This is a genomic window from Agromyces sp. NPDC056523 (assembly GCF_042794545.1).
Lineage (GTDB): Bacteria > Actinomycetota > Actinomycetes > Actinomycetales > Microbacteriaceae > Agromyces.
In genome coordinates this window covers 1-56,617 of sequence record NZ_JBHTTM010000006.1, presented here as the reverse complement: position 1 = coordinate 56,617, position 56,617 = coordinate 1, and the positions used below count along the sequence as shown (strand labels likewise).

The 56,617-nt window shown below is 72.2% G+C and carries 51 protein-coding genes (1 of these 51 cut by a window edge); 17 read left to right on the top strand and 34 right to left on the bottom strand.

The features are described 5' to 3' along the window. On the bottom strand, window positions 1-194 hold the 5' portion of the coding sequence (locus tag ACFQ58_RS16930) for a hypothetical protein (RefSeq protein WP_376952346.1). Its footprint begins 175 nt before the window's first position; only the first 194 of its 369 coding nucleotides appear in the window; it begins with the start codon at window positions 192-194; the stop codon falls past the left edge of the window. Next, window positions 191-1,102, bottom strand: a complete 912-nt coding sequence (truB, locus tag ACFQ58_RS16925; protein ID WP_376952345.1) for a tRNA pseudouridine(55) synthase TruB — start codon at window positions 1,100-1,102, stop codon at window positions 191-193. The genes ACFQ58_RS16930 and truB overlap by 4 nt, the downstream gene beginning before the upstream one ends. Before the next feature lie 57 nt (window positions 1,103-1,159). Here truB and ACFQ58_RS16920 point away from each other — a divergent pair, with 57 nt between their 5' ends. Further along, window positions 1,160-2,194 (top strand): ketopantoate reductase family protein, encoded by a 1,035-nt coding sequence (locus tag ACFQ58_RS16920; protein ID WP_376952344.1) that lies wholly within the window; start codon window positions 1,160-1,162, stop codon window positions 2,192-2,194. Between the two features lie 9 nt (window positions 2,195-2,203). After that, entirely contained in the window at window positions 2,204-3,097 is an 894-nt protein-coding gene (locus ACFQ58_RS16915; RefSeq protein WP_376952343.1) for an A/G-specific adenine glycosylase, read from the top strand. A gap of 18 nt (window positions 3,098-3,115) precedes the next feature. On the opposite strand, the gene ACFQ58_RS16910 is transcribed toward ACFQ58_RS16915, so the two are convergent. From ACFQ58_RS16910 to ACFQ58_RS16900, 3 genes are all read right to left on the bottom strand, one after another. Beyond that, the gene (locus ACFQ58_RS16910) at window positions 3,116-4,522 is read right to left on the bottom strand and encodes an adenylate/guanylate cyclase domain-containing protein (protein WP_376952342.1); all 1,407 of its coding nucleotides are present in this window, start codon (window positions 4,520-4,522) and stop codon (window positions 3,116-3,118) included. Next, a complete protein-coding gene (locus ACFQ58_RS16905) occupies window positions 4,519-6,225 on the bottom strand; it encodes an FAD-dependent oxidoreductase (RefSeq protein WP_376952341.1) in 1,707 nt (568 codons plus the stop codon). The genes ACFQ58_RS16910 and ACFQ58_RS16905 overlap by 4 nt, the downstream gene beginning before the upstream one ends. A 143-nt stretch (window positions 6,226-6,368) precedes the next feature. Continuing rightward, the gene (locus tag ACFQ58_RS16900; protein ID WP_376952340.1) at window positions 6,369-7,733 is read right to left on the bottom strand and encodes an MFS transporter; all 1,365 of its coding nucleotides are present in this window, start codon (window positions 7,731-7,733) and stop codon (window positions 6,369-6,371) included. Window positions 7,734-7,861: 128 nt separating this feature from the next. On the opposite strand from ACFQ58_RS16900, the gene ACFQ58_RS16895 reads away from it, so the two are divergent. Continuing rightward, complete coding sequence (locus ACFQ58_RS16895) at window positions 7,862-8,803, top strand: LysR family transcriptional regulator (RefSeq protein ID WP_376952339.1); 942 nt, start codon at window positions 7,862-7,864, stop codon at window positions 8,801-8,803. 8 nt (window positions 8,804-8,811) lie between these two features. On the opposite strand, the gene rbfA is transcribed toward ACFQ58_RS16895, so the two are convergent. From rbfA to nusA, 4 genes are all read right to left on the bottom strand, one after another. Next, complete coding sequence (rbfA, locus tag ACFQ58_RS16890) at window positions 8,812-9,282, bottom strand: 30S ribosome-binding factor RbfA (RefSeq protein WP_376952338.1); 471 nt, start codon at window positions 9,280-9,282, stop codon at window positions 8,812-8,814. 58 nt (window positions 9,283-9,340) lie between these two features. Continuing rightward, window positions 9,341-12,127, bottom strand: a complete 2,787-nt coding sequence (gene infB / locus ACFQ58_RS16885) for a translation initiation factor IF-2 (protein ID WP_376952337.1) — start codon at window positions 12,125-12,127, stop codon at window positions 9,341-9,343. A gap of 85 nt (window positions 12,128-12,212) precedes the next feature. Next, entirely contained in the window at window positions 12,213-12,458 is a 246-nt protein-coding gene (locus tag ACFQ58_RS16880; RefSeq protein ID WP_376952336.1) for a YlxR family protein, read from the bottom strand. A gap of 54 nt (window positions 12,459-12,512) precedes the next feature. Next, a complete protein-coding gene (nusA, locus tag ACFQ58_RS16875) occupies window positions 12,513-13,511 on the bottom strand; it encodes a transcription termination factor NusA (RefSeq protein ID WP_376952335.1) in 999 nt (332 codons plus the stop codon). A 154-nt stretch (window positions 13,512-13,665) separates the two neighbouring features. Between nusA and ACFQ58_RS16870 the strand changes: the two genes are divergently transcribed. Together ACFQ58_RS16870 and ACFQ58_RS16865 are read left to right on the top strand one after the other, a co-directional pair. Beyond that, entirely contained in the window at window positions 13,666-14,283 is a 618-nt protein-coding gene (locus tag ACFQ58_RS16870; protein WP_376952334.1) for a TetR/AcrR family transcriptional regulator, read from the top strand. A gap of 11 nt (window positions 14,284-14,294) precedes the next feature. Beyond that, window positions 14,295-15,425 carry a glycosyltransferase gene (locus tag ACFQ58_RS16865; RefSeq protein ID WP_376952333.1) on the top strand — a complete coding sequence of 377 codons (1,131 nt, stop codon included), beginning with the start codon at window positions 14,295-14,297 and terminating at the stop codon, window positions 15,423-15,425. A 51-nt stretch (window positions 15,426-15,476) separates the two neighbouring features. Here ACFQ58_RS16865 and ACFQ58_RS16860 read toward each other — a convergent pair whose 3' ends face one another. Further along, a complete protein-coding gene (locus ACFQ58_RS16860) occupies window positions 15,477-17,519 on the bottom strand; it encodes a PhoX family protein (RefSeq protein ID WP_376952332.1) in 2,043 nt (680 codons plus the stop codon). Window positions 17,520-17,748: 229 nt separating this feature from the next. On the opposite strand from ACFQ58_RS16860, the gene ACFQ58_RS16855 reads away from it, so the two are divergent. Continuing rightward, on the top strand, window positions 17,749-18,558 hold the full coding sequence (locus tag ACFQ58_RS16855) for a DUF1206 domain-containing protein (protein WP_376952331.1): 810 nt from the start codon (window positions 17,749-17,751) through the stop codon (window positions 18,556-18,558). A 70-nt stretch (window positions 18,559-18,628) separates the two neighbouring features. Here ACFQ58_RS16855 and ACFQ58_RS16850 read toward each other — a convergent pair whose 3' ends face one another. Next, the gene (locus ACFQ58_RS16850) at window positions 18,629-20,395 is read right to left on the bottom strand and encodes a proline--tRNA ligase (protein ID WP_376952330.1); all 1,767 of its coding nucleotides are present in this window, start codon (window positions 20,393-20,395) and stop codon (window positions 18,629-18,631) included. 97 nt (window positions 20,396-20,492) lie between these two features. On the opposite strand from ACFQ58_RS16850, the gene ACFQ58_RS16845 reads away from it, so the two are divergent. After that, window positions 20,493-21,926, top strand: a complete 1,434-nt coding sequence (locus ACFQ58_RS16845; RefSeq protein ID WP_376952329.1) for an RNB domain-containing ribonuclease — start codon at window positions 20,493-20,495, stop codon at window positions 21,924-21,926. 21 nt (window positions 21,927-21,947) lie between these two features. On the opposite strand, the gene ACFQ58_RS16840 is transcribed toward ACFQ58_RS16845, so the two are convergent. The 3 genes from ACFQ58_RS16840 to ACFQ58_RS16830 form a co-directional block, all read right to left on the bottom strand. Continuing rightward, on the bottom strand, window positions 21,948-22,109 hold the full coding sequence (locus ACFQ58_RS16840; RefSeq protein ID WP_376952328.1) for a hypothetical protein: 162 nt from the start codon (window positions 22,107-22,109) through the stop codon (window positions 21,948-21,950). Between the two features lie 71 nt (window positions 22,110-22,180). Next, the gene (gene ispG, locus ACFQ58_RS16835; RefSeq protein ID WP_376952534.1) at window positions 22,181-23,311 is read right to left on the bottom strand and encodes a flavodoxin-dependent (E)-4-hydroxy-3-methylbut-2-enyl-diphosphate synthase; all 1,131 of its coding nucleotides are present in this window, start codon (window positions 23,309-23,311) and stop codon (window positions 22,181-22,183) included. An 85-nt stretch (window positions 23,312-23,396) separates the two neighbouring features. Next, window positions 23,397-24,482 carry a YihY/virulence factor BrkB family protein gene (locus tag ACFQ58_RS16830; protein ID WP_376952327.1) on the bottom strand — a complete coding sequence of 362 codons (1,086 nt, stop codon included), beginning with the start codon at window positions 24,480-24,482 and terminating at the stop codon, window positions 23,397-23,399. A gap of 194 nt (window positions 24,483-24,676) precedes the next feature. On the opposite strand from ACFQ58_RS16830, the gene ACFQ58_RS16825 reads away from it, so the two are divergent. The 4 genes from ACFQ58_RS16825 to ACFQ58_RS16810 all read left to right on the top strand — a co-directional run bounded on the left by ACFQ58_RS16825 (window position 24,677) and on the right by ACFQ58_RS16810 (window position 31,396). Then, the gene (locus ACFQ58_RS16825) at window positions 24,677-25,024 is read left to right on the top strand and encodes a hypothetical protein (protein ID WP_376952326.1); all 348 of its coding nucleotides are present in this window, start codon (window positions 24,677-24,679) and stop codon (window positions 25,022-25,024) included. A 140-nt stretch (window positions 25,025-25,164) separates the two neighbouring features. Next, window positions 25,165-27,345, top strand: a complete 2,181-nt coding sequence (locus ACFQ58_RS16820) for a hypothetical protein (protein ID WP_376952325.1) — start codon at window positions 25,165-25,167, stop codon at window positions 27,343-27,345. A 23-nt stretch (window positions 27,346-27,368) separates the two neighbouring features. After that, window positions 27,369-29,327 (top strand): M28 family metallopeptidase, encoded by a 1,959-nt coding sequence (locus tag ACFQ58_RS16815; protein ID WP_376952324.1) that lies wholly within the window; start codon window positions 27,369-27,371, stop codon window positions 29,325-29,327. A gap of 23 nt (window positions 29,328-29,350) precedes the next feature. Continuing rightward, entirely contained in the window at window positions 29,351-31,396 is a 2,046-nt protein-coding gene (locus tag ACFQ58_RS16810) for a M36 family metallopeptidase (RefSeq protein WP_376952323.1), read from the top strand. Between the two features lie 140 nt (window positions 31,397-31,536). On the opposite strand, the gene ACFQ58_RS16805 is transcribed toward ACFQ58_RS16810, so the two are convergent. The 13 genes from ACFQ58_RS16805 to ACFQ58_RS16745 form a co-directional block, all read right to left on the bottom strand. Further along, on the bottom strand, window positions 31,537-32,286 hold the full coding sequence (locus tag ACFQ58_RS16805; RefSeq protein ID WP_376952322.1) for a hypothetical protein: 750 nt from the start codon (window positions 32,284-32,286) through the stop codon (window positions 31,537-31,539). A 99-nt stretch (window positions 32,287-32,385) separates the two neighbouring features. After that, window positions 32,386-33,468 carry an alpha/beta fold hydrolase gene (locus tag ACFQ58_RS16800; protein WP_376952321.1) on the bottom strand — a complete coding sequence of 361 codons (1,083 nt, stop codon included), beginning with the start codon at window positions 33,466-33,468 and terminating at the stop codon, window positions 32,386-32,388. Further along, window positions 33,465-34,115 carry a CoA transferase subunit B gene (locus tag ACFQ58_RS16795; protein WP_376952320.1) on the bottom strand — a complete coding sequence of 217 codons (651 nt, stop codon included), beginning with the start codon at window positions 34,113-34,115 and terminating at the stop codon, window positions 33,465-33,467. The genes ACFQ58_RS16800 and ACFQ58_RS16795 overlap by 4 nt, the downstream gene beginning before the upstream one ends. Window positions 34,116-34,118: 3 nt before the next feature. Further along, complete coding sequence (locus ACFQ58_RS16790) at window positions 34,119-34,892, bottom strand: CoA transferase subunit A (protein WP_376952319.1); 774 nt, start codon at window positions 34,890-34,892, stop codon at window positions 34,119-34,121. Continuing rightward, window positions 34,889-35,818 carry an alpha/beta hydrolase gene (locus ACFQ58_RS16785; protein WP_376952318.1) on the bottom strand — a complete coding sequence of 310 codons (930 nt, stop codon included), beginning with the start codon at window positions 35,816-35,818 and terminating at the stop codon, window positions 34,889-34,891. The genes ACFQ58_RS16790 and ACFQ58_RS16785 overlap by 4 nt, the downstream gene beginning before the upstream one ends. Continuing rightward, a complete protein-coding gene (locus ACFQ58_RS16780; protein ID WP_376952533.1) occupies window positions 35,815-36,564 on the bottom strand; it encodes a 3-hydroxybutyrate dehydrogenase in 750 nt (249 codons plus the stop codon). Before ACFQ58_RS16780 ends, ACFQ58_RS16785 begins: the two co-directional genes overlap by 4 nt. Window positions 36,565-36,575: 11 nt before the next feature. Continuing rightward, entirely contained in the window at window positions 36,576-37,238 is a 663-nt protein-coding gene (locus ACFQ58_RS16775; protein WP_376952317.1) for a TetR/AcrR family transcriptional regulator, read from the bottom strand. After that, window positions 37,235-38,797 carry a class I adenylate-forming enzyme family protein gene (locus tag ACFQ58_RS16770; RefSeq protein ID WP_376952316.1) on the bottom strand — a complete coding sequence of 521 codons (1,563 nt, stop codon included), beginning with the start codon at window positions 38,795-38,797 and terminating at the stop codon, window positions 37,235-37,237. The genes ACFQ58_RS16775 and ACFQ58_RS16770 overlap by 4 nt, the downstream gene beginning before the upstream one ends. Continuing rightward, on the bottom strand, window positions 38,790-39,878 hold the full coding sequence (locus ACFQ58_RS16765; RefSeq protein ID WP_376952315.1) for a branched-chain amino acid ABC transporter permease: 1,089 nt from the start codon (window positions 39,876-39,878) through the stop codon (window positions 38,790-38,792). Before ACFQ58_RS16765 ends, ACFQ58_RS16770 begins: the two co-directional genes overlap by 8 nt. Then, window positions 39,875-40,750, bottom strand: coding sequence for a branched-chain amino acid ABC transporter permease (locus ACFQ58_RS16760; protein WP_376952314.1), 876 nt, complete (start codon window positions 40,748-40,750; stop codon window positions 39,875-39,877). Before ACFQ58_RS16760 ends, ACFQ58_RS16765 begins: the two co-directional genes overlap by 4 nt. Beyond that, complete coding sequence (locus ACFQ58_RS16755; protein WP_376952313.1) at window positions 40,750-41,511, bottom strand: ABC transporter ATP-binding protein; 762 nt, start codon at window positions 41,509-41,511, stop codon at window positions 40,750-40,752. Before ACFQ58_RS16755 ends, ACFQ58_RS16760 begins: the two co-directional genes overlap by 1 nt. Continuing rightward, entirely contained in the window at window positions 41,508-42,263 is a 756-nt protein-coding gene (locus ACFQ58_RS16750) for an ABC transporter ATP-binding protein (protein WP_376952312.1), read from the bottom strand. Before ACFQ58_RS16750 ends, ACFQ58_RS16755 begins: the two co-directional genes overlap by 4 nt. Window positions 42,264-42,329: 66 nt before the next feature. Beyond that, complete coding sequence (locus ACFQ58_RS16745; protein ID WP_376952311.1) at window positions 42,330-43,535, bottom strand: substrate-binding domain-containing protein; 1,206 nt, start codon at window positions 43,533-43,535, stop codon at window positions 42,330-42,332. A gap of 153 nt (window positions 43,536-43,688) precedes the next feature. Between ACFQ58_RS16745 and ACFQ58_RS16740 the strand changes: the two genes are divergently transcribed. Both ACFQ58_RS16740 and ACFQ58_RS16735 read left to right on the top strand, forming a co-directional pair. Next, window positions 43,689-44,873, top strand: coding sequence for an acetyl-CoA C-acetyltransferase (locus tag ACFQ58_RS16740; protein WP_376952310.1), 1,185 nt, complete (start codon window positions 43,689-43,691; stop codon window positions 44,871-44,873). 17 nt (window positions 44,874-44,890) lie between these two features. Then, entirely contained in the window at window positions 44,891-46,159 is a 1,269-nt protein-coding gene (locus ACFQ58_RS16735; RefSeq protein WP_376952309.1) for a low temperature requirement protein A, read from the top strand. A 22-nt stretch (window positions 46,160-46,181) separates the two neighbouring features. On the opposite strand, the gene ACFQ58_RS16730 is transcribed toward ACFQ58_RS16735, so the two are convergent. From ACFQ58_RS16730 to ACFQ58_RS16705, 6 genes are all read right to left on the bottom strand, one after another. Then, entirely contained in the window at window positions 46,182-46,478 is a 297-nt protein-coding gene (locus tag ACFQ58_RS16730) for an SHOCT domain-containing protein (protein ID WP_376952308.1), read from the bottom strand. A gap of 130 nt (window positions 46,479-46,608) precedes the next feature. Further along, window positions 46,609-47,268, bottom strand: coding sequence for a response regulator (locus ACFQ58_RS16725; RefSeq protein ID WP_376952307.1), 660 nt, complete (start codon window positions 47,266-47,268; stop codon window positions 46,609-46,611). Next, window positions 47,265-48,431 carry a sensor histidine kinase gene (locus ACFQ58_RS16720; RefSeq protein WP_376952306.1) on the bottom strand — a complete coding sequence of 389 codons (1,167 nt, stop codon included), beginning with the start codon at window positions 48,429-48,431 and terminating at the stop codon, window positions 47,265-47,267. The genes ACFQ58_RS16725 and ACFQ58_RS16720 overlap by 4 nt, the downstream gene beginning before the upstream one ends. Window positions 48,432-48,514: 83 nt before the next feature. Continuing rightward, window positions 48,515-49,840, bottom strand: coding sequence for a M50 family metallopeptidase (locus tag ACFQ58_RS16715; protein ID WP_376952305.1), 1,326 nt, complete (start codon window positions 49,838-49,840; stop codon window positions 48,515-48,517). A gap of 78 nt (window positions 49,841-49,918) precedes the next feature. After that, on the bottom strand, window positions 49,919-51,004 hold the full coding sequence (dxr, locus tag ACFQ58_RS16710; protein ID WP_376952304.1) for a 1-deoxy-D-xylulose-5-phosphate reductoisomerase: 1,086 nt from the start codon (window positions 51,002-51,004) through the stop codon (window positions 49,919-49,921). Window positions 51,005-51,041: 37 nt separating this feature from the next. Then, complete coding sequence (locus tag ACFQ58_RS16705; RefSeq protein WP_376952303.1) at window positions 51,042-51,680, bottom strand: hypothetical protein; 639 nt, start codon at window positions 51,678-51,680, stop codon at window positions 51,042-51,044. 88 nt (window positions 51,681-51,768) lie between these two features. Here ACFQ58_RS16705 and ACFQ58_RS16700 point away from each other — a divergent pair, with 88 nt between their 5' ends. Together ACFQ58_RS16700 and ACFQ58_RS16695 are read left to right on the top strand one after the other, a co-directional pair. Continuing rightward, window positions 51,769-52,530, top strand: a complete 762-nt coding sequence (locus ACFQ58_RS16700; protein ID WP_376952302.1) for a lysophospholipid acyltransferase family protein — start codon at window positions 51,769-51,771, stop codon at window positions 52,528-52,530. Between the two features lie 41 nt (window positions 52,531-52,571). Further along, window positions 52,572-53,495: a hypothetical protein gene (locus tag ACFQ58_RS16695; RefSeq protein WP_376952301.1), complete on the top strand. Its 924-nt coding sequence runs from the start codon at window positions 52,572-52,574 to the stop codon at window positions 53,493-53,495. 36 nt (window positions 53,496-53,531) lie between these two features. Here the strand turns inward: ACFQ58_RS16695 and ACFQ58_RS16690 are convergent, their stop codons facing one another. After that, window positions 53,532-54,026, bottom strand: coding sequence for an OsmC family protein (locus tag ACFQ58_RS16690; protein ID WP_376952300.1), 495 nt, complete (start codon window positions 54,024-54,026; stop codon window positions 53,532-53,534). A gap of 116 nt (window positions 54,027-54,142) precedes the next feature. Here ACFQ58_RS16690 and gabT point away from each other — a divergent pair, with 116 nt between their 5' ends. Both gabT and ACFQ58_RS16680 read left to right on the top strand, forming a co-directional pair. After that, entirely contained in the window at window positions 54,143-55,531 is a 1,389-nt protein-coding gene (gene gabT / locus ACFQ58_RS16685; RefSeq protein ID WP_376952298.1) for a 4-aminobutyrate--2-oxoglutarate transaminase, read from the top strand. 2 nt (window positions 55,532-55,533) lie between these two features. Next, complete coding sequence (locus ACFQ58_RS16680) at window positions 55,534-56,523, top strand: asparaginase (protein WP_376952297.1); 990 nt, start codon at window positions 55,534-55,536, stop codon at window positions 56,521-56,523. Window positions 56,524-56,617: the final 94 nt, after the last annotated feature.

Sequence of the window (56,617 nt, the reverse complement as noted above, 5' to 3'; positions counted from 1 at the left end):
CTGCCGGTCGGCGGGTTGCCGACCGTGGGCGCGATGATCGCGACGACGACCTGCACGATGAGCAGCAGCTCCACGAGCGCGAGGGCGCCGAGCACCAGGTCGTTCGGCACGCGACCGGCCAGGCCGAGCACGATGCAGAGGAGCCCGGCGACGACCGCCACCCCGACCTGCACCCATGCGAACCACTCGATCATGCGCCCTCCTCGGCGGGGAATCCGGTGACGACCTTCAGCTGCGGCCCGCGACGCTCGACGATCGCGACGAGGACGTCGCCGGGACCGATCGCGGCGATCGGGCCGGCGGCGGACGGTTCGGCGATGTCGGGGCCGGACGGCGGCGCGATGCGCTTGCCGTGCCGGAGGTCGCGCACGGCGTCGGCGTCGACGGTGATCGCGGGCAGGGCGCGTCGTGCGGCCTCGGCGGGCGCGAGGCGCGCCGCGGCCACGTCGAGGCCCTCGAGCGCGCCGGCCTCGGCCACGTCGAAGCGCCCGATCCGCGTGCGGCGGAGCGCCGTCAGGTGCCCGCCGACGCCGAGGTCGGCGCCAAGGTCGCGTGCGAGTGCGCGCACGTACGTGCCCGACGAGCACGCGACGCGCACGTCGAGGTCGAGCCATCCGTCGCCCTGCCGGACGTCGAGCAGGTCGAACGCCGAGACCGTGACCGTGCGGGCGGCGAGCTCGACGGTCTCGCCCTCGCGGACGCGCTGGTAGGCACGCTTGCCCGCGACCTTGACGGCGCTGACCGCGCTCGGCACCTGGTCGATGACGCCCGTGAGCCGTGCCATCCGCTCGAGCACCTGATCGCGCGTGATCGCCGCGACCGACGCCTTCGGCGCGGCGTCGAGCGGCTCGCCCTCGGCGTCGTCGGTCGTGGTGGCCCACCCGAGGCGGACCGTCGCGAGGTACTCCTTGTCGAGCCCGACGAGGTGGTGCAGCAGGCGGGTGGAGGACTCCACGCCGAGCAGCAGGAGGCCCGTGGCCATCGGGTCGAGCGTCCCGGCGTGCCCGACCTTGCGGGTGCCGGCGAGGCGGCGGATGCGGGCGACGACGTCGTGGCTGGTCATCCCCTGCGGCTTGTCGACGAGGAGGATGCCGCTGTTCACGCCGTACAGGCTAACAGCGCGGGCGGATGGCGCTCGCCGGCGTCCTACGCTGGTGCGGTGAGGATCGGGATCATCGGTGCCGGCGCGCTCGGCGGGACCTTCGCGGCGCTGCTCGAGCGTGCCGGACACGACGTCGAGGTGACGGCCCGCGGCGCCGGGCTCGCGGCGATCCGCGAGGGCGGCATCCGTCTCTCGGGCGGCTACGGCGAGGCGCACGTGCACCCCGCCGCCGGCGAGCGCCTGGGCACGCGGCCCGACCTCGTGCTCGTGTGCACCAAGGCGCAGGATGCCGCAGCGGCCCTCGTCGCGAACGGCGCGATGATCGACGGAGTGCCGATCGTCGTCGTGCAGAACGGCCTCGACGGCGTCGCGACCGCGGAGCGCGTGCTCCCCCGCTCGTCGTGCCTGGGCATGCTCTCGATCATCGCGGCGAACTACACCGAGCCCGGGTCGGTGCGCGTCACGACGACGGCGGCGAGCTACCTGGGCCGGCCGACGCCGCGCGGCGGCGCCGACCCCGACGAGGAGGTCCGGCGCATCGCGGCGCTGCTGTCCGAGGCGGCTCCGGTGGTCGCGATCGCGAACTTCCGCGGCGCGCAGTGGACGAAGCTCGTCGTCAACATGCTCAACGCGGTGCCGGCGATCGTCGGCCGGAGCGTGCAGGACGTCGTGGACGACCGCCGCCTGCGCCGCATCGTGGCGGCGTCGATGCGCGAGACGGTCCGCGTGGGCGTCGCGCGCGGCATCCGCTTCGGCTCGTTGCAGGGACTCGGCGACCGCCGCCTGCGTGGCTTCGCACGCCTGCCGCTGGGGCTCGGGCAGGTGCTGCCGTGGTCCATGCGCCTGCGCATGGGCGACGTGCCGAACCTCGGCTCCACGCAGCAGAGCGTGCGGCGCGGCCAGCCGACCGAGGTCGACTTCCTGAACGGCGCGGTCGTGCGCGAGGCGGATGCCGCGGGCCTGGACGCGCCCGTCAACCGCGCGCTCGTCGAGCTCGTGCACGAGGTCGAACGGACTGGAGCGCACCTGCCCGCCGAGCGGGTGCTCGCGGCCGTCGAGGGGCTCGAGGGGCGGCTCGGCCGGCGCGAATAGGCTGATCGGATGCCGCAGCACCCCATCGCACCCGTCGGCATCGCGCCGGCCGTCGTGGCGTGGTTCGCGCACGCCGCGCGTCCGCTGCCGTGGCGTGCGGCGGATGTCTCGCCGTGGGCCGTGCTCGTCAGCGAGTTCATGCTCCAGCAGACGCAGGTCGCCCGCGTGCAGCCGCGCTGGGCGGAATGGGTGCGGCGCTGGCCCACTCCCGCCGCCCTGGCGGCCGAGCCTGCGTCCGAAGCCGTGCGCGCGTGGGACCGGCTCGGCTACCCGCGTCGCGCGCTCTGGCTCCACCGCGCGGCGACCGAGATCGTCGAACGGCACGGCGGCGAGGTGCCGCGCGACCTGGACGCGCTGCTCGGACTGCAGGGCATCGGGCCGTACACCGCGAGGGCGATCGCCGCGTTCGCGTTCGGCGACCGCCACCCGGTCGTCGACACGAACACGCGCCGGGTGATCGCCCGCGCGGTCGACGGCGCCGCCGAAGCAGGCGCACCGGCCACCGCGCGCGACCTCGCGGCGATGGAGCAACTGCTGCCGACCGATCGCGAGGCCGCGCACCGGTTCAACGCGGGCGCCATGGAGCTCGGCGCGACCGTGTGCACCGCACGATCGCCGCGCTGCGACGCCTGCCCGATCGCCGACCTCTGCGCCTGGCGGGCAGCTGGCTACCCCGCGTACGACGGACCACGCCGCACCAAGCAGGCGCGCTTCGAGGGCAGCGACCGGCAGGCGCGCGGCATGGTCATGCGCGAGCTCCGTGCCGCGCACCGGCCGGTCGCCCGGGAGGAGCTCGCCCGCCTCCTCGACGACGACGCGCGCCTCGAGCGCGCGGTCGAGGGACTCGTGGCCGACGGGCTCGCGGTGCGCACGAACGGCGGGTACGCGCTGCCCGACACCTGACGGATGCCGCGGCCCCGCTCAGACGCCCGGAAGCCCCACGAGCAGGTGCGCCTCGACCGGCGCGTCGCGACCGGCGACCTCGAGCTCGCCGAGCGGCTCGGTGATCGACTCATCCCCCAGCCGTTCGCGGGTCGCCTCGGCGATGGCGACGCCGCCGACCGGCGCACGATGCTCGATGCGCGAGGCGACGTTCACGGTGTCGCCGATCACCGTGTAGGTGCGTCCCCCGCCGGTGCCGAGGATGCCCACGTTGGCCCGCCCCGAGTTGACGCCCACGCGGAAGCGCGGCCAGTTCGGGTGCGCCGCCGCGACGGCGCCCGTCGCCTGCTGGAGCGCGAGCGCGGCGCCGGCGGCGCGGCGCGCGTGCGAGGCTCCCGCCGCGTCATCCGATTCGAACACCGCCATCACGGCGTCGCCGATCAGGCGGTCGACTCGGCCGCCGAAGCGCTCGACGAGCGGCGGGATGGCGTCGGTGAAGTAGGTGTTGAGCATGGCCGTGACCTCGGCAGGATCGTGCGATTCCGAGAAGTGCGTGAACCCCGCCAGGTCGGCGAACAGCACCGACACGTCGCGCTCGCCCGCGGCGGTGTCCTGCGTGTAGAGACCCGACCAGCGTTCCTCGCGCCACGAACGCTGCGCCGCGACCGCGATGATCACGAATGCGGCGAGCATGAGCACGTGCCACTCCCACCACGACAGGTGCCAGTTGCGCCCCACGACGACGGCGATCTCGGCCTCGGCGAGGAGTGCGAAGGCCGCCGCGAACGCGAGCGGCAGCGGTGAGGCCGCATGGCGCGGCATCCGCAGGTAGCGCACCACCGCGACCGCGTAGCAGGCCAGGCCGATGACGGCGAGCACGGCGAACGGCACCGTCGTGCGCTCGGGCGGCGCCGGCGCGTCGAGCGGCCCGAGGCGCAGCAGCGAGACGGCGCCCCACAGCACCATGAGCGCGACGAGACCGCCGACGAGCCACGGTGCGAGGCGCACGACGCGCGCGCCGTGCTCCCCGTCGAGGTCGAGGCTGGACCACGCGGCGAACACGGCGGCGACCGTCAGCCCTGCCGGCGTCGCGAGCGCGAAGCCCGTGTTGCTCTCGGCCAGCAGAACGCCGGGCGTCGCGAGCGCGTGCAGCGCGAGGAACCCGGCCGCCGCGAGGAACGACAGCGACACGAGGACGAGCCGCGCGTCGCGGCGCAGGCGTGCCGCTGCCCCGACCACCCACGCGAGCGCGGCATTGATCGCGCCGACTGCTGCCACGAGCCAGAAGTGGGTCGGCTGGTGCTCCCACTGCAGGTCGAGCACCGGGCGAAGGATCAGCATGGCGAGCCCGATCAGGGGCAGCGTGAGCGCCGCGACCGTCAGCGCGGTCGCGCCCCGCGACGGCGGGGGCGCGACGGGCCCGGTGCCCGGAACGCTCGCGGTCACCGCACCGGCACCGCCTTGCCGTCCGGATTCGCCAGGTGCCGATGCACCGCGGAGACGACGACCGACCCCTCGCCCACCGCGGACGCGACCCGCTTGACCGAGTCCCGACGCGCGTCGCCGACGGCGAAGACGCCGGGCACGCTCGTCTCGTGCGGGAACGGCGGGCGTTCGAACGGCCAGCCGTGGTCCGCGCTCTCGTCGAGGACCGCGGGCCCGGTGAGCACGTAGCCCCACCGGTCGCGCAGGACCTCCGGCGGCAGCCAGTCGGTGCGCGGCGAGGCGCCGATGAGCACGAAGAGTCCACGGCACGCCTCCTCGGTCACCTCGCCGGTGATGCGGTCGCGCACCAGGATGCGCTCGAGGCCCTCGTCGCCGCCCCCGCCGACGACCTCGGCGTTGTTCCGCACCACGACACCCTGCGCCTCCAGTTGGGCGATCAGGTACTGCGACATGCTCGCGGCCAGGCCGGCACCGCGCACGAGCAGCGTGACGGATGACGCGTACCGCGAGAGGTGCATGGCGGCCTGCCCCGCGGAGTTGCCGCCACCCACCACGAACACCGGCTTGCCCGACACGCCCTGCGCCTCGACCGCCGATGCGCCGTAGAACACGCCGGCGCCCTCGAGCGACTCGAGCTCGTCCACGTCGATCCGGCGGTACGTGACGCCGGTGGCCAGCACGACCGAGCGGCACCGGATCTCATCGCCCGGTGCCACGCGCACGACGAACCCGCCGTCGACCCGCTCGATGCCCGTGACCTCGCGGGCATGCGCGAACCGTGCGCCGAACACCCACGCCTGCTGGTACGCGCGTTGGGCGAGTTCCGAACCCGAGATGCCGCGCGCGAAGCCGAGGTAGTTGCGGATCAGCGAGCTCGATCCCGCCTGGCCGCCGATCGACTCGCGTTCGACCACGAGGACGTCCAGGCCCTCCGACGCCGCGTAGACGGCCGCAGCGAGCCCGCCGGGTCCGGCGCCGACCACGACGACGTCGGGTTCGCGGGCGTCGTCGAGCGCCGTCGTGAGACCGTAGGCCGCCGCGAGCGTCGCGTTGTCGGGATCGCGCAGCGCGCGACCGTCGAGGAGGAGCACGACCGGCTCGGTCGGCGTGTCGGTGATGCCGGCCCGCGCGAGGCGTTCGCGCGCGGCATCCGACTCGGGATCGAGCCATTCGTGCGGGACGCCGCCGCGTGCGAGCAGGCTCCGGATCTCGTGCGTCCGCGGCGCCCCGTCGCGGCCCACGACGGCGACCTCGCGTGGACGGAGGCCGATGGACCGCTCCCACTCGAGCAGGAACTCGGTGATCGTGCGGTGGAAGTACTCGTCGGGCGAATGCCAGGGGCGGATCACGTAGTACTCGAGTTCACCCGCCCCCATCAGGCGCAGGATCTCCTCGCGAACCGCGGGATCACCCCACTGGCCCCACTCGATCAGGCGGCCTCGTCGCACGTCGGGGAACTCGCGGCGCGCGACGGCGAACAGCGATCGCCCGTCCACGTCGCCCGCGCGGTCGGCGAGCACCAACGCGAGCAGTCCGCCGGCCTCGGCGAGTGCATGGATGCGCGCCGCGGCGGCGCGCTCGTCGACGGATTCGTCGATGCGGTAGTCGGCGCCGTAGCGCCGCGCCAGTTCGGCGACGATCGACGCTCGCGCATCGTCATCGCTGGAGACGACGAGGATCACCGGCGGCGCTGCGCTCGACATGCCCACTCCTCCCCGGCGGGACGCGTGCGCCCCGCCGCCCACGCACACAGTACCCCCGGCCCGCGGAGGATCGGCAGCATCCGGCCGGCAGACACGCGGATGCCCCGGGGGATCGCCCCGGGGCATCCGTCGTGCGGCGCGGCTCAGCCCGCCGTCGCCGCGACCCGCTCGCGGTCGGCCTCGTCGACCGCGCGAAGGTCGAGCCCGCGCGTCTCGCGCGCCGCGGCGACCGCCACGAGCGTGATGGCACAGGCGACCGCGACGTAGATCGCGATCGGCACGCTCGAGCCGAACTGGCCGAGCAGGGCCGTGGCGATGATCGGCGCGAGCGAGCCCGCGAAGATCGAGGTCACCTGGTAGCCGAGCGAGACGCCCGAGTAGCGCATGCGCGTCGGGAACATCTCGGCCATGATCGCCGGCTGGGCGGCGTACATCAGGGCGTGGAAGACCAGGCCGAGCGAGATCGCGACCCAGATCACCAGCGGGTTCGCGGTGTCCATGAGCGGGAACGCGAAGAACGCCCACGTCGCACCGAGGATGGCGCCCGTCGCGTAGACCGGCTTGCGGCCGAAGCGGTCGGAGAGGCGACCCGCGACGGGGATGGCGACGAAGTGCACGACGTGCGCGCCGACGAGGATCAGCAGCGTGTTCGCGGTGCCCTCCTTCACGACCTGCGTGAGGTAGACGATCGAGAACGTCACGACGACGTAGTACAGGATGTTCTCGGCGACGCGGAGGCCCATCGCGGTGACGACGCCACGCGGGTAGCGCTTGATGACCTCGAGCACGCCGTAGCTGGTGGACTTCGCCTGCTCGCGCTCGGCCTGCATCTCGAGGAAGATCGGCGCATCGGTGACCTTGGTGCGGATGTACCAGCCGATGAGCACGATGACAGCGGAGAGCCAGAACGCGACGCGCCATCCCCAGCTGAGGAACGCCTCGTCGGAGAGGGTCGACGACAGCACGAACAGCACGAGCGTCGCGAGCAGGTTGCCCACCGGAACGGCGGCCTGCGGCCAGCTGGCCCAGAAGCCGCGGCCCTTCGAGGGGCTGTGCTCGGCGACCAGCAGCACCGCGCCGCCCCACTCCCCACCGAGGGCGAAGCCCTGGAGGAAGCGGAGCAGGACGAGCAGCGCCGGCGCGACGAGGCCGATCTGCGCGTACGTGGGCAGGCAGCCGATCAGGAACGTCGCGACGCCGATCAGGATGATGCTGAACTGCAGGAGCTTCTTGCGGCCGTACTTGTCTCCGAGGTGGCCGAAGACGATGCCGCCGAGCGGACGCGCGATGAACCCGACGGCGTAGGTCAGGAACGCGGCGATGATGCCGGCGTACGGGTCGTCGGACGGCGGGAAGAAGACGGTACCGAACACGAGGGTGGCGGCGGAGGCGTAGAGGAAGAACTCGTACCACTCGACCACGGTGCCGGCCATCGACGCGGTGACGACGCGGCGCAGGCCCGAGGTGGGGGTGGCGTCGGTCGTGTCCCGGACGGGTGCCTGGGTCATTCGATGCTCCTTTGCATAAACGACGTTGGGGGATGTCGGACGCTCTCGCGTCAACGACCGAGTCTGTCGTGCGACCTTCTGCATTCCAATGGCGAGTTGCGCGAGGGCACTGTGCGAAACTGCACACCGTGCCGTTGATCTCACCCCGCCGTCCGCCCAGCGCCGATGACCTCATCGTGCTGCTCGCCGTCGCCCGCGAGGGCCGCTTCACGGGCGCTGCCGAGCAGCTCGGCCTGAACCACACGACGATCGCACGTCGCATCGACGCGCTCGAACAGGCGCTCGGCGGTCGCGTGCTCGCGCGCGGTGCCGCGGGCTGGGTGCTCACGCCGCTCGGCGAGCACGCACTCACGGCCGCCGAGGACGTCGAACGCGCGATGCGACGCCTCTCCCCCGACGACGCACCGGCGCTCGCCGGCGTGGTGCGGCTCTCGGCGACCGACGGGTTCAGCGGGTTCATCGCGGCCCCGGCGATGGCCGCGCTGCGGTCGCGCCATCCGGATGTCTCGCTCGAGATCGTCGCGGCGACCCGTCGCGCCGCGGGGCAGCGCGTCGGGGTCGACCTCGAGGTCGTCGTCGGACGCCCGCACGTGCAGCGCGCCGAGGCGATCCACCTCGGCGACTACGTGCTGGGCCTCTACGCCAGCCGCGACTTCCTCGAGCGCACCGGCACGCCGGACTCGATGGCCGAGCTCGCCGGCGCGCCGCTCGTCTACTTCATCGAGTCGATGCTGCAGGTGGACGCGCTCGACGAGGCGCGGCGCCCGACCAGGGGCATGGTCGATGCGGTCTCGAGCACGAACGTGTACGTGCACGTGGACGCCACCCGCGCCGGGGCCGGCTGCGGGCTGCTGCCGGCGTTCCTCGCCGACCCGCACGACGACCTCGTGCGGCTGTTCCCCGACGAGGTCGAGGAGCGACTGCCGTACTGGCTCGTGTGCCGCCCGGAGGCCCTCCGCCAGCCGACCGCCGTCGCCTACATCGCGGCGCTGCGGGCACGCATGGCCGAGGCGGCCGACGCCCTGCTGGGGCGCGACCGCCTCGCGGTGGTCCCACCGGTGGTCGAGTAGGGAGGGCGTCAGGCCCGCAGGTCCTCGTCGCGGTCGTCGAACTCGTCGTCGGCGTCGAGGTCGCGTGGCTTGACGTACGGGTCGGCGTCGCCGGCGTAGTCCGCCGTCGCGGCGACCGCCGACGTCTCGGCGTCGCGTTCACGCGCCTCGCGCAGCAGGTCCTCGATGTGCTTCGCGTTCTCGGGCACCGCGTCGGCGATGAACTCGAGCGTGGGCGTCAGGCGCGCCGTGATGTTGCGCCCGACTTCGCTGCGGAGCATGCCGGTCGCGGCCTTGAGCGCGAGCGCCGAGTCGCGGCGCTCCTCATCGGTGCCGTAGACGGTGTAGAAGATGCTCGCGTGCTGCAGGTCGCCCGTCACGCGGACGTCGGTGATCGTCACGAACCCGAGGCGCGGGTCGCGCAGCCCCTTGTCGAGGCGTCGCGCGACGATCTCCTTGATGCGGTCGGCCAGCTTCCTGGCGCGCTGGGGGTCGGCCATGGGGACTCCTTTCGAAGCAAGAGCCGAGGGGGCGGCGGACCGCCCCCTCGACCGGGCGCTATGCCCGCGGCTTCTCGCGCATCTCGATGGTCTCGATCTCGTCGCCGACCTGGATGTCGTTGTACTTGCCGAGGCCGATGCCCGCCTCGAAGTCCGTGCGGACCTCGGTGACATCGTCCTTGAACCGGCGGAGCGATTCGATCGCGAGGTTGTCGCCGACGACGACGCCATCGCGGATGACGCGTGCCTTGGCGTTGCGCGTGATCGTCCCCGACCGCACGATGACACCGGCGATGTTGCCGAACTTGGAGGAGCGGAACACCTCGCGGATCTCGGCGACACCCGACTGCACCTCTTCGAACTCGGGCTTGAGCATGCCCTTGAGCGAGTTCTCGATGTCGTCGATCGCGTTGTAGATGACGTTGTAGAAGCGCACGTCGACGCCCTCGCGGGCGGCGCGCTCGCGCGCCTTCACGTCGGGGCGGACGTTGAACCCGATGACGATCGCGTTGTCGATCGTCGCCAGGTCGATGTCGCTCTCGGTGACGGCACCCACGCCGCGGTGGAGGATGCGCAGCTGCACCGAGTCGTCGACCTCGATCTTCATGAGCGATTCCTCGAGCGCCTCGACGGCACCCGACACGTCGCCCTTGATGATGAGGTTGAGCGCCTCGACCTTGCCCTCTTCCAGCGCACGCGTGAAGTCCTCGAGCGAGATGCGCTTGCGGGCCTTGGCCAGCTGCGCGTTGCGCTCGGCGGCCTCGCGCTTCTCGGCGATCTGGCGGGCCGTGCGGTCCTCCTCGGTGACGAGGAAGGTGTCGCCGGCGCGCGGGACGCTCGAGAGGCCCTGCACCTGGACCGGACGCGACGGGGTCGCGGCGGCCACGGGCTCGCCGTTCTCGTCGCTCATCGCCCGGACGCGGCCGTAGGCCGTGCCCGCGACGATCGCGTCGCCGACCTTGAGCGTGCCCGACTGGATGAGCACGGTCGCCACGGCGCCGCGACCCTTGTCGAGCTTGGCCTCGATGGCGACGCCGCGTGCGTCCTTGTCGGGGTTGGCGCGCAGGTCGAGCCCGGCGTCGGCGGTCAGGAGCACCGCGTCGAGCAGGTCCTGGATGCCGATGTTCTCGCGGGCCGACACGTCGACGAACATGACGTCGCCGCCGTACTCCTCGGCCACGAGGCCGAACTCGGTGAGCTGCTGGCGCACCTTGCCGGGGTTGGCGTCGGGCTTGTCGATCTTGTTGACCGCGACCACGATCGGCACGTTGGCCGACTGGGCGTGGTTCAGCGCCTCGATCGTCTGCGGCATGATGCCGTCGTCGGCCGCGACCACGAGGATCGCGATGTCGGTCACCTGCGCACCACGGGCACGCATGGCGGTGAACGCCTCGTGACCCGGGGTGTCGATGAAGGTGATGGCGCGGTCGTTGCCCTCGTGCTCGGTGTGCACCTGGTACGCACCGATGTGCTGGGTGATGCCGCCGGCCTCGCCCGCGACGACGTTCGCGTTGCGGATGGCGTCGAGCAGTCGCGTCTTACCGTGGTCGACGTGGCCCATGACGGTCACGACCGGCGGACGCGCCTGGAGGTCCTCGTCGGTCTCGTCCTCGAGCTCCTGGTCGAGGTCGATGTCGAAGCCCTCGAGGAGCTCCCTGTCCTCGTCTTCCGGCGAGACGACCTGGATCTTGTACCCGAGCTCGGCACCGAGCACCTCGAACGTCGCCTCGTCGAGCGACTCGGTCGCGGTGGCCATCTCACCGAGGTGGAAGAGCACCGTGACCAGCGAACCGGGGTTCGCGTCGATCTTGTCGGCGAAGTCGGAGATGGACGCGCCACGGCGCAGTCTGATGACGGTGTTGCCGTCGCCGCGGGGGACGCTCACGCCGCCGAGCGACGGGGCCTCCCGCATCTCGAATTCCTGCCGCTTCGTGCGCTTCGACTTGCGGGCCTTGGACTTGCCGCCGCCACGACCGAACGCACCTGCGGTGCCGCCGCCGGGGCCGCGACCACGACCACCCCCGCCCGCGGGACGCGGGCCGCCGAAGCCGCCGCCGGGCGCCCCACCCGGACGGAAGCCGCCGCCGGCACCGCCGGGGCGAGGACCGCCGCCACCGCCGCCGGGGCGCTGGAAGCCGCCGCCGCCTCCGGGACGACCGCCGCCGCCCGGTCGAGGCGCCCCGGGACGCGGGGCGCCGGGGCGCGGCGGCTGGGGCCGCGGGATGTTGCCGGGCGTCGGGCGCTGGCCCATGCCCTGCGAGCTGGCGAACGGGTTGTTGCCCGGACGCGGCTGGCTGGGTCGCTGGCCCATGCCCTGCGAGCTCGAGTAGGGGTTGTTGCCCGGGCGCGGTGCGCCGGGGCGCGGCGCCGGACGCGGGATGCTCCGGCCGGGCTTGGGCGCAGCAGGCCGCGCGACGTCGCCGGGCTTGGGACCGGCGGCGGCGGCGGGCTTGGGCGCCTCGGGCGCAGCCGGAGCGGGCGCCTCGGACGTCGAGGCCGCCGCCTTCTCGGCCGCCGCCTGGGCGGCCTTCTGCTCAGCCTGCGCCTGGCGCTCGGCGACGCTCATGGGCGCGTCGGCCGGCGCCGCGGGTGCGGCGGGAGCGGCCGGGGCCTTCGGGCCGGGCTTGGGACCCGGCTTCGCCGCGGCCGGCTTCGGCGCGTCGGCGGTCTTGCCCGCGCCGCCGGCCGCCTCGAGGGCAGCACGCAGGCGGCGCGCGACGGGGGGTTCGATCGAGGACGACGGGCCCTTGACGTATTCGCCCATCTCCTTCAGCTTCTCGAGCGCGACCTTGCTGTCGACGCCGAGTTCGCTGGCGATCTCGTGTACGCGTGGTTTGGCAGCCACTTCTCTCCTGTTCCGGGTCCACCCCGAAACAGGGGGACCATCAATGGCGGACGGGTCTCATTTCGAGCCGCTCATGAGTTGTCCATTAGCCGTTCAACCTTTTTTCCAGATCGGATGTGTCCAGCTCGCCCTGCACGCGAAGCGCGCGCCCGAAGGCGCGCCGCCGCTGGGCGAGTCGGAAGCACTCGAGCGTCGGATGCAGCCACGCGCCGCGCCCGTCGAGCACCGCCGATTCGTCGGCGAGGACTCGGGATTGCTGGGCGACGACCCTCAGAAGTGAGGACCGTGGAGCGCGCGAACGGCATCCGATGCACGTTCTGACGGGTTCCATCCTACACCTCCGCCCCGTGCGCCTCGGCGCGCCGGGGCGCGGCGGGGCCCGGGATCACGCCTGGTCGAGGATCGAGTCGGGCTGGATGTCGATCTTCGCACCGGTGAGCTTGGCGGCGAGGCGGGCGTTCTGGCCCTCCTTGCCGATCGCGAGCGAGAGCTGGTAGTCGGGGACCAGCGCGCGCACCGCGCGGGTGTTCTCGTCGATGACGAATGCGCTCGTGACCTTCGCCGGCGAGAGGGCGCTCGCGACGAACGTCGCGAGGTCCTCGTTCCAGTCGACGATGTCGATCTTCTCGCTGCCGAGCTCGGACGTCACCGCACGGACGCGCTGGCCGAGCTCGCCGATGCACGCGCCCTTGGCGTTCACGCCCGGCTGGGTGGCGCGCACCGCGATCTTCGAGCGGTGGCCCGCCTCTCGTGCGAGCGACACGATCTCGACGACGCCCGAGGCGATCTCGGGCACCTCGAGCGCGAAGAGCTTGCGGACGAGCGCGGGATGCGTGCGCGACACCGTGATCGAGGGACCCTTCGCACCCTTGGCGACGCTCGTCACGTAGACCCGGATCCGCTGCCCGTGCGGGTACTCCTCGCCCGGCACCTGCTCCTCGGGCGGGAGGATCGCCTCGACGGTGCCGAGGTCGATGTGCACCATCCGCGGGTTCGGACCCTGCTGGATGACACCGGCGACGATGTCACCCTCGCGACCGCGGAACTCGCCCAGGACGGCGTCGTCGGCGAGGTCGCGCAGGCGCTGGTTGATGACCTGCTTCGCCGCGAAGGCGGCGATCCGGCCGAAGTCGCTCGGGGAGTCCTCGGCCTCGCCGATGACGTTCCCCTCGTCGTCGTACTCGGGCACGTAGATCGAGACGTGACCCGTCTTGCGGTCGAGGTGCGCACGCGCGCCCTTGGGGTTGGCGTGACCGTGCTGGCCGGGATTGGTGTGCTTGAGGTAGGCCATCAGGATCGCCTGCTCGATGATCTGCACCAGTTCGTCGAACGGGATCTCCTTCTCGCGCTCCATCATCCGGAGCACGGTGAGGTCGATGTCCATTACGGCCTCCTCTATTCAGCTCTCAATCCGCCTCCCCTGGTCGGCGGAACACTCAAGCGTAGCGGATGGCGGCGGACACCGTCATCCACGGCCGCCTATTTCATGTGAGTGATCGTTGACACGGAATCTGTATTCGGTGAGAATGGGCGTTGACATGAAAACGACTCGCCAGTACACCATGCGCGTCCGTGCCGAGCAGGCCGAGCAGACCCGGCTGCGGATCTCGCGGGCCGCGGTCGAACTCGCCGGCGAGCGGCCCCTCACGGCCTGCACGCTGTCCGCGATCGCCGATCGCGCCGACGTGTCGGTGCAGACGGTCCTGCGGATCTTCGGCTCCCGCGACGAGCTCTTCCGCCAGGCCATCGAGCGCACGAGCGCCGAGGTCCGCGGCGAACGTCCCGTCGACGCCGACGACGTGCGCGCCTCGCTGGGCGCACTCGTCGACCACTACGAGTCCCGCGGCGACCTCGTGCTGCTCCTCCTGGGCCAGGAGACCTGGGAGCCGCTCGCCGCGGCGGCGGTCGGCCGGGGCAAGGCGGCGCACCGCGAGTGGGCGGCGACCCTGTTCGCTGCGGAACTGGACCCGCTGCCTGACGCGATGCACGAGCGGAGCGTCGACCTCCTCGTCGCCGCGACCGACGTGTTCACGTGGAAGCTCTGGCGGCGCGACCTCGCCCGCACGCGAGACGAGACCCTCGATCGGATGCTCGAGCTCGTCGCCGCCGTCATCGACCGGATCCGGCCGGACCCCGGCCGCGCTCCCGGCTCCTGAAAGGGGTCGCCATGTCGACCATCCACATCGTCACCGTCGACGGAGGCGGCAACCTCCCGCCCACGCTCCGCATCGCCGACGAGCTCGCACGACGTGGCCATCGCGTGCGCGTGCTGGGTCAGCGACGACAGGCCGACCCGGTCGTGCGCGCAGGTCACGCCTTCGAACCGCTCGACGGCCTCGGGTTCTGGGACCGCACCGTGCGCCAGACGGTCCCCGCAGCAGTCGCCGACGCCGTCAGGCTGGCCTCCTCCCGGACGCTCGCCCGAGAGGTCCGGGATGCCGTGGCCGGGTCCGACGCCGCCGTCGTCGACGGCCTGATGGCGTCGTCCGTCCGAGGGGCGCAGTCGGCCGGCGTCCCGACCGCCGTGCTGCTGCACACGTTCCTGGCCTACTGGGAGCGCTCCTTCCGGCGCGGCCCCATCGGCATCGGCGCGCGCCTCCGGGGCGCCGATCCCCTCGCCGCCTGGCGCGACGCCGACGCCCGGATCGTCACGACCGACGCCGGACTCGACCCGGCCTCGCAGGGCCGCACCGCGCTCGCGCGCGCATCGGAGTGGATCGGCGCGGTCGAGACGGGAGTGCCGGCCGCACCGGACGCGTCGACGCCGCCGCTCGTCGTCGTGAGCCTGTCCACGACGTGGTTCCCCGGGCAGACCGACGCCTACCAGCACATCGCGACGGCACTCGGAGCGCTCCCCGTCCGCGCGGTCGCGACGCTCGGCGGGCTCCGACCCGATCGCGAGCTCGTCGCACCGCGGAACGTGCGTGTGATGGACCGCGCCGACCACGACGCGCTCTTCCGCGAGGCATCCCTCCTCATCGGCCACGGCGGGCACTCGACCACGTTCCGGGCGCTCGCGCACGGCGTTCCCGTCCTGCTCCTGCCCATGCATCCGCTGCTGGATCAGCCGATGATCGCGAAGGCGGTCGAGCACGCCGGCGCCGGGCGGATGCTGCCCCGCACCGCCGGGCCCGAACGCATCGCGGCGGCCGTCACGGCCATCCTCGGCGATCGCGACCTGCAGGCGGCCGCGAGGTCCCTGGGCGAGCGGCTGCGCTCGACCGATGCCGCCGGCGCCGGCGCCGACGCCGTCGAGCGACTCCTGGGCGAATCAGGTCGGGCGTCCCGCGCCGCGTGAACGACGGGGTGACGGATGCCGCGGCATCCTTCACCCCGTCGTCAGGCCGGTTCAGCCCTTCCAGACCTGCACGACCGACGGGCGCGGTGCCGCGGCCGTGCCGTCGCCGTGCTCGGCGACGTAGTCCGGGAAGAACGACGTCTGGGCGCCGACCGCCCCGTTCTCACCCGGGTGCTGCACGGCGACGAAGACCAGGCCCTCGCGGTCGTGGATGACCGGGCCGCACGTCTCGGCCTCGCGCGGCACCGAGAGGAACTGCTGCACGTTGCCGCGCTCGGGTCCCTCGAGCGGCACCCGGAACAGCCCGTCGTTGTAGCCGATGGTGCTCGGCGCGCCGTCCGTCGAGATCCACAGGTTGCCCTCGGAGTCGAAGGCGACGTTGTCGGGGCACGAGATCGGCGACACGAGCTCCTTCGGGAATCCCGCGAAGTACGTGTACGCCGTGGTCGACGGGTCGCCGCACAGCAGCAGGATGCTCCAGCCGAAGGTCTCCCCCGCTTGGCCGCCGGTCTCCGTGAGCTCCACCACGTGGCCGTACCGGTTGCCGGTGATCGGGTTCGCCTCGTCGAGCGGGGCGGTCCGCCCGCGGTTGCTGTTGTTCGTGAGCGCGAGGTACACCTTGCCGGTCAGCGGGCTCGGCTCGACGTCCTCGGGGCGGTCCATCTTCGTGGCGCCCACGAGGTCGGCGGCCAGGCGCGTGTACACGAGCACCTCCGCGGTGGTCATCCCGGGCACGACGCTCTCGCCGTCCCGCGTCAGGGCGATCCACTCGCCGACGCCGTCGAACGCGCCGTCGCTCGGCAGGGCGCCGGTGCCGGTGATCTCCGCGGCCGGCGAGTTGCCCGAGAAGCGAGCGACGAACAGGTCGCCCTCGCTGAGCAGCTCCATGTTCTTCTTGCGCGCGCCGGTGGAGGTCGCCGCGGTGTAGCGGCCCTTCGACACGAACTTGTAGAGGTAGTCGTTGCGCTCGTCATCGCCCATGTACGCGACGACGCGGCCGTCCTCGGCGATCGTCACGTTCGCGCCCTCGTGCTTGAAGCGACCCATGGCCGTGTGCTTCTTCGGCGTGGAGGTCGGGTCGCTCGGGTCGATCTCCACGATGTACCCGAAGCGGTTCGGCTCGTTGACGAAGCGCGGGTCGTGCGCATCGAAGCGCGCGTCGAACTGCTCCCATCCCGTCTCGGTGGTCGTGGTCGCCGAGCCGCTGTAGCGCCTCTGCGCTGCGGTGTCGGCGGCCCAGGCGAAGTAGCCATTGAAGTTCTCCTCGCCCGAGAGGACGGTGCCCCACGGCGTCGTGCCGCCCGCGCAGTTGCCCAGGGTGCCCTTGACCCAGCGACCCTCGGCGTCGTCGGCGGTCTTCACGAGGTCGGAGCCGGCGGCAGGACCGGTGAGCTCGAACACGGTCTCGACGGTGACGCGGCGGTTGCGCCGTCCGTCGACGACGTACTGCCACGGCTCGCCCACGCGACGTCGCTTCACCTCGACGACCGTCATGCCCATCGCGGCCTTGTAGATCTCGCCGCGGCGGCGCAGCTCGGCGGCATCGCCGGTCGGCGCGAACATCACGTTCGGGTTGACGTACTCGTGGTTGGTGACGAGCACGCCGGTCTTCCCGCTCGCGTCGGCGAGGATGTCGAGGTAGTCGTTGTTGTAGCCGAACTGGCCGGCCTGCGCCTCGGCGGTCTGCGCGTCGAAGTCGAACGACGGGATCGAGGAGAACAGCGGGTCACCCCAGCGGATGATCGGCTGCCAGCGGTAGCCGGCGGGCACCGTGAACTCGTCGACGAGACGGCCGACCGGCGCGATCGGGTCGAACGCGAGCCCGGCCGTGCCCGGCTTCGCGGCGAATGCGGGGCTGACCTGTCCGCCGCCGGCGGCGTTGCCCACCACGAGGCCGATCGCGCCGGCGACGCCGAGGCCGAGCAGCGACCGACGCGAGATCGCCGCCGACGCGATGTCGCGGAAGTGGGGGTTGGCGGACGTGTTGCACTCGGGGCCGAGGCACGCGTCGGCGCACTTCAGCCGGCAGGTCACGGGCGAGCGCTTGCCGACCGCGTGGGAGGCGGGCGTGATCCGGAGTTCGGGGATGGTCATGGCAGCTCCTCGTTCAGTGCGCGGATCGCCGCGCGTCGGGCCGGAGGGACGAGCCCGAGCCTCCCGGGAACGCATGGCCCGGCAGCGGCGCGACGGTGTCCGTGAGGTGAACGCCGCGGGTCGGGTGCGCGAACCGGCGCCCGCGCTCGCCTAGCACTGCGAAAGCCCAGTGCGCAAGCGGAAGGCAAGGCCCTTGCCGAGGGCGGTTCGCGAGCGGCACGCTGAGCGCATGACCACGGCTTCCGGCAAGACCGCCGCCAGTGCGGCGGAGAACTCGACGATCTTTCGCACGCTTGCGAGGATCGGATACGTCGTCCTCGGCATCGTCCACATCGTGATCGGCGCGATCGCGATCTCCGTGGCCCAGGGGGCCGGCGGAGAGGCCGACCAGGGCGGCGCCATGCAGCAGGTCGCGAGCTGGCCGTTCGGCGGCCTGCTCCTCTGGGTCATCGCGATCGGGCTGTTCGCGCTCGGCCTCTGGCAGGTCGTGCAGGCGTTCCTCGAGCGCAATCCCGACACCAAGAAGAAGTGGGGCTACCGCGTCAAGTACGTGGGGACCGCGGTCGCGTACTTCGCGATCGCCGTCACCGCGCTCGTCTATGCGCTCGGCGGGCGACAGGACTCGTCGCAGTCGTCGCAGACGCTCACAGCGCAGCTGCTCGCGACACCGGGCGGAGTGTTCCTGCTCGTGCTCGTCGGGCTCGTGATCCTCGGCGTCGGCATCGCGTTCGTGTATCGCGGCATCAAGCGCTCGTTCGAGAAGCACCTCGACCTGCCGGGCAACCCGGCCGCGCGCAAGGGCATCGTGACCTTCGGCGTCGTCGGCTACATCGCGAAGGGCATCGCGATCGGCGTCGTCGGCGTGCTCTTCGTGCTCGCCGCCCTCACGCACGATCCCGAGAAGGCCGGCGGGGTCGATGCCGCGCTGAAGAGCCTCGCCGAGCTGCCGTTCGGCACCTTCATCCTCTGGCTGGTCGGCGCAGGCCTCATCATCTACGGCGTGTTCTGCTTCGCCCGCGCGCGATACGCCCGCATGTGACCGACGTCACGACGCCCCCGAGTGCTCCGGTGCGGAGCGCTCGGGGGCGTCGTCGTTCGTTGCCGGCGGCTCAGCGTCCGAGGACCTGGCGCACGCCATCGATCGGCACGCTCGCGCGCTCGCCCGACTCGCGGTCCCAGACCTCGACGACGCCGTCGGCGACGCCGCGCCCGGCGATCACGATCTTCGGCACGCCGATGAGCTCGGCGTCGGCGAACTTCACGCCCGGCGAGAGCTTGGGCCGGTCGTCGTAGAGCACGTCGAAGCCGGCGGCCTCGAGGTCGGCGACGACGCGCTCGGCGGCGTCGAACGCCGCGGCGTCCTTGCCCGTCGCGAGCACGTGCACATCGAACGGCGCGACGGCCGCGGGCCACGCGAGGCCCTTCTCGTCGTTGTGCAGTTCGGCGATGATCGCCAGGATGCGCGTGACGCCGATGCCGTACGAGCCCATCGTCACGGTCGCGAGCTTGCCGTTCTCATCGAGCACCTTGAGCCCGAGCGCCTCGGCGTACTTGCGGCCGAGCTGGAACACGTGTCCGATCTCCATGCCGCGGGCCAGCTCGACCGGCCCCGAGCCATCCGGAGCCTCGTCGCCCTCGCGCACGTTCGCGGCCTCGATCGTGCCGTCGGCCGTGAAGTCGCGGCCCGCGACGAGCCCGAACACGTGCTGCTCGTCGATGTTCGCGCCCGTGATCCACTCGGTGCCGTCGACGACGCGCGGGTCGAGGAAGAACCGGAGGCCGGTCGAGGACTCCGCGCCGAACACCGGTCCCTCGGGCGACCAGGGTCCGATGTAGCCCTTCACGAGGCCCGGGTGCTTGGCGAAGTCGGCCTCGGTCGCCGCCTCGACCTCGGCGGGCGCGAACGCGACCTCGACGCGCTTGGCGTCGATCTCGCGGTCGCCGGGAATTCCGACGATCACGATCTCGCGCGTGTGGTCGGGATGCGTGAGCGCGAGCACGACGTTCTTGAGCGTGTCGGCCGCGGTCCAATCGCGGCCGTCGGGGCGCGGGTACTCGAGGTTCGCGAGGTCGACGAGCGTCGCGATCGTGGGCGTGTTCGGCGAGTCGAGCACCTCGGGTGCCGGCAGTCCGTCGAACGGGATCGGCTCGGGCGGGACGGTCCTGAAGGCCTCGACATTGGCCGCGTAGCCGCCGGCCGAGCGGACGAAGGTGTCCTCGCCGACCGGGGTCGGGTGCAGGAACTCCTCGGACTTCGAGCCGCCCATGGCGCCGGCATCGGCCTGCACGATCACGTAGTCGAGTCCGAGGCGCTCGAAGATGCGCTCATAGGCGTCGCGCTGCGCCCGGTAGCTCGCGTCGAGCCCGTCGTCGGTGACGTCGAACGAGTAGGCGTCCTTCATCGTGAACTCGCGACCGCGCAGCAGGCCGGCCCGCGGCCGCGCCTCGTCGCGGTACTTGTCCTGGATCTGGTAGATCGTGAGCGGCAGCTCCTTGTACGACGAGTACAGGTCCTTCACGAGCAGCGTGAAGACCTCCTCGTGCGTGGGCGCGAGCAGGTAGTCGGCCTCCTTGCGGTCCTTCAGGCGGAACAGCGCGTCGCCGTACTCGGTCCAGCGGCCGGTCTGCTCGTAGGGCTCGCGCGGCAGCAGCGCCGGGAAGTGCACCTCGTGGGCGCCCGCACGCTCCATCTCCTCGCGGATGACGCGCTCGATCTTCGCCTTCACGCGCAGGCCGAGCGGCAGCCAGGCGAACACGCCGGGCGCCTGGCGCCGGATGTAGCCGGCGCGGACGAGCAGCTTGTGGCTCGTGACCTCGGCGTCGGCGGGGTCTTCGCGGAGCGTGCGGAGGAAGAAGTTCGTCAGGCGAGTGGGCACCGGAGAATTCTACTGAGATGCGGATGGCGCGTCCGCCCGCTCGACGGAGCCCACCGGATCGGGAGGCTCGGACCAGGGCCGCGCCTAGGCTTGGGCCATGCCACGACGCCGACCGCACGTCGCCGGCTCCGCCGCGCAGGGTGAACTCGCCGCGGCGCTCGCCGAGCTCCGGCAGCAGATGGGCCTGCCCGACGGGTTCCCGGACGCCGTGCTCGCCGAAGCGGAGGGCGCGACATCCGCAGCGCCGCCGCCCGACGCCGACCGACGCGACGTCGGCTTCGTCACGATCGATCCGGCCGGCTCACGCGACCTCGACCAGGCGCTCCACCTGACCCGCCGGCCCGCCGGCTACACCGTCGACTACGCGATCGCCGACGTGCCTGGCTTCGTCCGGCCGGGCGGGGCCGTCGATGCGGAGGCCCGCGTGCGCGGCCAGACGCTCTACGCCGCCGACGGGCGCGTGCCGTTGCATCCGCCGGTGCTCAGCGAGGACCGGGCGTCGCTGCTGCCCGGCGTCGACCGCAGCGCATTCGTGTGGTCGTTCGACCTCGACGAGGCCGGCGCGGTCTTCGCCACCCGCCTCGAGCGCGCCCTCGTCCGCTCGCGGGAGCAGCTCGACTACACCGAGGCGCAGCGTCGCGTGGACTCGGGCTCCGCAGACGGGTCGCTCGCCCTGCTCCGCGAGATCGGCGAGCTGCGCACCGAGCAGGAGCGTGCGCGCGGCGGTGCGAGCCTCAACGTGCCCGACGAGCAGATCGTGCGCACGCCCGACGGCGGGTACGCACTCGAGCGCCGACACCTGCTGCCCGTCGAGGACTGGAACGCGCAGCTCTCGCTCATGACCGGCATGGCCGCCGCCGAGCTCATGATCGCGGCCCGCGTGGGCATCCTCCGCACGATGCCCAAGCCGTCCGACGAGGACGTCGCCGCGTTCCGCCGCCAGGCCGAGGCACTCGGGCACCCATGGCCCGAGTCGATCGGCTACGGCGAGTACCTGCGTGGACTGTCGCGCGACGAGCCGGCGTCGCTCGCGATCCTCCAGGCGGCCGGCGGGCTGTTCCGCGGGGCGGGCTACGAGGCGATGGATGGCACGGTGCCGGCCGATCCCGTGCAGTCGGCGCTCGCGGCGCCCTACGCCCACGTCACGGCGCCGCTCCGTCGGCTCGTCGACCGCTGGGGCCTCGTCGTCTGCGCGGCCGTCACCGCCGGGCGGGAGGTGCCCGGCTGGGCCCGTGAGTCCCTCGCGCAGCTGCCCTCGCTCATGGGCACGTCGACGCAGCGCGCCGCCCAGCTCGACGCGGCCTCGATCGCGCGCGTCGAGGCGGCGGTGCTCGCCGACCGTGTCGGCGACCGGTTCGAGGCGACCGTGTTGCAGCTGCGAAACGGATCGGCGGTCATCCAGCTCGCGGACCCCGCCGTCACCGCCACGTGCCCGGCGCCGGAGACGGCGCGTGCGGGCGCGCCGCTGACGGTCGTCCTCGAGCGCGCCGACATCCGCACCGGCACGGTGCAGTTCCGGGCGGCGGGCTGACGCCCGCCGCCGAGCGCAGGGTCAGACGTCCTCGTCGTCGTCCTCTTCGTCCTCCATGGCGAAGTGGTCGACCTCGGCCTCGACCTCGTCGGCCGCGTCCTCGGTGCCTTCGTGGAGGGTGCCCATGCCATCGGGGTACCCGGCCTCGTCGGGGTACTCGAACTGCGCGCCGTCTCCGCTCATCGCGGTCCCCTCTCGCGATCGGATGCCGCGTGCGCGGTCATCCCGTGCGGCCCACCCTACTCGCGGGCGGCTCAGGACGTGACGACCTGCGGCGCGCCGACCGGCGCATCCGCGCCCATCTCGTCGGCGATGCGGTTGGCCTCGGCGATGAGCGTCTCGACGATCTCGGACTCGGGCACCGTCTTGATGACCTCGCCCTTGACGAAGATCTGTCCCTTGCCGTTGCCGGATGCCACGCCGAGGTCGGCCTCGCGCGCCTCGCCGGGTCCGTTGACGACGCAGCCCATGACCGCGACGCGAAGCGGCACGCTCATGCCCTCGAGGCCGTCGGTCACGTCGTTCGCGAGCTTGTACACGTCGACCTGCGCCCGACCGCACGATGGGCACGACACGATCTCGAGCTTGCGCTCGCGCAGGTTCAGCGACTGCAGGATCTGCAGGCCGACCTTGACCTCTTCGACCGGTGGGGCCGACAAGGAGACGCGGATGGTGTCGCCGATGCCCTCGCCGAGCAGGATGCCGAACGCGGTCGCCGACTTGATCGTGCCCTGGAAGGCCGGGCCCGCCTCGGTCACGCCGAGGTGGAGCGGCCAGTCGCCGCGCTCGGCGAGCATGCGGTACGCCTTGACCATCACGATCGGGTCGTTGTGCTTGACCGAGATCTTGAAGTCGTGGAAGTCGTGCTCCTCGAACAGGCTCGCCTCCCACACGGCCGACTCGACGAGCGCCTCGGGGGTTGCCTTGCCGTACTTCTGCAGCAGGCGCGGGTCGAGGGAGCCCGCGTTGACGCCGATGCGGATCGACACGCCCGCGGCCTTGGCGCGCCGTGCGATCTCGCCGACCTGGTCGTCGAACTTGCGGATGTTGCCGGGGTTCACACGCACGGCGGCGCAACCCGCGTCGATCGCCGCGTAGACGTAATTCGGCTGGAAGTGGATGTCGGCGATGACCGGGATCTGGCTCTTCTTCGCGATGATCGGCAGCGCCTCGGCGTCGTCGCGGCTCGGCACGGCGACCCGCACGATGTCGCAACCGGAGGCCGTGAGCTCGGCGATCTGCTGCAGGGTCGCGTTGATATTGGGGGTCGGCGTCGTGGTCATCGACTGCACGCTGACCTGCGCGTCGCCGCCGACGAGCACCTTGCCCACCTTGATCTGGCGGGACTTGCGTCGCGGGGCCAGCGTTTCGGGGATTTTCGGCATTCCGAGGTTCACTGCAGGCACCGTGCAAGTCTACGGCCGGGCTGCTGGTTGGCTCCTCCATCGAACGGATGGCTCGCGCCTGGCGTCAGCGCTGGGACTCCTCCTCCGCGGCCCCGCGTGCCGCGTCGTCGGCGTGCGCCTCCCGGATCCTCCGGCCGAGCTCGATGTCCTCCTTCTCCTTCTTCTCGGCCTCGTCGATCTTGCGCGTGTCGCGCGGCGGCAGCTGGATGCGCTCCTCGGCGGGGATGCCCGCCTCGAGCTCGCGTCCGCGCTCGATCTCCGCATCGAACTCCGCGCCGAACAGCAGGGCGTTGTTCGCGATCCAGAGCCAGAGCAGGAACACGATCGCTCCTGCGAGCGATCCGTAGGTGCGGTCGTAGTTCGAGAAGTTCGCGACGTAGAGCGCGAACCCCGCCGACGCGATGAGAAGCACGATGATCGCGAGCAGCGCGCCGAGGCTGATCCAGCGGAACTTCGGCTGTTTCGCGTTCGGGGTCGCGTGATACAGCAGCGCGATGACGACGATCACGATGATCGCGAGGAGCGGCCACTTCGCGATCTCCCACACGATGCGCACCGCCTGGCCGAGTCCGAGGGCTTCGCCGATGGCATCCGTGATCGGACCGGACACCACCAGGATGACCGCGACGATCGCGACGGCCACGACGACGGCGACCGTCACGCCGAGCTGCACCGGCCGCAGCTTCCAGAACGGCCGCCCCTCCTCGATCTCGTAGATGCGGTTCATCGCACGCCCGAACGCGCCGACGTACCCCGACGCCGACCACAGGGCGATGACGAGGCCGGTCACGAAGCCGAGGCCTGCCGCGGGCGAGTCGGCGAACCGCTGGAGGGGATCGCTCAGCACCTGCAGCACCTCGGGCGGCGCGATGCCCTCGAGCACGCCCAGGAGCGCATCGATCGCCCTTCCACCCTGGCCGACGAGCGCCAGCAGCGAGGTCAGGGCGAGCAGGCCGGGGAAGATGGCAAGCACGCCGTAGTACGTCAGTGCAGCCGCGCTGTCCTGACATTGGTCGTCGACGAACTCGCGGAAGGTCTTGCGGAAGATGTACTTCCACGACCGCTTCGACACCTCGGGCGGCGTGTCCGGCTTCCGCGGATCCTCGGGCTCGGGGGCGACCCGGTCATCGTGGACGGCGCGGTCGGTCATGATGCCTCCTCCGGCACCCGTCCCCCCGGTCGCGCTCCCATCCTCCGCGTCCCTCGCGTGTGAGCGCGAGGGACTGGTGTCATCGCCGAGCGGCGCCTATCCTGCGGGCGGCTCACTCGCAGACGTCGGCGCTATCCTGTGACCGAGGGGCGGCAGCGTCAGGCGGCCGGCCGGCCTGTGCCGGGGAGCAGCGAATGGACCGGGAGCCTGCAGAGGCAGTGGTGGTGCTCGACGCCGGGGCGCCGCCGGGTGCGATGTTGGAGCGGGTGCGCCGGCACGCCGTCGTGCTCCAGTGGCTTCCGCCCCGGATCGCGATCGTCCGCCTCCGGGCGGGGCTCCCACCTGCCCGAGCGGTGCCCGGGACCAGTTGGTACGCCGGCGCCGTACCGAGGTCCGTGAAGCTCACGTCCACGGAGCGGCTGTTCGTCGACGCCTGGCTGTCTCGGCGCGACCCCAAGACCCGCCTCGGAGACGGTCTGCCCTGGGACGCCCCCGGCATGGACGCCCCCGACTGGCCCGAGGAATCACCGCCCCACCTCTGACGTCCGCCATCCAGCGCTCCCTGTCCTGCGACGCATCTCCCGGTCACACTCGTGCTTCAAGTGGTTCCCCTGCTCCGGTGACGCCGCGGTGACGCTTCCGGGTACAGAGTCCTGCTGTTCGCATGGGTGAGGAGAGGCAGATGGCCGGCGACTTGGATGTCATGGAACTGGCGGTCCTGGATGACTTCCGGGGACTGCGGAGCGGGGCGGACCCGAATCCGCCGATCCACCAGTACGGACGTGTCCGGATCTCGACGGTGCCCGAGGGCGCCGAACGTCCGGAGAACGCGCTCGCCCCGGACGAGCCACCAGGGGACCTGACCGAGACGGAGCGGCTCGGCTTGGAAGCGCTGGGGCTGCGCGACTCGGAGGACTACCGCGCCGCGAAGCAGAATCGGCCGCGGCAAGGCGAGGAATGGGACATGGGCGGGGGCTGCACCGACATCGTGCCGGTGGGCCTCGAGGAGGCCGAAGCGCGGGCCTCGGCCTTCGCAGCGGCCCCCACCAGCAGCTACCTCGAGGGCACGGTGGCGGTCGGAATCGTCATCGTCCAAGGCCCGACGGCGGCGCTCAGGTTCTCCGACGCAGAGGTCCTGAAGGTGGTGGCCGAGGTCCAGAACGGGCTGGGGTACTTCGCCACGACCAACCCGATCGCCGGCATCACGTTCGCCTACGACATCCAGAACGTCACGCTCGCCACCCCGGCGGATCCCGCCAACCCGGACTTGGAGGGTCTGTGGCGGAATCCGGCAATGGGAGCGATCGGCTACAGCGCCGATTGGAACGGCGTGGTGACCTACGTGGAGGACCTCCGCACCCGCTTCGGCACGCGGTGGACCTACTGCGGCTTCTTCACGAAGTACCCGCTGGGGCATTTCGCCTACGCCTCCATCGGCGGACCGCGGGTCGTCATGGACTACAACAACGACGGCTGGGGCCCTGACAACATCGACCGGGTCTTCGCCCACGAGACCGGACACATCTTCGGTTGCCCGGACGAATACGCCGTCAGCGGCTGCAACTGCGGCGGCAGCTGGGGACGCTACGGAACGGTCAACGGCAACTGCGAGAACTGCTCCGCCGGCGGCGGCGTCGCCTGCCTGATGAAGGGGAACACGTTCACGCTCTGCGGCTACACCCCGGCGCACCTCGGCTGGTCCCCGCAGCTCCTGGTCCGCAACTACGGTGCGTCCGCGGGCGGCTGGCAGCTGGAGCGCCATCCGCGGTTCCTGGCCGACACCACGGGCGACGGCCGGGCGGACATCGTGGGGTTCGGCGATGCCGGCGCATACGTCTCCCGGGCGCAATCGGACGGCCGCTTCGAGGCACCCCACCTCGCGGTGAACGACTTCGGCTACGTCGCCGGCGGCTGGCGGGTGGAGAGACACCCGCGGTTCCTGGCCGACACGACGGGCGACGGCCGGGCCGACATCGTGGGATTCGGCGATGCCGGCGTGTACGTCTCCCGGGCGCAGCCGGACGGCACATTCGATGCGCTGCGGCGCGTCGTCGACAACTTCGCGTACGTGGCAGGGGGCTGGCGGGTGGAGAGCCATCCGAGATTCCTGGCCGACACGACGGGCGACGGCCGGGCCGACATCGTGGGGTTCGGCAACGCCGGGGTGTACGTGTCCCGGGCACAGGCGGACGGCAGCTACGACGCTGTGCGGCTGGTCGTGGCCGACTTCGGCTTCAACGCCGGCGGCTGGCGCGTGGAGAGACACCCTCGGTTCCTAGCGGACACCACGGGCGACGGCCGGGCGGACATCGTGGGGTTCGGCGACGCCGGCGTGTACATCTCCCGGGCGCAGGCCGACGGCAGCTATGACGCCCTGCGGCGCGTCGTGGACGATTTCGGATATGCGGCAGGCGGCTGGCGGGTGGAGAAGCATCCGCGGTTCGTCGTCGACCTGACGGGCGACGGCCGGGCGGACATCCTGGGCTTTGGGGACGCCGGCGTCTATGTGTCGCTGGCCCGGGCGGACGGCGGGTACGGCCCGGTGACCCTGGCCGTGGCCGACTTCGGGTACGTCGGAGGCGGCTGGCGGGTGGAGCGGCATCCGAGGTTCCTGGCGGACACCACCGGCGACGGTCTGCCGGACATCGTGGGGTTCGGCGACGCCGGCGTGTACATCTCCCGGAACCTGGGCGGCGGCGCCTTCGAGACCCCGGGGCTCGTCGACACGCATTTCGGGTATGCGAACACGGCGGGCGGTTGGCGGATCGAGCGGCATCCGAGGTTCGTGGTCGACGTGACCGGTGGCGGGAGGGCCGACATCGTCGGGTTCGGCGAAGCGGGCGTGTACGTGGCCCGGGCCTAGGCCGGTCGGATGGAGGCAGGGTCATGACCGCGTTCTTCGATATCGGCACCACGCTCGCGGATGTGAGTGCTGCCCCGGACGGGTCGTTGACCTTCCGTCCGCGGCCGCGGGTCCTCGAGGTCCTCGACGCGCTCGCCGGGACACCCGTGGGGATCATCTCGAATCCCGGCCCCGGCGCGCAGGCGCGCGCCCACGCCGCCGCGGCCCTCGACGCCGCATTCCCTGGGCGGTTCCCCACCGCCGCCCTGGTCCACTGGGGTCCGAAGGACACGAGGGCGATCTTCGACGCCGCCGTTGCCAGTGCAGGCGTCGCGGCCGGAGCGTGCGTCTTCGTCGGCGAGGACCCGGACGAGCGCGCCGTTGCCCGCGAGGCGGGACTGCGGACCGCTCCCCACCCCGTCTTCGCCGCCGCGGCGATCGAGCGGCGCCCGGTGGTGTGGATCCGCATCGGCCTGGCCGCCGAGCAGGGACTCGACGATCTCCGGGCGACCGCGGACGCGTCCGAAGTCGTCCCGGTACACGTCCCCTCGCCGCGGCTCGTCCTCGCGATGGCCACGGCCGCCGGCGTGCAGGCGCTGGAGCACGCCGGGTTCGACGTGGACCAGCGGGATCCCGTGGACGACACCGTGGCGTTCCTCGTGCGCGACGACCGGCCGGTTCCGCCGCCGTCCGCCTTCGCAGCCGGAGCGGCCGACGGCAGGCCTGAGGACTTCGTCGCCGACGCCGGCCCTGAAGCGGACGCACGAGCGGCGGCGGCTTTCGCCTTCGTGGCCGGCCGGCTGTCCGGACTGACGCGGACGGTGACCTCCCTCGGCCCGGCTCCGGGAGGCGTTTACGTCGCCGCCGTCGCCGGGACCCCGGTGGAGGACATCCACATCCCGGACGCCCGGCATGGCCACACAGAGCGGCTGCTTCCCGATCCCGGCCTGCTGGGCCGTCCGGGGCAGCGTGACGCCGAGGCGTTCGCCGCCGCGGTCGGCCTTGCCGGATTCGCGGGGGCGGCGCCGTCGCCGGCAACCGTCGCGGCGGTGCGCGCCGCCGTCACGTCCGACGCCCTGCGGGAGCACGTCGCACGCATCTCCGGCGCCGCCCCGCTGATCGACGGCGAACCGCAACGGGTCCGGAGCCGGGATGCAGCCAACGCCGACAACATGGCGGTCGTCGACGCGCTGGCGGCGCACTTCCAGGGCCTCGGCTTCAGCGTCACGCTCCAGCCGTTCACGTGGCGCGGGCACCGGCTCGCCAACGTGGCAGCCGAACACCTCGTCCCCGGATCGGACGGGGCCGTCCTCGTCACGGCGCATCTGGATTCGACAGCAGCGCAGGGCGACTTCGTCGATCCGACCGGGCAACGGCGCCCGTACGATCCCCGGACCGACCCGGCGCCCGGCGCGGACGACGACGGGAGCGGCGCCGCCGCAGTCCTGGCTGCGGCAGCGTGCGTCAGCGGCCTGGTGGCGCAGGGCGCCGCGCCGGAGCGGACCATCCGCTTCGTCCTGTTCAACGCCGAGGAACAGGGCCTGATCGGCAGCAAGTTGTACGCCCGCGCGGCGGCCGCGGGCGCGGACCGCATCGCCGCCGTCTTCCAGATGGACATGATCGCCGGACGACAGGACGGCGAGCAGAAGGTGGAGATCCATGCGGGGTCGGCGGTGCCGGGTCCGGTGGTGGCTGCCTCAAACGCCCTCGGGGACCGGGTGGCGGAGGCCGTACTGGCTGTGGAGCCCGGACTGGACGTCCAGCGGCTCACTGGCAGCACGGACCCGGCCGCCGGGCGGAGCGACCACGCGAGCTTCCACGAGCGCGGGTGGGCGGCGGTCGCCGTCTCCGAGAACTTCTTCGCCGACACCGCACCCGCGACCGGCACGCGGCAGTACCACCTCCCCGGAGACACGCTCGACGACGCCGATTACGACCCGGGGTACGCCGCGGCGATCGCCCGGTCGGTCACGGTCGCGGCGCTGACGCTCGCGGGACTCTGAACGATCCAGAAGGGACTACGACCATGGCCAAGATCATCGATCAGCGCAACCTGGACTTCGACCGCGTGGCCGAGGCGGACGGGGCGCACCCGGGGCGGGAAGGCGCCGACGAGGCCGCGCCCATGCCGGGCGAGTCGCTCCAGCTCGACGAGGAACCCGGCGGTGACCTCGGCAAGGTGAACCGCTTCACGGGGCACCGCTCGGAACTCCGGGCAGTCCCCGCCCCTGGGCTCGAGGCCGCGGTGGAGCCCACCGAGTCGGAGCTGATCGCGAGGGCCAAGTCGTACGCCGTGTCCATGGCCGACGCCATCGGGTTCGACGCGGCAGTTCCGCCCGAGTTCGAAGCAGACCCTACCGTCACCACGACCTCGGAGGGGCTGCGGGTGGTCAGCCTGCAACAGACCTCGAACGGCATCGAGGTGTGGTCCATGTCGCCGAAGGTCTGGATGGACAGCGACGGCGCCGTGGACAGGCTGGTGGGCGACACGGTGAGTGTGCCCGCGGATCTTCCCACCAAGCCCGTGGTCGCGGCGGAAGTGGCCCTCCTGGTGGCCGTCCGGGAAGCGGCGAAGGCGCGGACCCTTCGGAGCAATTTCGGCGACGATGAGCTACCGCAACTCGATATCGACGAGGGCGATTTCACCCGGCTGTCCTTCCAGCCGCTCCCGACACGGCCCATGACGTTCAGCCGGGGCGCCTTCGCGGAGGACATTCCGGCCCGGCTGGTGTACCTGGACATGGGCGGCAGCTTCCGGCTCACCTGGTTCTTCACGATCTCCCGCGACGACCTGATCGTCCAGTACAAGGCATTCGTGGAGGCCGACGAATTCACCGCCGACCCGGGAGCACCCGAGATCCTGTACTTCTATGACTCCGCCAGTCACGCCGTGGGCGGCCGCGTCATCACGAGGAACCCGGGTGAGACCGACTTCCGTGAGGTCCCATTCCCCCTGCCGGCCGCCGAATACCCCATCGAACCGCCCGCGGACTTCCCGGCGTTCGGGCCGTGGACGGATGCGATCGATGGGAAGTTGTCCACCGTGGGCAACAACGTGCGTGCGCTCAACGGGACCACCAGGAAGCCGTTCGAGATTCCTGCGGCGGCCGGAGGCGGAGTGTTCGCTGCCAACGCCGACAGCCCGGACCAGTTCATCACCAACATCTTCTTCTTCTGCAACTACATGCACGACTTCTTCCTGATGCTCGGCTTCAATGAGGAGTCAGGGAACTTCCAGACCACCAATCCCAGTGGCCTGGGGCGCGGCGCCGACCCCGTCGATGCCCTCGCCCATCCCGGCAGGGTGGTGGGCACTGCGAACATGAGCACCCGCGCCGACGGCGTGGCCGGCCTGATGAACATGGGCCTGGTGACCTCCACCGGCCGCCACACCGCCAACGACTCCGACGTGGTCTTCCACGAGTACGTGCACGGAGTGAGCAATCGGCTGGTCGGCGGGATGCTGGACGCGGAAGGCCTCAACGAGGACCAGTCCGTGGCGATGGGGGAAGGCTGGAGCGATTACTTCGCCCTGACCATCAACAACTTCCCCGGCACGCGGGAGCGCGTGGTCACGGGAAGCTGGGTGACCGACCGTGAAGCCGGGATCCGGCAGCGGCCCTACGATGAGCGGTACCCGGGCAGGTTCGGCGATATCGGCAAGGGAGCCGGTGAGGTCGACGGTGACGGCAACGGCGACCTTTCGTACCGGGAAGTGCACGACGTCGGCGAGATCTGGTGCGCGGCACTGATGCAGGTGAACCGGAACGTCGGGGCCGCCTTGGGCAGCAAGGAGCGCGGCTACCGGCTCACGTGGCAGGCGGTGGTGGACGGCCTGAAACTGACGCCCAAGAACCCGTCGTTCCTGACAGCGCGGGACGCCGTCCTGAGCGCCTTCCGGTCCATGAAGGGCACGCCCCGGCTCACGGACGCGGAGTATGGCGCGGTCCGACGCGCCGCGTGGCAGGCCTTCGCAGGGTTCGGAATGGGTTCCGACGCCTCCTGCCCGAACGCCACGTTCAGTGGATGCCGCGGCGGAACCGCAGTCCCAGCTGACGAGGTGGACGACTGAACGGACGGTACTGGACGGCCGATCGAGGCCGAGGCACCACGTCGCCGTCAGCCGGCCCCGGCTGGAGAGCGCCGCACGCGCGCGGACCCCACCGGCTGTTCGAGGGTAGGCCGGTGCCCGCAACCATCGAGCGGCCCGGCTCAGACGCGGCCGATGCCGAGGTTGAGCGGGGCGATCAGCCTGGGTTCGCCGTCCGGACCTTCGACCTGCACGACCACGGAGTACGCGTTCGGCTCGCCCGGGATCTCGGCCGGGCCGAGCTCGGGCCCCGTCTCAACGGGGATCTCCTCCCACCCTTTCCCTTCGTACGACTGCCCGACCGACTCGGCGAGCGCCGCGAGGTCGTCGCCGAGCTGGAAGCCGTTCACGGCCACGACGGCCACGTCCCCGACGGCGGGGACATCGACGAGGACGTGCACGTTCATGTTGCTGGTGTCCGGGCCGTCTTCGTCGACCCAGGTCTCGCCATCGACGAAGTGGCCCATGTGGTCATCCAGCACCTCGAAGCCGTCCCACCGGTAGATCGTCGTCCGCGGGGCCGCCTCGCAGCACCTGCCGGCGAACTCCTCGACTTCGGAGGCCGCACCGAAGACCGCGTCGAGGGCCTCGACGATGGCGGCGGCCTCATCGTCGTACGACACCTCGCCGACCGTCGCCCCCGCGTCATCGAGGAGGTCGAGGCCGTCCGGACGGACCACCACGGTCGTCACGGACTCGAGCGGGTCGGCGGACGGCGTGACCACCGGATCACTCGACGGTGCGGATACGGTCGCGGTCGGCGCCGGCCCCGGCGACTCGAAGGTGCAGGCTGCGAGTGACGCGGCCAGCGCGGTCGCGAACAGGAGCGGGAGTGCCAGGGCGGTTCCGCCACGGCGACGGGTTGGGATCATCCGAGATGCCTCCTTGTCGACAGGTGGGGAACCGTCGCGCTCAGCATGGCAGCGGGGGTGCGCCGGCCGGCGCACCCCCGCGTCACGAACCGGTATCGATCACCGCTCCGAGACCGACGCCCCGATCACCTCGAGCAGGGCGGCACGGAACGCGTCGGGGCGCTCGAGGTGCGGCGAGTGCCCGCAGCCCTCGAGGCTGAGTTCGCGGTAGCTGCCGCCCTCTGCCGCGTAACGGTCGAGCACGGCCCGGGTCTGCGCGATCATCTGCTGCGGCGGCGCGACGTCCTCTCCGGGCCATCCGGGGATGATGCCGGCCTTGCCGAGCATGTTGAGGTCGAAGTACGACGCGTCGCCGACGATCGCGTCGAGCTCGCCGCGGATCCAGACGATGAGCGGCTTCGACGGCATGTCGACGATGCCGCTGACGTCGAAGTTGGTGTGCGCCATCGTGTTGAGCACACCGCTGCTGCCGGCGGCGAAGCCGGGCCAGGACTCCGACGCCACCGAGTCGCCCGGGTAGTTGCCGGGGCCGGTCGCGGTCGTGAGCATCGACTCGACCCAGAGGTCCTCGTACTCCGACGTGAAGCCCGGCGCGACGTAGCTCGAGCGGTACACCGCGCGCGGCGACGTGCCCTCGTCCTCGGTGCGGTCACCGGAGCCCAGGCGGGCCACGAAGTCGGGGTTCGCTCCCCCGCCGCCGGTGCCCGCAGCATCCGGGGTCAGCGGGGAGCCGTCGAGCCGAGTGCCGCCGAAGCCGTACGGCGAGACGGGCGACTCGAGCGTCAGGCTCGCCACGAGGTCGGCCCGGTCGAGCAGGAGCTGCATCACGACCCCGGCGCCCATGCTCCACCCGACGAGGTGCACGGGCCCGAGGTCGAGCTCGTCGAGCACCGAGGCGATGTCGTCGCTGAAGTCGCGCAGGCCGCGCGTCGCGTCGACGGGCAGCGTCTCGCTCCCCCCGAAGCCGCGCAGGTCGATCGCCAGCGCCCGCACCCCGGCCGGCAGCGAGGACATCAGCGGCAGGAAGAACAGCGAGCTCGACACGTTGCCGTGCACGAACACCACCGTCGCCACCGCGGCGGTCGCGTCATCCGCGGGACGCTCGAAGACCTGCGCCGAGAGGCGCGGGGTCGTCACCAGCCGCGACGAGACCGACGGGAAGGCGGTGCGGAGGTCGGTCATGCGAGAACCTCGACGGCGCTCGTGTCGAGCTTCGGCTGGGTCTTCTCGACGACCTCATCGACGGTGACGCCGGGCGCGACCTCGACGAGCTTGAGCCCCTCGGGGGTCACGTCGATCACGGCGAGGTCGGTGATGATGCGGTCGACGACGCCCTTGCCGGTCAGCGGCAGCGAGCACGAGTCGACGATCTTCGGCGAGCCGTCCTTCGCGACGTGCTCCATGAGCACGATGCGGCGCCGGGCGCCGTGCACGAGGTCCATCGCACCGCCCGGGCCCTTGACCATCTTCCCGGGGATCATCCAGTTGGCGAGGTCGCCGTGCTCCGACACCTGCATGGCGCCGAGGATGGCGGCGTCGACCTTGCCGCCGCGGATCATGCCGAAGCTCGTGGCCGAGTCGAAGTACGCGGCGCCCGGCAGCACGGTCACGGTCTCCTTGCCGGCGTTGATCAGGTCGGGATCGACCTGGTCGTCGGTCGGGTACGGGCCGACGCCGAGGATGCCGTTCTCGGACTGCAGCACGACCGTGACCCCCTCGGGCACGTAGTTCGGCACGAGGGTCGGCAGGCCGATGCCGAGGTTCACGTACGAGCCGTCGGCGAGTTCCTTCGCGGCGCGTGCCGCCATCTCCAGTCGGGTGAGAGCCATGGTTCAGTTCCCCTCTCGCACGGTGCGGCGTTCGATGCGCTTCTCGATTCCGGTGCCGACCTCGACGATGCGGTCGACGAAGATGCCGGGCAGGTGCACTGCGTCGGGGTCCAGCTCGCCGGGCTCGACGAGCTCCTCGACCTGGGCGATGCAGACGCGGCCGGCCATCGCCGCGAGCGGCGAGAAGTTGCGGGCCGACTTGTCGAACACGAGGTTGCCGTGCCGGTCGCCCTTGAGGGCGTGCACGAGTGCGAAGTCGGTCGTGATGGCCTCCTCGAGCACGAACTCCTGTTCCTCGCCACGCACCGTGAACGACTGCACGGGCTTCGGTGCGCTCGCGACCGCGATCGATCCGTCGGCGCCGTACTTCTGCGGCAAGCCGCCCTCGGCGACCTGCGTGCCGACGCCGGTCTGCGTGAAGAACGCAGCGATGCCGGCACCACCCGCGCGCAGCTTCTCGGCGAGCGTGCCCTGCGGCGTGAGCTCGAGCTCGAGCTCGCCCGAGAGGTACTGGCGCTCGAACTCCTTGTTCTCGCCGACGTACGACGAGGTCATCTTGCGGATGCGCCCGGCGGCCAGCAGCACGCCGAGTCCCCAGTCGTCGACGCCGCAGTTGTTCGAGACGACCGAGAGGTCGCCGACGCCGCGCTCGAGCAGGGCGTCGATCAGCACCATGGGGATGCCGCAGAGGCCGAATCCGCCCACGGCGAGCGACGCGCCCTCGGGGATGTCGGCCACCGCCTCGGCGGGGGTGGCGACGGTCTTGTCCAGTGTCATCGTGTGACCTCCTTGTCAGCGACTGCGTGCTCGTCGGCGAGTCGTGGCGCCACGGCCGTGGCGACCTGCGCCGCCCCGGCCGCCGTCATGACGATCGTGTAGTGGTTGAGCTCCGCGATCTCGGTGACGCGGAGCGCCGGCATCCGTTCTGCGAGTGCCGCCACCCGCTCGCGAGAGTACAGGGCCTCGGGCTGGTCGAGCAGCCCCCGCTCGGCGCGGAGGAAGTCGACGGGCGCGGGCAGCGAGGCCAGGTCGTCGGCGTAGCCGTCGCTCCCGTCGAGCTCGAGCACGTTCTGGGCGACCGCCTCCGCGATCGAGGACGAGCGCAGTTCGGGCGGGGTGCCGACGAGGTCGTACGCGACGTAGTCGGCGAGGTGGTCGTCCCACACCGGGCCGATCGCCGGGTGCGCCTTCCAGAAGTCGACGTAGGCCGACGGATCGGCGAACCGCATCTCGAGCCGCGCGAGCGCGGGGCCGAGCACGGCCGCCGCGACCTCGTCGGGCGCGAGCCCCTCGGGGTGCGGGAGCGGCAGGCCGCCGTCGACGAGCACGACGCCCGTGACGCGATCAGGATGGGCCGCCGCGAGCCGGACCGTGACGAACGCGCCCATCGAGTGGCCGAGCACGAACGCGCGGTCGATGCCGAGCGCATCGAGCACGCGGACCTGGTCGTCGGCGTGGTCGTGCAGCGACCACGGGCCCGGCAGGCCGTTCGAGCGTCCGCGACCCCGCAGGTCGGGTGCGACGATGCGCCGTTCGGGGAGCGCATCGGCGACGTGGTGCCAGGCCCGGTGGGTCGCGGTGATGCCGTGCAGGGCGAGGATCGGCGTGCCCGCGGCATCCGCTCGCCACTGGCCGCCGGCCAGGTCGCCGCCGCGGACCGGCGCCGTGAACGGCGCGGGGTCGCGCATGGAGTCGTGGGTCATCGGGCGCTCCACCCGCCGTCCATGGTGTAGCTCGCACCCGTGACCATGCGGGCGTCGTCGCTCGCGAGCCAGCGCACGAGGCTCGCGACCTCGCCGGGCTCGACGAGCCGCTTGATGGCCGACTCGGTCAGCATCACCTTCTCCACGACGTCCTCCTCGGGGATGCCGTGCACCTTCGCCTGGTCGGCGACCTGCTTCTCGACGAGCGGCGTGCGAACGTAGCCGGGGTTGACGCAGTTCGACGTGACCCCGTGCGGCCCGCCCTCGAGGGCGGTGACCTTCGACAGCCCCTCGAGTCCGTGCTTGGCCGACACGTAGGCCGACTTGTAGGGCGAGGCGCGGAGCCCGTGCACGCTCGAGACGTTGATGATGCGGCCGAACCCGCGTTCGTACATGCCGGGCAGCGCGGCGCGGATGAGCAGGAACGGCGCCTCGAGCATCACGCGCAGCAGGAGCGAGAACCGGGCCGGCTCGAACTCCTCGATCGGGCGCACGTGCTGCAGCCCGGCGTTGTTGACGAGGATGTCGGCCTCGAGCGACAGGTCGGCGAGCGCCGCGGTGTCGCCGAGGTCGACCGTCCATGCCTCACCGGCGATGCGCGATGCGACGGATGCCGCGGCCTCGCCGTCGAGGTCGGCGATCGTCACGTGCGCACCGGCGTCGGCGAGCGCCTCGGCGCACGCGAGCCCGATGCCGCTCGCGCCCCCGGTCACGATCGCCCGGCGTCCGGCCAGTCCGGTCGACATGGTCAGGCCCGTCATGAATCCTCCTCATCGCTGCGACGTGCGCCCCTCCCCAGGGCGCCGCCGATGAACCGCATCATCTCGTCGAGCACGTGGTCGGGCACCGCGCTGGTGCCCGAGGCCAGGGGGTCGGCCGCGTCGCCGGCCCCGTTCGCGTCGTCGCCCCAGAGCACCCACCGCATGCCGATCATCTCGCCGATGCCCATGAGCGCCCACGCGGCCACGGTCGGGTCGATGTCGCCGATCTCGCCGTCGAGCTGCGCCACGCGCAGCCCGTCGATGTAGCCCTCGACGATGCGGGTGTAGTGCAGGCGCAGCGCCTCGGGCGAGACGAACTCGGCCTCGCGCACGATCCGGTACAGCGCGGGATGCTCGGCCGTGAACCGGAAGAACGCGGCGAACCCGGCGCGCTCGGCCTCCAGACGGGTCGTGGCGCCCGCGGCGCCCTCGCTCATCGCCTGGCGCACGCGGTGGTTGAGGTCCTCGACCAGCTCCTCGAAGAGCTCGAGCTTCGAGTCGAAGTACAGGTAGAACGTGCCCTGGCCGACGCCGGCGCGGTCGGTGATGCGCGAGACGGATGCCTCGGTGTAGCCGTGCTCGGAGAACACGTGCTCGGCGGCCTGGAGCAGCCGGCGGCGCGTCTTCTCGCCGCGCGCGGTGCGGGGCGCCGCGCTCACGCGTCGACCCCCTCGGACTGCGGCGCCTCCTGGAGCCTCGCGGCGCGCTCGGCGAGGACCCGCCGCAGCGTCTTGGTGGCGGCGCCGCGTGGGATCTCGTCGATGAAGTGGATGTCGCGCGGCACCTTGTAGCCGGCGAGCGAGCCCCGGGCGAACTCCGTCAGCTCCGCGGCATCCGTGATCGCACCGGACCGCAGCACGACCCAGGCCGATCCCGCCTCGCCCCACCGCTCGTCGGGGACCCCGACGACCGCGACGTCGGCCACCGCGGGGTGGGCGATGAGCACCGACTCGACCTCGGCCGGCGAGACGCCCTCGCCGCCGGAGATGTAGACGTCGGTGAGCCGGTCGACGACTGTGAAGTAGCCGTCGGCGTCGCGGCGGACGAGGTCGCCTGTGTGCAGCCATCCGCCGCTGAGGGCGGCCGCAGTGGCGTCGGGGTCGCGGAAGTACCCGGCGAACACGCCCGGACCGGAGACCAGCAGCTCGCCCTCGGCGGGTCCGTCGAGGAGTTCGCCCGTCGCGGGCTCGGCGACCGCGACGTCGACGTGCGCGTACGGCAGGCCGGCGGATCCCACCCGGGACGTGGCCTCGCGGTCGGGCAGGCACAGCACGTTCGGCGAGGCCTCGGTGAGCCCGTAGCCCTGGGTGAGGGCGACGCCGCGCGCGTGCCACATCCGCAGCAGCGCCGGCGGCATGGGAGCGCCGCCGACCACGGCCTGGCCGAGGCTCGACAGGTCGGCACGCGCGAAGTCGGGGTGCTGGGCGAGGAACAGGTAGTTCGCGGGCACGCCCATCATGGTGGTGATGCGGCGCTCGGCGATGAGGTGCAGCACGCGGCCCGGGTCGAAGGTTCGCTCGAGCACGACCGTCGCGCCTGCCCACCAGCCGAGCAGCGGCTGGATGTTCCAGCCCCCGACGTGGAACTGCGGCATGACCGCGAGCACGACGTCCTGCTCGCCGATCGGGATCGTCTTCGACAGCGACAGGTTGGTCCAGAAGCAGTTCGCGTGCGTGAGCACCGCGCCCTTGGGGCGCGACGTCGTGCCCGAGGTGAACACGATGAGGAGGGCATCGTCGTCCTGCACGTCGCGACGCGTGTCGGGGACCCCGGTGCGCAGCGCCGGATGCGGCACCCGCTGCTCGACGCCGTGGGCACCGAGGGGGGCGACCGGGATCCGTCGCGCGAGCCGGTCGCGGGCGGCCCGGGCGACCGAGGCGAACTCCTCCTCGACGAGGAGCAGCGCGGGCTCGGCGATCTCGAGCTGCTCGGCCAGCTCGCGCGGCGAGAGGCGCCACGACAGCGGGACGAGCACGAGGCCGGCCTTCGCGCACGCGAAGAACAGCACGACCTGGTCGGCGCTGTTGCCCGTGATCGTCGCCGCGCGGTCGCCGATCGCGAAGCCGGCGGCGCGGAACGCTGCGGCCAGCCGGGTCGCGCGCTCGTCGAGCTCGCGATACGAGACGACCACGCCCCGGTCGTCGACCGCGACCGCCTCGGGAGCGGTGCGCGCGCGGTCGGCGGTCCACCGCCCCAGCGTGCTGGGTCCGTCAGGCATCGACGGCCTCCTCCGGCTCGACCGGGTGCTGCTTCCGCCCGGTGGCGATGCGGCCGGGGAGCCCGGCGATGCCCCCGGGGAGGAACAGCACCACGAGCACGAACAGCGTGCCCAGGATGAACAGCGGCTCGGACAGCGGAACCCGGAGCACGTCGGGCAGCGCGGCGATCGCGTCGGAACCGGCGAGCGCCGTGAGGCGCTGGTCGAGCAGTGTGTAGACGATACCGCCGACGATGGCGCCCCAGCGCGCACCCACACCGCCCAGCACGACGATCACGAGCAGCGTGAGCGTGAAGTCCGCCGTGGCGATGCGCGGTGCCGCGCCCGACTGCAGCAGGAGGTAGCCCATGCCCGCGACCGCGGCGAGCACCGACGCGACGATGAAGACCAGCAGCTTCACGTCGTACGGCCGCAGTCCGATGACGCGCACGCGCAGCTCGTTCTCGCGGATCGCCTCGGCGACGTGGCCGGCACGGCTCTTCTCGACCCAGAGCACGACGAGGTAGACGACGACCAGGATGCCGAGTGCCATCCAGTAGAGGTTGCGCGTGTCGACCACGCCGACCAGCTCGGTCGGCACGTGCGTCGTGTCGAGCGAGAGCCCCTCGTCACCGCCCGTGGCGCTGCCCGGGTTCCGGCGGATCAGCACCGAGCCGGCCTGGGCGAATGCGAGCGTGACCATGGCGAACGAGATGCCCGTGACCCGCAGCGCGAGCGAGCCGACCGTCGCGGCCAGCACGAGGCCGAGCACGAGCGTGACGCCGATCGAGACGATGAACACCACGGGGCTCGGCCAGTCCGACGGCCCGAGTGCCTCGAGCGTCATGCCGAGTCCATAGGCACCCGCCGCGAAGAACAGCGCATGCCCGAACGACAGGAGCCCGGCGAGCCCGAACATCATGCGGTAGCTGAGCGCCAGCGCCGCGATGAGCAGCGCGAACGCGAGCAGCTGCAACGTGCCGGGCGTGTACGTCGGGCCCGGCAGCACGCCCGGGACGTCGATCGCGAACAGCGGCAGCACGGCGAGCACGACGACGAGCAGGATGCCGCCGACGAGCAGGCGGAGCGACTTGGCGGTCATGCGGCCTTCCCCATCAGTCCACGCGGGCGGATGAGCAGCACGGCGGCGAGGAGCACCACGACCACGAGGTCGCCCGTGCCTGCGAGGTAGAAGCTGGCGAACTGCTGCAGCACGGCGACGAGCACCGAGGCGATCGCCGCTCCCGTCAGCGAGCCGAGCCCGCCGATCACCGTCACGATGAACGCGAAGATGAGCAGCACCGACCCGAGGTGGGCCGAGACATACCCGAAGTAGACGGACGCGAGTACGCCACCGAGCCCGGCCGCGGCGCCGCCGATCGCGAACACGAGCGTGAACGAGCGGCGCACGTCGATGCCGAGCGCGGTCACCATGTGCCGGTTCTCGACGCCCGCGCGGATGATGAGGCCGTAGCGCGTGCGGCGGAGGAACAGCACGATGCCGCCGAGCACGAGCGCCGCGCACGCGATGAGCAGGAACCGGTCGTTCGGGATGCGCGCACCGAGGATCACGGTGGTCTGCGTGAGCCACTCGGGCCGGTCGGTGTAGATGGGGTCGGTGCCCCAGATGCCCTCGAACAGCGCGACCGCGGCGAGCGAGATGCCGACCGTGACGAGCGCCTGCTCGATGTGCCGCTCGTAGAGGCGGCGGATGACGAGCACCTCGGTGAGCACGGCGACGGTCGCTCCGACGAGGATGCCGACCAGTGCGGAGACCAGCAGGCCCGTCCAGGTGCCGTCGGAGATGCGGCGACCCGCCTCCCAGCCGAGGAACGCCGCGATCGTGAGGAACGCGCCGTGCGCGAAGTTCAGCACGCCCATCAGGCCGTAGATGAGCGAGAGCCCGCTCGCGACGAGGAAGTACAGCGCGCCGAGCCCGAGGCCCGTGACGAGCAGCAGGATCACGGTGTCCATCAGGCGGCCTCCCGCTCGTCGTGCACGCCGAGGTAGCGCTGGACCCGGTCGTGGTCGTCGAGGAGCTCGGCGGCCGACCCGGTGAACACGACCCGGCCCGACGAGAGCACGACGACCCGGTCGGCGAGGCGGCGGACCACCACGAGGTTCTGCTCCACGAGCAGGATCGGCGTGGTGCGCGCGGCCTCGGCGAGAGCGCCGGCGACCTCGTCGACGATGCGCGGGGCGAGGCCCTTGGTGGGCTCGTCCACGAGCAGCAGCCGGTTCTCGTTCACGAGCGCGCGAGCGAGCGAGACCATCTGCTGCTGGCCGCCCGAGAGCGTGCCTGCGCGCTGCTCGAGGCGGGCCTGGAGGTCGGGGAACAGGGATGCCACGACGTCGCGTCGCGGCATCCGGTCGCGCTCGGCCAGCCGGAGGTTCTCGGCGACGGTGAGCGTGCCGAACACCTCGCGGTCCTCGGGGACGTAGGCGACGCCGCGCTGCACGATGCGGTGCGTGGGCAGGCGGTCGATGCGCTCGCCGGCCAGGCGGATCTCGCCCGAGCGGTCGATGAGGCCGAGCACCGACTTGATCGTCGAGGTCTTGCCGACGCCGTTGCGGCCGAGGAGCGCGGTGACGCCCGTCGCCGGCACGTCGAACGTGACGTCCTCGACGACCTGCTGTCCGGCAATGCGGCCGTACAGGTTGCGGATGCTGAGGATCGGTTCCGCCGCCGTGGGCTCGGCCGCCGTCGGCTCGGCGGTGGTGCGCTCGCCGGTCATGCGGCGCTGCCGAGGTACGCGGACTGCACGGTGGGGTTTGCCATGACGGCCTCCGGGGAATCGGCGGCGAGCAGCTCGCCGTGGTGCATGACGGCGACCCGGTCGGCGAGGCCGAGGACGACATCCATGTGGTGCTCGACCATGAGCACGGTGCGGCCGCCGCGGTGGAGCCCCCGGATCACCTCGGTGAGCGCTGGGACGTCGGCCGAGCCGACGCCCGCCATGGGCTCGTCGAGGAGGATCACGCGGGGCTCCATCGCGATGAGCATCGCGATCTCGACCTTCCGCTTCTCGCCGTGGGCCAGGCCCGAGGCGGTCGCGCCGGCCCGATGGGCCATGCCGACCTCCTCGAGCGCGGCGGTCGCACGCCGGGTCGCGGCATCCGTGCGCCGTGGAGTATGGAACACGGAGGCCGCGCGGCCCTCGCGTGCCTGGGCCGCGAGCCGCACGTTCTCGAGCACGTCGAGCGCCGGGAAGAGGCTCGACGTCTGGAACGTGCGGCCCAGCCCGGCCGCGGCACGACGGTGCACCGGATGACGTGTCACGTCGGCGCCGTCGAGGCGCACGACGCCCTCGGTGGGGCGGAGGACGCCGGAGGCGACGTTGAAGAGCGTCGTCTTGCCGGCGCCGTTCGGGCCGATGACGCCCAGCATCTCGCCCTCGGGCACCGCGAGCGAGACGTCCTTCAGGAGGAGCGCCCCGCCGATGCGGAGGGTGACGTGCTCGAGTTCGAGCGCGACGTGGTCGGTCATGTGCAGGTCTTCCGTGCGTGCATGCGTGCGGTGGTCGTTGGCCGGTTGGTCGGTCGCGTGTCGGGGCTACTCGACGACCGGCGGGGCGACGGTCTCGGCGTCGATGGTCTCGACGAGCTCGGGCTCCCACCCGGCGTCGCCCTCGACGAGCGCGACCTGGTACATCGGCTGGATGAGCGCGTGGTCCTCGGCCCGCACGGTCACCTCTCCCTTAGCCGACTCGAACGACCAGCCCTCGAGCGCGTCGATCATCGACTCGACGTCGTCGCCGCCCTCGCGCACGGCCTGCACGATCATCTGCGCGGCCACGAAGCCGTCGACCGAGAAGAGGTCGGGCTCGGCGCCGTTCTCCTCGAGGTGCGCGATCATCGCCTCCTCGACGTCGGTGTCGCCGGCCCCGCCGAAGTAGTGGTTGAGGAACGAGATGTTCCCGGATGCGTCGCCGTACGCCTGGTACGTCGCGACGTCGCCGAGGCCCGTGACCACCGGCGCGGCGTCGAACACGCCCTGCTGCTCGAGTGCGGTCCACATCGCTCCCGAGGACGCGCCGGCCCACGCGACGAAGATGAGGTCGGGCTGCGCCGAGACGAGCTGCTGCGCGAACGGGGTGAACTCGGTCGCGTCCTCGGCGACGAGCACGCCCTCGACGGTCGCGCCCTGCCCGCCGAGCACCGCCTGCACGCCCGCGAGGTTGCCCTGGCCGAACGCGGTGTCCTGGGCGAAGACGACGACCTTCTTTCCGTCGGGGTCCCCGATGAAGGTGCCCGCGGTCGCGACATCCTGGTAGGTCTGGCGACCCGACCGGAACGTGTAGTCGTTGACGCCCGTGATCGCGTCGGTGGCGGCGGGGCCCGAGATGTAGAGGATCTCGTTCTGCGCGGCCTGCTCGGCGAGCGACGTCGCGATGCCGGAGACGACCGTGCCGGCGAGCACCTTGGTGCCCTGGCCGATGAGGTCCTTGGCCTTGGCGACCGCGGTGTCGGGGTTGCCCTGGTCGTCCTCCCACGTGATGTCGAGCTCGCGGCCGTCGACCTCGCCGGTGCCCTCGGTGGCGTAGTCGAGACCGGCCTCGAAGCCGGCGGTGTAGGCCTCGCCGTACGCCGCGAGCGGCCCGGTCTGCGAGGTGATCATGCCGATCGCGACGGGCGCGGCGTCGCCTCCGTCGGCGTCGCCTCCCCCGCCCGCGGTGGTCGGTGCGCAACCGGCCAGCGTGATGGCCGTGGCCGCGGCGGCGACGAGCGCCGGCGCGAGGTACTTCGGTGTAACTCGCATGCTGTGAGCCTCTCTGGGTGACGTCGATGTCGTGCGAACCTGACAGGTGGTTCAGGTCTCAGGAACGTACACTAGAGTCGAATCCGCACGAGGCGCAAGCCCGATGGGCCGCGCCCACGATCGTGCACCCCGAGACGAAGGAGTCCCACCGAAATGAGCTTCCCCGACGTCGTCCTCGTCGCCGGTGCCCGCACCCCGTTCGGCCGCATCATGGGCAACCTCGCCGCGCGCTCGGCCGTCGAGCTCGGCACCGCCGCCATCCGCGGCGCGATCGAGAAGGCCGGCATCTCCCCCGACGACGTGGACGCGGTCATCATGGGCCAGGTGCTCCAGGCGGGGGCCGGCCAGAATCCCGCGAAGCAGTCCGCCGTCGCGGCCGGCATCCCCTGGCGCGTGCCCGCGACCACCCTGAACAAGGTCTGCCTCTCGGGCCTGGTGGCGATCGCGGATGCCGCGCGGCTGATCCGGCTCGGCGAGGCGCAGGTCGTCGTGGCCGGCGGCCAGGAGTCCATGACCAACGCGCCGCACGTGCTCCCGGCCTCGCGCAAGGGCCACCTGTACGGCGGGATCGAGCTGGTCGACGTCACGGCGAACGACGGCCTCACCGACGCGTTCGACCACGAGTCGATGGGTGCGTCGACCGAGCGCTTCAACGCGCGCTACGGCCTCGGCCGCCCCGAACAGGACGAGATCGCCGCGGCGTCGCACGTGCGGGCCGGAACCGCGCAGGCCGAGGGACTGTTCGACGCCGAGATCGTTCCCGTCGAGATCCCGCAGCGCAAGGGCGACCCGGTCGTCGTCTCCACCGACGAGGGCGTGCGGCCCGACTCCACGCCCGAGGTGCTCGGGAAGCTCCGCCCGGCCTTCGCCGAGGGGGGCAGCATCACCGCGGGCAACTCGTCGCCGATCTCCGACGGAGCCGCGGCGGTCGTCGTGGCGAGCCGCGCCTGGGCCGAGGAGCGCGGGCTGCCGTGGCTGGCGCTCATCGGCGCCTCCGGCCAGGTCGCCGGGCCCGACAACTCGCTGCACTCGCAGCCGTCGAACGCGATCGCCGCGGCGCTCGAGCGCGACGGCTGGCAGGCGAGCGACCTCGATCTCGTCGAGATCAACGAGGCCTTCGCCGCGGTGTCGCTCCAGTCGATGAAGGACCTCTCGCTCGACCGCGAGAAGGTCAACGTCCACGGCGGCGCGATCGCGCTCGGCCACCCGATCGGCGCGTCCGGGGCACGCCTCGCGCTGCACGCCGCGCTGGAGCTCTCGCGGCGAGGGGGCGGCAAGGCCGCCGTCGCGCTGTGCGGCGGTGGCGGCCAGGGTGAGGCGCTGCTGCTGTCCCGCTGATCGGGCATCATGAGGGCATGACGACCACGCGGCGTGACGGTGCGCCATCCGTCACCGGACTCGATCACCGGCTGCGCCGGATGACCGCCCGGGATCCCGGCGAGCCGCACCGCACCGCCACGCCGCTGGAGCTCTTCTTCGACCTCGTGTTCGTCGCGGCGTTCAGCCAGGCCGGCAACCAGACCGCGCACCTGCTGGAGCTCGGCCACTTCGCGTCCGCGACCTTCGCGTTCGCGTTCGCGGCGTTCGCGATCTCCTGGGCGTGGATCAACTACGCGTGGTTCGCGTCGGCGTACGACAACGACGACGTGTTCTTCCGCATCGCGACGATGATGCAGATGATCGGCGTGATCGTGCTGGCGCTCGGGCTACCCGAGACGTTCCGCTCGATCGACGAGGGCGGCGAGCTCCGGAACGGCATCGTCGTCATCGGCTACGTCATCATGCGCGTCGCCGTGCTCGCGCTGTGGGTCCGTGCCGCCATGCACGATCCCGAGCATCGGCGGACCGCGCTCGCGTACGTCGTGGTCATCGCGATCTCGCAGCTGGGCTGGATCGCGCTCCTCGTCATGGACCTGCCGCTCGACCAGGTCTTCGTGGTGTGGCTCGTCCTCGTCGCCTTCGAGCTGGCCGGGCCGATCATCGCCGAGCGGGTCGGCGGCCGCACGCCGTGGCACCCGCACCACATCGCCGAGCGATACGGGCTGCTCATCATCATCACGCTCGGCGAGATCGTGCTCGGCACGATCCTGGCGATCTCGGCCGTCGTCGAGGAGCAGGGCTGGACCCTCGAAGCCGTGCTCGTGACCGTGGGAGGCACGATGCTCGCGTTCGGCCTCTGGTGGGTGTACTTCATCATGCCCTCGGCCAAGGTGCTCGCCCGGCATCGCGGGCGCGGCTGGGTGTGGGGGTACGGGCACATCGTTCTGTTCGGCTCGCTCGCGGCGACGGGCGCGGGCCTGCACGTCGCGGCGTACGTCATCGAGGGTGTCGCGCACATCGACGATTCGCTCGCGCTGCTCACCGTCGTCGTGCCGGTCGGCGTGTTCTCGGTGGCACTGTTCACGCTCTACACGCTGCTGCTGCGCGAGTTCGACCCGTTCCACATCCTGCTGTTCGTCGGCAGCATCGTGCCGCTCGTGGGCGCGGTCTCGCTGGTCGCGGCCGGCGCCAGCATCGGCACCGGCATCGTGGTGGCGGCGTTCTCGCCGATCGTGGTCATCGTGGGCTACGAGACGATCGGCCACCGGCACCAGGCGGCGGCGCTCGAGCGCGCGCTCGCCTGAACCGGTGCCCGCCGACGCCTCGCTACGCGTTCGGTCGGTTGGCGCGCAGCACCTCGAGCCGCGCGCGGTACTCCGTCTCGTCGATGTCGCCCTTCGCGAACCGCTCGGCGAGCGTCGACTCGGCGGACGCGCCGCGCGCCCACGGCGGGCCGTAGGTGCCATCCGCCCAGGCCCGGCGACGCCCCCGAGTGATGAGGAAGACGATGAGGCCGATGAGCAGGATCCAGAACACCGGAACCAGGAAGAAGAGCCAGCCGTACCCGGCCGCCCAGGGGCCGGCGTGGGTGGCCACCGCGGCGGTGGCGAGAGTGGTGAGCATGTCGGTCGCTCCTTGATCGTGCGGCCCCGGGTCGGACCGTCACGACCATGCTCGGCGCGCGGCCGGCCGCGCGAATCCGCCCGCGGGAGGCACTTCGGATGCTCCTGCGGGAGCAGGCCGCCGCCGCAAGCTACTGCCAGCCGGGCGAGACGAGTCCCGATTCGTACGCGACCACCACGAGCTGCACCCGGTCGCGCGCGTGCAGCTTCGCCATGATGCGGGAGACGTGCGTCTTCGCCGTCAGCGGGCTCAGGACGAGCCGGCCCGCGATCTCGTCGTTCGTGAGGCCCTGGCCGACCAGCCGCAGCACCTCGCGCTCGCGGTCGGTGAGGGCGGTCAGGCGCGACGCGTCGGGCTCGCGCAGGCCGGTCGCCATCCGCTCGAGCAGCCGACGGGTCACCCCGGGTGAGAGCAGCGCGTCGCCCGCCGCGGCGACCCGCACGGCCCGGATGAGGTCCACCGGCTCGGTGTCCTTCACGAGGAACCCGCTCGCGCCCGCGCGCACGGCCCTGGCGACGTACTCGTCGAGCTCGAACGTCGTGACGACGACGACATGGACGCCGTCGAGGGACGGGTCCGCGGCGATCCGCTCGGTGGCCCACAACCCGTCGCCGCCCGGCATCCGGATGTCCATCAGCACGACGTCGGGACGAGTGGTGCGCACGAGCGCGAGCAGCTCCTCGCCGGTCGACGCCTCGCCCACGACCTCGATGTCGGGCTCGGCCTCGAGCAGCGCCCGGAAGCCCGCGCGCACGAGCACCTGGTCGTCGGCGAGCGCCACGCGGATCATGCGGTCGCTCCCCACGGCAGCCGGGCGGTCACGCGCGTCCCGCCGCGCGGGGACCGCTCGAGCTCCACCGAGCCGCCGAGGAGTGCGGCACGCTCGCGCATGCCGAGGATGCCGCTGCCGTCCTCGGCGCCCTGCAACCCGTGCCCGTCGTCGTCGACCGTGAGCCGCAGCTCGTCGCCGAGGCGCTCGACGGTGACCGTGGCCGTCGTCGCGTTCGCATGCCGCACGACGTTGGTGAGCGCCTCCTGCGCGATCCGGAAAGCCGCGAACTGGACCGCCCGGCCGGGAGGATCCTCGATCCGGTCGACGAGCTCGACCTCGAAGCCCGGCGCGTCGAGGCCGGCGACCAGCCGCGGCAGCTCGGCGAGTTCGGCGAGCGGCGCCAGTGGCGCATCGGTGTCGCCCCGGATGACGCCGAGCACGCTGCGGACCTCCTCGAGCGCGGTCTTCGACGTGGACTTGATGTGCTCGAGCGCGGTCCGGGCCTGGTCGGGGTCGCGCTCCATGAGGTGCAGACCGACGCTGGCCTGGACGTTGATCTGCGACAGGGCGTGTCCGATCACGTCGTGCAGTTCCCGGGCGATGCGCACGCGCTCGCGTTCCTCGGCCGTGCGACGGCGACGGAGGGCCTCCGCACGATAGGTCGCGGCACGCTCCCGGCGGACGCGGACGAACGCGCCGATGCCGAAGCAGGCGGCCAGCAGGGCGGTCGTGAGCGCGATGCGGAACGGATGCCACGACAGTCCCAGGCTCGCACCGAGCGACAGCGCGGCGACCCATCCGGCCACGACCGAGACCACCGCCCACACGAGCGCGCCGCGGGCCACGGCGAGCACGATGGCGAAGGCCAGCGCGAGGTAGGGGGGCCCGAGGTCCGGGGTGGAGACCAGGTCGACCAGGGCGAGTGCCGACACGACGGCGACGGTCGGCCCGGGTGCGCGACGGGAGGCCAGCAGCGCGAGCGGTCCGGCCGCCGCGAGGGCGACCTGCCAGAGACCGGCAGCCCAGCCCACGTGCTGCCACACCGCGATGCCGATCGCTGCGGGCACCTGCACGAGCAGGCACACCACCACGGGCGCGACGAGCGTGAACGTCGGCGACGGACGGAAGCGCTCGGGCCGACCATCCCAGTGGGGCGGTCCGTCCCACGGTGACGCGGGCATCCCCTGATGCTAGCGCCGCCGTCCCCGCGCCGGATCGGCCGCGCGGAGGCGGCCGGCGTACTCCCCCGGGAGTACGCCGGGGCTCACAACAGGGACACGGGCTTGACGATGTCGGCGTAGATCAGGAGCGCGCTCATGCCGCCGAGCACGACGACGACCGCGAACGTGAGCGGCATGAGCTTGGCCAGGTCGACGGGGCCCGGGTCGGGCCGGCGGCGGAGCTTCGCCCAGCCGCGCCGGATCGCCTCCCACAGCGCTCCGGCGATGTGCCCGCCGTCGAGCGGGAGCAGCGGGATCAGGTTGAACACGAAGAGGGCGATGTTCAGCGAGGCGAGGATGCCGACCAGGCCGGCGGCCTTGGACGCGAGCGGCACCTCGTCGAGGCTCGCGATCTCGCCGGCGACGCGACCGACGCCCACGACCGAGATCGGGCCGTTGGGATCGCGCTCCTCCGGTCCGAAGGCCGCCTCGGCGACGTCGATGATGCGCTGGGGCAGGTTCAGGATGATGCCGGCGACCGCCTGCACGTTCTCGCCGACCATGGGCAGCACCGCCGTCACGGGCTGGCGCACCGTCTCGGTCGCGGGCCCGATGCCGACGAAGCCGGCCTGGACCGTGACCGGGTCGCCCGAGGCATCCGTCACGACCTGGCCCTGCTCGTCGATCACGTACCGCTCGCTGAGCAGCGGCGTGACCTCGAGGGCGACCTCCTCGCCGTCGCGCAGCACGACCATGTCGATGGCCTCTCCGGGGTGGTCGCGGATGATCGCGGTGGACTCGTTCCACGAGTCGATGGGCTCGCCCGCGACGACCAGGATGGTGTCGCCGGGCTGCAGTCCGGCCTCGGCGCCGGGCGCGGCCGGGTCGCCGGACTCGCACGCCTGGCGCTCGCTCGTCGCCGGCAGCGCGCACTCCGAGACGCTGCCGATCGTCGTCGAGGCCTGCGAGATGCCGAATCCTATGAGGAGCACGCCGAGCAGCACGATCGCGAGCACGAGGTTCATGAAGGGACCGCCGAACATGACGACGATCCGCTTCCAGACCGGGAGCCGGTAGAACGCGCGGTCCTCGTCGCCCGGCGTGATCGACTCGGCGCTGGAGTCGCGCGCGTCCTGCACGAGACCGCGGAAGAAGCTCGTGCTTCCGGCCGTGGCGGCCTCGCCCTTCGCCGGCGGGAACATGCCGATCATCGCGATGTACCCGCCGAGGGGAATCGCCTTGACGCCGTACTCGGTCTCGCCCTTGCGCTTCGACCAGATGGTCGGTCCGAACCCGATCATGTACTGCGTCACCTTGACGCCGAAGAGCTTCGCGGGCACGAGGTGCCCGATCTCGTGCAGGCCGATCGAGACGGCGAGGCCGACGACGATGATCGCGACGCCGATCACGAATGCGAGCACGGAATCCACCCCGTCATCGTAGGGGCGATCCCTTGGTGCGCGCTGTCCGCCGGCTGAGAGACGGATGCCGCGGGCCGTCGGTGCGCGCTACGCCCTGGCGATGCGCTGGTCGGCGGCCCGTCGCGCCGTACGTTCGGCCTCGGCGAGGGAGTCGACGCTGAGCGTGCCCGAGGACGCCTCGTGCGCGTCGACCACGTCGCGCACGATGTCGACGATGCCCGTGAAGCCGATCCGGCCGGCATGGAACGCGGCGACGGCCTGCTCGTTCGCGGCGTTGAACACGGCGGGGTACTCGCCGCCGGCACGGCCGACCTGCTTGGCGAGGCGCACGGCTGGGAACGCCGACTCGTCGAGCGGCTCGAACGTCCACTGCGTCGCGCGCGTCCAGTCGAGCGGGCGACCGACCGCCGCGACACGATGCGGCCAGTCGAGGCCGAGCGAGATCGGAAGGCGCATGTCGGGAGGCGACGCCTGCGCGATGGTCGATCCGTCGACGAACTCGACCATCGAGTGCACGATCGACTGCGGGTGCACGACGACGTCGATCCGGTCGTAGTCGATGTCGAAGAGCAGGTGCGCCTCGATGACCTCGAGGCCCTTGTTCACGAGCGTCGCGGAGTTCGTGGTGACGACGAGGCCCATGTCCCACGTCGGGTGCGCGAGCGCGTCGGCCGGCGTCACGTCGGCGAGCTCGTCGCGCGTGCGTCCGCGGAACGGCCCGCCCGAGGCGGTCAGCACGAGTCGGCGCACCTCGTCGTGCGTGCCCGAGCGCAGTGCCTGCGCGATCGCCGAGTGCTCGGAGTCGACGGGCACGATCTGGCCGGGGCGCGCGAGCTGGGTGACCAGGTCGCCGCCGACGATGAGCGACTCCTTGTTGGCCAGGGCGAGCGTCATGCCGCGCTCGAGCGTCGCGATCGTCGGGCCGAGGCCGACCGATCCGGTGATCCCGTTGAGCACGACGTCGGCGTCGACGCCGCGCACCAGCTGGACGGCCTCCTCGATGCCGACCGCGGTGTGCTCGACGCCGAACTCCTCGGCCTGGGCCTCGAGCGCGGCGCGGTTCGAGCCGACCGCGAGGCCCACGACTTCGAAGCGGTTGGGGTTCGCTCGCACGACGTCGAGCGCCTGCGTGCCGATGGAACCCGTGGAGCCGAGGATGATGACGCTGCGCACCCGACCACTCTAGGACGCGGCCCCCATGACCCGGAGGTCAGGGTCGCGGCAGCACGGCGACGGACGCCGCGACGCGACCCGGCACCGGCACGTCGTACAGCCTGACCTCGTCCCACCGCGATCCGAACTCCGGCACGGTGTGTTCGATGAGCCCGATCCCGTCGTCCTCCCCCGGCATGCTGAGCGCGAGACGCGACGGCTCGATGACGCCGACGTGCCCGAGCGCGCGCAGGAGCGCCGCCTTGCGCGCCCACAGCGTCGCCCGCACGAGCGGCCGGGCCGCGGCATCCAGCGCCTCGAGCCGGCGCCGCTCGTCGGGATGCAGCGCGACCTCGTCGACGTCGGGCCCGACCTCGCCCACGGCCGCCTCGACGCCGACCCCGAGCGGATGGCGCGGCCCGACGGCCGCGACCACGACGCCGGCAGCGACCGCGGCGTCGGCGAACCAGCGCGCCCCGGAGGGCGTGGTCGGATACCGCACCGTCGGGCTGCCGTGGCGGGCGCCGCATTCGGGGCAGGCGTGATCGAGCTCGACGTCGTCGGCCGGCACTCCGGCGGTCGCGGCAAGGTGCGCGCGCAGCACGGCGTCCACGCTGCCGCCGCGGCGGCTCGCGACCGCGACCACGGCGTGCGCGCCCGTGTCGCCGAGCTGGACGGCGTCAGCGGAGAGATCCATGCGCCCATGATGGCGCACCGCGCGCACACGCCCCGGCCGCAGCGGCAATATTCCGGCTGCCGCATACCGCGTGACGTAGCGTCGGAACGTGAGTGAGATCGAGGCCGACGCCGTTCCCGCCCCGCCGTCGAAGCCCGGGCCCGTCTACGGTCTCGTCCGCGGCGTCCTCCGGCCCCTCGTTCGTCTCGTGTACCGGCCGACCATCACGGGCGCCGAGCGCGTGCCGCGCCACGGTGCCGTCATCCTCGCCTCGAACCACCTGTCCTTCGTCGACAGCATCGTCATCCCGCTCGCGGCGCCCCGACCGGTGCAGTTCCTGGCGAAGTCGCACTACTTCACGGGCCCGGGGCTCAAGGGCTGGGTCTCGCGGACCTTCTTCACGGCGATCGGCGCGGTGGGCGTCGAGCGCGGCGCCGGTGCGGCCGCGCAGGCCGCACTCGACCAGGGCCGCCGGATCCTCGAGGCCGGCAACGCGTTCGCGCTCTACCCGGAGGGCACGCGCTCGCTCGACGGCCGGCTCTACAAGGGCCGAACCGGCGTCGCCTGGCTCGCCCTCACCACCGGCGCCGTCGTCGTGCCCGTCGGGCTCGTCGGCACGCAGGAGATCCAGCCGGTCGGCTCCTCGCTGCCCCGGGTACGCCCCGTCACCGTGCGCTTCGGCGCACCGATCGACGTCAGCCGGCACGGCACCGCCGACTCCGGCCGGGCACGTCGAGCGGCCACCGACGAGATCATGGCCGCGATCCACGCCCTGTCGGGGCAGGAGCTCGCGAACGCCTACAACGAGGTGCCGCCGCACGGCGCGCTCGCGAAGATCGCCGATCGCGTGGCGCCGCGCGAGCGCGTCTGATTCCCAGCCACGCGCGGGCTCCGGCCGGTATCGTCGGCCCGATGAAGACGACGGCGCGCACGTGGATCGCCGCGCTCGCGGCATCCGTCGCACTGGCGCTCGCGGGGTGCAGCGCGCCCGCCGCCTTCGATCGCGCGGACGCGTCGGGCGGCGACCGGCGCATCCCCTCCGCTGAACGGTTCGACCCGGGCTTCATCGTGAGCGACGACGCGTTCTTCGACTCCGAGGCGATGACCGAGGACGAGATCCAGGACTTCCTCGAGTCGCGCGACTGCCGCCCGGCCGACGGGGTGCCCTGCCTCGACGAGTACGTGGAGGATGTCGACGACGTGCCGGCGGCCGGGCGGCGACACTGCGACCGCATCGCCGGGCGGGAGGACATGCCCGCCAGCCGGATCATCGCCGAGGTCGCCGAGGCGTGCGGGATCAGCCCGCGCACCTTCCTCGTGCTGCTGCAGAAGGAGCAGTCGTTGCTCACCCGGCCGACGGCGCGCGGCTACGAGCGCGCCACGGGCTACGGCTGCCCCGACACCGCCGACTGCGACGCCCGGTACTTCGGCTTCTTCAACCAGGTGTACCGGGCCGGATGGCAGTTCCGGCAGTACACGGCCGAGCCCGACCGGCAGTTCCAGGTCGGCCGCATCGACGTGCCGTTCAACCCGGATGGCGCGTGCGGCGCGTCGACCGTCCGGATCCGCAACCAGGCCACCGCGAACCTCTACAACTACACGCCGTACCAGCCGAACGACGCCGTGCTCGCCGACCCATCGGGCGGAGACGACTGCTCGGCCTACGGGAACCTGAACTTCTGGCGACTCTGGCACCGCTGGTTCGGCGATCCGCAGGAGGAGCGGCTGCCGGCGTACTTCCCGCCGTGTTCGCGCCTCGTCGGCGGGTACCCGTGCCCGCCCGCCGCGCCGCCCGCACCGGATGCGCCCGGCGCGGCGCCCCTGCCGGTCAGCTGAGCGCCGGGCAGCGCGACGCGTGGGGTGCTGCGCGCCTCACTCCGTGGGGGCGACCTCGTCGCGCACCAGCGTCACGGGCTCGTGCTGTACCGGGAAGTTGACGGATGCCGCGATGAAGCACTTCTCGGATGCCTCGTGGTGCAGCGACGCCGCGACCTCGCGCATCGCGGGCTCGGCGACCGTGACGCGCGGGCGGAGCACGGCCTCGACCAGTCGCCCGCCCCCGCGGCCGTCCTCGAGCATGCGCGCGGTCGCGGCATCCGCGTAGCCGACCACGACCACGCCGTGCTGGGTGGCGACGTGGAGGTACGACAGCATGTGGCACTCGCTGAGCGCCGCGAGCACGAGCTCCTCGGGGTTCCAGCGCTCGCGATCGCCGTGGAAGACCCGGTCGCTCGACCCCGCGATCTCGTGGAGCTTGCCCTCGGCCCGCACCGTGTGCTGGCGGCCGTAGGCGCGGTACGAGCTCGTGCCCTCGCCCCGGTCGCCCTGCCATTCGAGCTCGATCGCGTAGTCGTGCTCGCCGAGCATCCTCGGTCCCCTCTCCATCGGGTCCGGTGCCGCGGCATCGCGCGGCGGCATCCTCGTCGATTCTGCACCCCGCCGCCCACAGCGGCCCGGCGCCGCGGGGATAGGCTTGGGGCACCATGACTGACACGCAGATCCCCGTCGAGTCCCAGCCCGCCGAGTCCGCCGTCGCGGCGCGCGACGTGCCGCAGGAGCGACGGATCGTCACGGCCATCCCCGGCCCGCGCTCGCAGGAGCTCCACGCGAGGCGCTCCGCCGTCGTCTCATCCGGTGTCGCGAGCGTCCTGCCCGTCTACATCGAGCGTGCCAATGGCGCGGTACTGGTCGACGTCGACGGCAACCACTTCGTCGACTTCGGCGCGGGCATCGGCGTCACGACCGCCGGCCACACGCCCACGCGGGTGGTCGAGGCCGCGATCGCGCAGGCGCGCGACGTGCTGCACACGCTGTTCACGATCACGCCGTACGAGGAGTACGTCCGCGTCGCCGAACTGCTCGCCGAGCACACGCCCGGCGACTTCGCCAAGAAGTCGGTGCTCGTGAACTCGGGCGCCGAGGCGGTCGAGAACGGCGTGAAGATCGCGCGCAAGTACACCGGTCGCCGCGCGGTGGCCGTGCTCGACCACGCCTACCACGGCCGCACGAACCTCACGATGGCGATGAACTACAAGGCGATGCCCTACGCGACCGGCTTCGGCCCGCTGGCCGGCGACGTCTACCACGCGCCGAGCTCGTACCCGTATCGCGACGGCCTCTCCGGCGCCGAGGCGGCTGCGCGCACGATCGGCTACCTCGAGAAGGCGGTCGGAGCGACCGACCTGGCGTGCCTCGTCGTCGAGCCCATCCAGGGCGAGGGCGGCTTCATGGTGCCCGCCGATGGCTTCCTCCCCGCGCTGCAGGAGTGGTGCACCGCGAACGGCGTCGTCATGATCGCCGACGAGATCCAGTCGGGCATGGCGCGTACCGGCCGCTACTTCGCGGCCGAGCACTTCGGCTGGACCCCCGACCTCGTGCTCTCGGCCAAGGGCATCGCCGCGGGCCTTCCGCTCGCTGCGGTCACCGGGCGCGCCGAGATCATGGATGCCGCCCAACCCGGCGGGCTCGGTGGCACCTTCGGCGGCAACCCCGTGGCGTGCGCCGCGGCCGTCGCGGTCTTCGAGGCCATCGACGAAGAGGATCTCCTCGCCGAGGGCGCGCGCGTCGAGGCCACCCTCACCGCAGGCCTCGAGCGCCTGCGCGCGAAGTACGACATCATCGGCGACATCCGCGGCCGCGGCGCCATGATCGCGATCGAGCTGGTCCGGCCGGGCACGGGTGCGACGACCAAGGAGCCGAACCCCGAGGCGGTCGGCAAGCTCATCTCGTATGCGGCCGAGCACGGCGTCCTGTTCCTCAGCGCCGGCACCTGGGGCAATGTGCTCCGCTTCCTGCCGAGCCTGCGGATGACCGATGCGCTCATCGAGGACGCCCTCGGCGTGCTCGACGAGGCCTTCGCGACGCTCGCCTGAACGTGGGCGCGACCTTCCCGGCCTCCGCCGCCGCAGAGCTCGCCGTGCTCGAGCGCGGCGGGTTCGTCGAATCGCGCCACGTGGGCTCGGCCGTCGTGCTCGCGCCCGGCGGCGACGTCGCCCGCGTGCTGGGCGACCCCACTGCACCGGTGCTTGCCCGATCCAGCATGAAGCCGTTCCAGGCGATCGCCGTGATGACCTCCGGGGTCACGCTGCGCGGCGAGGATGCCGCGATCGCCACGGCGAGCCACACGGGCACCGCGCGCCACGTCGCGCTCGTCCGCGGCCTGCTGGCGCGCGAGTCGTTGCCGGCCGCGGCGCTGCGCTGCCCGCCCGAGTACCCGACCGATCGCGGCTCGCGCGACCAGCTCGTGCGCGCCGGCGAACGGCCCGAGGCGATCACCATGAACTGCTCGGGAAAGCACGCCGCGATGCTGCTGGCCTGCCGCGCGAACGGCTGGTCGCTCGAGGACTACCTCGATCCCGAGCACGCCCTGCAGAAGCGCGTCCTCGACGTGCTCGAGCGGCTCACGGGCGAGCGTCCCGTCGCGACCGTCGTCGACGGGTGCGGGGCGCCCGTGCACGCGCTCAGCCTCACCGGCCTCGCGCGCGGCATCCAGAAGATCGCGTCCTCGTCGTCGAGCTCGCCGTTCGCGCTGTTCCGCGAGGCGGCCGCCGTCGGCGAGGGGGTCCGCTCGAACGGCTGGGCCGTCGCCGGTCCCGGACGGCCCGACTCGGTCGTGATCGATCGGCTCGGCGTGTTCTCGAAGTTCGGCGCCGAGGGCGTGCAGGTGATGGCCGCACCCGACGGCACCACAGTGGCGCTGAAGATGCTCGACGGCTCCCCGCGCGCCTCGGCGATCGTCGCCGCGCGCCTGCTGGCCGGCGTCGGCGCGCTCGACTCCGCCGCGGTCGATGCGGTCGAGCCCGACCTCGGGCTCGACGTGCTCGGCGGCGGCGCCGTCGTCGGCCGCATCCGCGCGACGGTCTAGCGAGTCGTCGACGGCGGATGCCGCCGGGCGCGCCGGGGGCCCCCCCGCCCCCCCCCCCCCCCGGGGCAACCCCCCCCCCCCCCACCCCGGGGGC

Coding starts and splice junctions, on each gene's coding strand:
- ACFQ58_RS16915 (WP_376952343.1), top strand. CDS start 2,204: ATGCCGCAGCACCCCATCGCACCCGTCGGCATCGCGCCGGCCGTCGTG.
- ACFQ58_RS16905 (WP_376952341.1), bottom strand. CDS start 6,225: ATGTCGAGCGCAGCGCCGCCGGTGATCCTCGTCGTCTCCAGCGATGAC.
- ACFQ58_RS16900 (WP_376952340.1), bottom strand. CDS start 7,733: ATGACCCAGGCACCCGTCCGGGACACGACCGACGCCACCCCCACCTCG.
- rbfA (WP_376952338.1), bottom strand. CDS start 9,282: ATGGCCGACCCCCAGCGCGCCAGGAAGCTGGCCGACCGCATCAAGGAG.
- ACFQ58_RS16880 (WP_376952336.1), bottom strand. CDS start 12,458: ATGGAACCCGTCAGAACGTGCATCGGATGCCGTTCGCGCGCTCCACGG.
- nusA (WP_376952335.1), bottom strand. CDS start 13,511: ATGGACATCGACCTCACCGTGCTCCGGATGATGGAGCGCGAGAAGGAG.
- ACFQ58_RS16870 (WP_376952334.1), top strand. CDS start 13,666: ATGAAAACGACTCGCCAGTACACCATGCGCGTCCGTGCCGAGCAGGCC.
- ACFQ58_RS16865 (WP_376952333.1), top strand. CDS start 14,295: ATGTCGACCATCCACATCGTCACCGTCGACGGAGGCGGCAACCTCCCG.
- ACFQ58_RS16860 (WP_376952332.1), bottom strand. CDS start 17,519: ATGACCATCCCCGAACTCCGGATCACGCCCGCCTCCCACGCGGTCGGC.
- ACFQ58_RS16855 (WP_376952331.1), top strand. CDS start 17,749: ATGACCACGGCTTCCGGCAAGACCGCCGCCAGTGCGGCGGAGAACTCG.
- ACFQ58_RS16845 (WP_376952329.1), top strand. CDS start 20,493: ATGCCACGACGCCGACCGCACGTCGCCGGCTCCGCCGCGCAGGGTGAA.
- ACFQ58_RS16840 (WP_376952328.1), bottom strand. CDS start 22,109: ATGAGCGGAGACGGCGCGCAGTTCGAGTACCCCGACGAGGCCGGGTAC.
- ispG (WP_376952534.1), bottom strand. CDS start 23,311: ATGCCGAAAATCCCCGAAACGCTGGCCCCGCGACGCAAGTCCCGCCAG.
- ACFQ58_RS16830 (WP_376952327.1), bottom strand. CDS start 24,482: ATGACCGACCGCGCCGTCCACGATGACCGGGTCGCCCCCGAGCCCGAG.
- ACFQ58_RS16825 (WP_376952326.1), top strand. CDS start 24,677: ATGGACCGGGAGCCTGCAGAGGCAGTGGTGGTGCTCGACGCCGGGGCG.
- ACFQ58_RS16820 (WP_376952325.1), top strand. CDS start 25,165: ATGGCCGGCGACTTGGATGTCATGGAACTGGCGGTCCTGGATGACTTC.
- ACFQ58_RS16815 (WP_376952324.1), top strand. CDS start 27,369: ATGACCGCGTTCTTCGATATCGGCACCACGCTCGCGGATGTGAGTGCT.
- ACFQ58_RS16810 (WP_376952323.1), top strand. CDS start 29,351: ATGGCCAAGATCATCGATCAGCGCAACCTGGACTTCGACCGCGTGGCC.
- ACFQ58_RS16805 (WP_376952322.1), bottom strand. CDS start 32,286: ATGATCCCAACCCGTCGCCGTGGCGGAACCGCCCTGGCACTCCCGCTC.
- ACFQ58_RS16800 (WP_376952321.1), bottom strand. CDS start 33,468: ATGACCGACCTCCGCACCGCCTTCCCGTCGGTCTCGTCGCGGCTGGTG.
- ACFQ58_RS16795 (WP_376952320.1), bottom strand. CDS start 34,115: ATGGCTCTCACCCGACTGGAGATGGCGGCACGCGCCGCGAAGGAACTC.
- ACFQ58_RS16790 (WP_376952319.1), bottom strand. CDS start 34,892: ATGACACTGGACAAGACCGTCGCCACCCCCGCCGAGGCGGTGGCCGAC.
- ACFQ58_RS16785 (WP_376952318.1), bottom strand. CDS start 35,818: ATGACCCACGACTCCATGCGCGACCCCGCGCCGTTCACGGCGCCGGTC.
- ACFQ58_RS16780 (WP_376952533.1), bottom strand. CDS start 36,564: ATGTCGACCGGACTGGCCGGACGCCGGGCGATCGTGACCGGGGGCGCG.
- ACFQ58_RS16770 (WP_376952316.1), bottom strand. CDS start 38,797: ATGCCTGACGGACCCAGCACGCTGGGGCGGTGGACCGCCGACCGCGCG.
- ACFQ58_RS16765 (WP_376952315.1), bottom strand. CDS start 39,878: ATGACCGCCAAGTCGCTCCGCCTGCTCGTCGGCGGCATCCTGCTCGTC.
- ACFQ58_RS16760 (WP_376952314.1), bottom strand. CDS start 40,750: ATGGACACCGTGATCCTGCTGCTCGTCACGGGCCTCGGGCTCGGCGCG.
- ACFQ58_RS16755 (WP_376952313.1), bottom strand. CDS start 41,511: ATGACCGGCGAGCGCACCACCGCCGAGCCGACGGCGGCCGAGCCCACG.
- ACFQ58_RS16750 (WP_376952312.1), bottom strand. CDS start 42,263: ATGACCGACCACGTCGCGCTCGAACTCGAGCACGTCACCCTCCGCATC.
- ACFQ58_RS16745 (WP_376952311.1), bottom strand. CDS start 43,535: ATGCGAGTTACACCGAAGTACCTCGCGCCGGCGCTCGTCGCCGCCGCG.
- ACFQ58_RS16740 (WP_376952310.1), top strand. CDS start 43,689: ATGAGCTTCCCCGACGTCGTCCTCGTCGCCGGTGCCCGCACCCCGTTC.
- ACFQ58_RS16735 (WP_376952309.1), top strand. CDS start 44,891: ATGACGACCACGCGGCGTGACGGTGCGCCATCCGTCACCGGACTCGAT.
- ACFQ58_RS16730 (WP_376952308.1), bottom strand. CDS start 46,478: ATGCTCACCACTCTCGCCACCGCCGCGGTGGCCACCCACGCCGGCCCC.
- ACFQ58_RS16725 (WP_376952307.1), bottom strand. CDS start 47,268: ATGATCCGCGTGGCGCTCGCCGACGACCAGGTGCTCGTGCGCGCGGGC.
- ACFQ58_RS16720 (WP_376952306.1), bottom strand. CDS start 48,431: ATGCCCGCGTCACCGTGGGACGGACCGCCCCACTGGGATGGTCGGCCC.
- ACFQ58_RS16705 (WP_376952303.1), bottom strand. CDS start 51,680: ATGGATCTCTCCGCTGACGCCGTCCAGCTCGGCGACACGGGCGCGCAC.
- ACFQ58_RS16695 (WP_376952301.1), top strand. CDS start 52,572: ATGAAGACGACGGCGCGCACGTGGATCGCCGCGCTCGCGGCATCCGTC.
- ACFQ58_RS16690 (WP_376952300.1), bottom strand. CDS start 54,026: ATGCTCGGCGAGCACGACTACGCGATCGAGCTCGAATGGCAGGGCGAC.
- gabT (WP_376952298.1), top strand. CDS start 54,143: ATGACTGACACGCAGATCCCCGTCGAGTCCCAGCCCGCCGAGTCCGCC.